We start from the raw sequence: 57,671 nt of genomic DNA on the forward strand, positions 1-57,671 counted from the left end.
TACTCTAAAAGGTGCCTGTCCCCTATTCGTTGTATCTGACGATTATTTCAGTAGTACGACCTTTTCAACCACCGCAGATTGTTCTGTCTCGAGTTTAACGAAGTAGATTCCGGCAGAAGTTTTCCGGCCTGAGTTATCATTACCGTCCCACTGAACAGATATCGGATAACCGATAACAGATTTCAGATCAAAAGACCTGACCAGACGACCACTTGCGTCGTAGATACTCAGGCTGGATGCCATATCGCCGTTACCCAGCATGAAGGATATGCTTACCGTATTTTTGGATACTGTTGGAACAACCCTTAGCACCGGTTGAATGGCTTTCAAACCAGAACCATTCTCCGCGATTCCGATAAAGCTCGCCAGGTTACCCAGTTCCCATGCCAGCAGCGATGGATCGCCAGGACTCTCAGATGGGACTCGGTAGAATTGCGCGATGAGTCTCAGGGCGTTGTATGTTGTCGTATTCAGACCACTAAGGTCGACCGAATCCACGGCTAACGCAGAATAGAAGCCAGTCGCATTGCCGGGCAGATCACCATCCGGGATCAATTGCCAGGTCGAACCATTGTTGTATTCTACCTGGATCCCGATCGAATCACCGGCCGTTGCTTTATACCAAGCCGCAGTTCCCCAGTTCGGACGGTTGTACATACCAGCCAAGTCATCAAAAACCACCGGCGTACTAGTGACGGTTCCTTCGTTGCCAGAAGTCTGGAACGTGTACCTCAATGCTACGTTATCGCATGCTCCTGCCCAACCCCAGTGCGATGCCGAAGTGCTGTCACTGTAAAACCAGTTGAACTGAACAGAATCACACGGCAGATAAGATGTGAGGTCGATGGTTGCCGTACCGCTCGCGCTCGTGGTATAGAGGGCGATATCGGTCCAGGTTGTCCAGCTGCTTCCGGTAAACCGGCGCATCTTGACACGCATCTTCTCCCCGGTCTCATAGAGTCTGAAACCATAGCCGTATACAATATCCAGATCAGATGCAGCGGGAGGGATCGCAACCGCCGGAGATATCAATTCTTCGTTGTAACTAGTAGAACCGCTTCCAGCATCGTCATCCGAGTAGTAAGCATACGCTGAACCATAGTCAGGCGGAGTGTAAGCACCGATGTCACCAGTTGTGCCTACTGTCCACTCATACGGGTCGCTGTTGCCATTAACCACGGTCCATCCAGCCGGCATGGTTCCGGTTTCGAAATCTTCAAAGAAGAAGGTATCGATCAACGTAGCACCGCCTGGTATGATTATTATGCTGTCACCGGCAACCGTCGTCGCGAAGAAGAGACTCCCGCTGAATTGCTCGGCCTTGGTTTGATACCAGCTACACGTATTCACTGGAAGACCTGTGAGCACTGTAAGCGAATGCGCACTAGTGTATGGGGTCCACAAGCCGGTTCCGCTCGGGTCTGACGCCCTTACCTTCCACCAATATGTCTCATTATTGGTAAGCGGGGACGGAAACGTAAAGTAAAAGTTGCTGCCGCTTGCCTGCGGTGAACTTGTTGTGCTCTCAGGATTGGCAAAGTTCGGATCAGTATCCCACATTATCCTGTACGCGATATCATCGCCCTGCGGGTCTACTGAATTAAGCACAAGAGTAGGCTGCGATTCCGGCACACGCACACAGTTAAATGGCTGCACGATCGCAGGAATAGACGGCGCGCCGACGAGATCAGGCAGTTCGACGATTCCTGCCTGAAAGACTTCTTTGTCGCCCGTATCCTCCTGAATCCAGGCGTAGATCCGGCACCTTTCTTGATCCCACCCTAAAGGTACATTGAAAGCACGGCTGAAGGTCACAGAATCTCCGGGAGCGACGGTGACCGTTTCACCAAGTTCATTCGGCAGATAATCACGCGCAACATCGTTGTGCCAGGTATCACCGTTGGGCGCTACGTAATAACAACTATCCTCAACGATAACAAAATACACCCGCGCGGTTATGCTTGCGGTTGAGTCATTCCTGAATTGCGCATATATCGTACCGTCACCGCGGTTCGGCATGTACATTCCCCACATTGTCACAGTTACCGGTGACGGTTGATTCATCCGGTTCGTTATAGCGGCCGAATAACCAGCCGACACTTGATCGCCATCCACATAGCAATCCGGTGTGTAGGAGACGCCGTAGAAATTGAATCCCCGGTTTGCTCCTTCCGCACAATAAAGTGGATAGCTGCTCACAAGATGGATCTCGACGAGCGCCACCCGATCAGGATAAGTCGCTGCTATTTGTGCCAGTTGACCACTGACAGATGTGCAAGTGCCTCAGCCTTCCTGGTACATTTCTTCAACCATGACCACTCGCTCTGCTCCAGCCGCGGTGTTGACAAGACCCAACCCCAGCAGTAACGCCAGGCTCATACCAACGAAACGCTTCATAAAACCTCCTTTTTGCATAATAATGCCTCCCACGCAAAAACGTACTCTTTGCCCTTTTGTATATACGGTTCCCCGCCTATTGATGTACACCCCTGAATTCCGTTCTGAACTCGTAATTGTAAACATAATAAATACCCGCGTCAATGGTTATCGAAACTCCGTGTTCGTATCTCCCCGTAAATCCCACCCTCAATCGGAATTCCCAATGCCCATTGACTTTAGTTGAATAATGAACTATAATGTTGGGGGGTTATTCGGTTGCGGGGTTAGGAAAATGTAAACGGAAATCGGATCATTTGGGCATGAAACGCAACTACATGATATTATGACAAAAATTAGCAGAACATTGATCCTTTATACAGTCATGATTGCTTTAGTTATCAGTCCAGCCATTCTTGCTGCACAAGGCAATGAAGTTACCCATCGTAACGTCATACTACAGGCACGGGCCGATACGATTGAGAATTTCGATGACGGCATCATACAACTGTATTCCTATCCTAACGAGGATATGGATCCTGATGCTTGGGCACTCGATTCGCTCATAACCTACAATAATTCTGCATTCTCACTGAAGTTGTGGGGCAACACCTGGAAAATAGAGAGCATTGTTCCGGTCACGCTCGACACGAGCGACGTCTGGAAAGTGTCCGCCTACATAGATACGCTTGCTGAAATCCAGGGATTCGGATTGCGCGACACCGCGCATACTCTGTTTTATTCTTTTGCCGGAACACAGCAACTAAATCCCGAGGACTGGGTTACTGTATATCAAGGAGCCTTTCCTCAACGGGTCTGGAACAATTACCTATTACCGGTCGGCCAGGACTGGCTCGCATATTACGATTACCTGCCAACGATCACGGGTATTGTCTTTATTAACGATCGTGATTATGATCCCGACGGCGTAGTATACTTCGATGACGTCCTCGATATCACATTCGACCTACCGATGGCACCGCAGGTTACTATCGATCATGTGCCCGGTAAGGTTTACAGAGACGCTCATGGTACACGGCTTATCGATGTTCAGTTTTACAGCACAGTAATAGATACCGACTCTTGGTATCATGACTATTTCTGGTATTTTGGCGATGATTCGACGAGCACGGAACCTAATCCGTATCATACCTACATTGTCGAAGACGATCATCCCTACACGGTACTGCTCGAAGTAGTAGACAGCACGAACTTGTGGGGACGGGCGATATGCCAGATAACGGTGGATCCCGGACAAACGACATTCCCTTTAACAATGAATTTCGTTGGGGACATAATGCTCGCGAGAAGGTATGAATACCCGGGCGGTATAATTCCGACGCTGGGTGTTGAAGCTATTTTCGAACCAACCCTCCATTATCTGGGCAACATCGCTGAAGTCACCGTGGCTAACCTGGAATGTCCATTGACAGACATGGGAACGCCGCACCCAACCAAACCCATCATATTCAGAGGCTCTCCCGAGAACGTGGCTGGCCTCGTCTATGCTGGCATCGACGTCGTCACCATTGCCAACAATCATATCATAGATTACGGATTGGAGGGCTTACAGCAAACACAGGCTGTGCTTGACTCAAATGATATTATTTATTCAGGTGCAGGCGCGAATTCTTACGAGGCTTATCTTCCGCTTTTCATTAACAGGAAGGGTACGAGCATTGCCTTCCTGGCTTCGAGCGACCGAACCGGGCAGTATGACAACTACCAGCCGTACCTGAACGCAGGCTTCAACAAACCAGGATTTGCCAATTTAACCCAGTATGACGTCTCCCGACAAATCCAGGCAGTTGAGAACGATGCCGACATCATCATCATCGAGATGCATTCGGGCGATGAATACAATCCAGTACCCGAGACTTTCGGTATGGACCGGAGAGACTTCGACGAGGAGGAAATGTATTCACCATTCCTGTTCATACCGAGCAGGAGCGATATCGCTGACCGGCACCACGCAATTGACGAAGGTGCTGATCTCGTAGTCTGCCATCACGTGCACGTTCTACAGGGCATGGAAGTCTATGATGGCAAACTGATTGCGCATTCATTGGGTGATTTCACATTCGACCTGAACTACCCGGAAACGTACCCGTCAATGATACTTAACGCAAAGATAGACAATACTGGCTTCAATCAATATCGCGCGGTACCGGTATACATAGATGATTACATTCCCAGACGTGCACATGGTGAACTTGGATTGTACATTCTCGACTATCTCGCTCGCCGCACCAGGGATCTGGATACATATCTTATTGTCGACCGCGACAGCGTGACCGCACAGGTTGTTCTCGATACCGCAGGTCTCACATCCACGATTACTGCATTCGCTGACACGGTCGAGTTGCGCGAAGAAGACAATGCATGGATATCAAACCCGCTGCGTCTCGCCAAAGAGGGAGACATCGCTTCGATAGCGGACATCAACCCCTATGGAGACTGGCAATTCCGCCTCGGCAGGGAAATGGTCTGGTTCGGCAATTGTGAGGACGAAGGCTGCACAATGTGGCTGCTTGACCATCCTGATGAATTCTACGACGACAGCATTTTTTATGCCGGGGTAAGGTCTTTATGCCAGTACCGTTCACAACAAAATGTAACAATAGCTACTCACTTCGAAAACCGCCTGCCATGCTATTCTGATACTACTGACTACACGGTATGCGGATACATCAGAACAGATAATGGAAACAACGCCGAGGTGTTGATCAGGTTTTACCAATCACGCACAAGCGGGCTTTCTATTGGTTCAGAGTCTGCCGGACAGGTCAGTGGTACAAACGACTGGGCTTTCTATTATAATAATTTCGCTCCGGCAAATGGTACCAACTATTTTGATGTTTGGTTAAGGAGCGAAGGCCCGCAAACGGGTGATGGGTACGCCTGGTTTGACAATGTCGGCATCATCGAATGGGGAGATTGGCAGACATTCACCATCCCTGCAGAGATCACAACACCGAATGATTACTATTGGATTCAGATAAGAACTGACGTTGAGACAATCAGCGCCGTGGTATCTTATGAAGAAGAGCATTACAGTATACAGACTGCGGTGAATGATTACAAGAAAGAAACCATAAATTCAACCTACCTGCGTTGTTTTCCGAATCCCGCAATATCCAACATCAATTTCCAGTACTATCTTACCGAGCCCGCGGAAGTCGAGCTGAGAATATATAACATCCTCGGTCAGGAAGTAAGAACCTTGAGCAGCGGTCACCAGCTTGCAGGGCGCAAGACGATCCAATGGGATGGATACGATAATCAACACAGACGTCTCAGTACTGGAGTTTACTTTTGCCGATTGCAGGCAGGTAACGATGAACAAACAAGGAAAGTAATCCTGTTGAAATAAGGGATAGTTGCTGATTAACTGGTATATTTGTATGAAATAATATTATGTTTAGTAAAAAAGAACTGATTGCATACTGCGGACTATACTGCGGTGATTGCGCAGGATATTCTGGCGAGATAGCGGAAGCTGCGAAGAAACTGAAAGACACAACGCAACGGTACAAATTCCGACAAACGGCAAAAAACCTCTTCTCCAAGGAATTGAAGGATTATGATACATTTTGTGAGATGATGGATTTCATGACGCAACTCAAGTGTCCCAAAACGTGCAGGCAAATAAAACCGAATGAAGTGAAATGTGAAATATCGAAATGCTGCCGGGATAACGGATTCTTTGCGTGTCACGAATGTAGTACTTTTGAGAGGTGTGACAAGCTGGGGAAAATGGCCGGTCTGCACGGTGATTCCTGTATAAAAAACCTAAGATCAATAAAGAAAATGGGTATTGAAGCATGGAGCCGCGAGGGCAAACGCTTCTGGTTTGCGGACGATTAAGGGGAGGTTAGGATGAGTCTCATGGCAATAGTATCAATGACCCCTCTTGGCAAAGGTGAGAGCGTCAGTCAACACGTGGCCGAGGTCGTTGATGTAATAGACAGGTCGGGGATTCCGTATGTCATCACGCCCATGGGCACGATAATCGAAAGCGAGACGTGGGATGACCTAATGGAGGTTCTGAAGAAAGGCTTTGAATCTATCGTAGAAGACTGCCCCAGGGTTTCGATCTCTATTAAGATCGACTACCGGAAGGGAAAATCGGGCCGTATTAGATCTAAGATCGACTCTCTCGAAAGCAAATTGCACAGACGTCTCCCGACAACAGAGTGAAGACGGTCTCGGCAGCACATTGAAGTTTGTAGTTGAATTATCCCGACTAAGCGCAAGAAATACAATTGTTCATCAGAAGTGAAAGCCCGTATCACTTAGCACCTTCAAACAAGCCTTTACGATTTTCACGTCATAGAGTTTCTTCTTGTTGACTTTTATCTCGGTAATGGCCTTATCTTTGCCGCGCGCCGGCCGGTATGGACGGTGCGCCATCATTGACTCAACGACATCAGCGACCGCGAGAATCTTTGCTTCCATCAAAATATCGCTACCCTTAAGGCCCATGGGATATCCGGAACCATCGAGTCTCTCGTGATGCTGGAATACGATTTCCGCAACCTGCCACGGAAATTCTATTGTCCTCAGTATATCATAACCGACGAGTACGTGATCTTTGACCAGGGCGAATTCCGCATCACTCAAACTGCTTGGTTTGTTCAGTATCCCCGCCGGCACGTTTATCTTTCCGATATCATGCACGAGTGCGGCAACGTGCAGCCCCTCCTTCTGGTGACTGGGCAATTTCATTTTCTTGGCGATCGCGTCGGCCAAGATGGCAACGCGGTGCTGGTGACCAGCAGTATACGGGTCTCTTTTTTCTACCGCCGATGTCAACGCATTGATCGTGTCCTCGAGCACTTTCTGCATCCGGTCGTAACTCTTACGCAATTCCTCCTGAGTCCGCTTGTAATCTGTCATGTCACGGGCAATACCCAGAACGACAGTTTTGCCGTCGATCTTCACCGGGTATGTTCTTATGCCCACGATTGTCTTACTTCCATCCTTTCGAGTAAGAGTGAACTCATCCGGGCCAGTTCGATGTCCCATGGCGTTACGAGCAAGAAGTTCATATATACTTGGGATCTGATCGGACGACAGCAATTTGGCCTTCACAAAACTCTTACCGATCAGCTCATGCTTTTTGTAGCCAACTATTTCCTCAATTGCCTTGTTACCATCGAGAAAATTTCCTTTCAGATCGGTCAGAAAATAGCCATCCGGCGCGTACTCGAACAACAACTTCAATCTTTCTTCTGAATTTTTTATTTCTTCTTCGGCTGTCTTTCGCAAGGTCACATCCCAAATGTAGGAACGAGTACCGATGATACTACCGTCATCCCTCATCGCGGTCGCATCGCATTCAAGGTAGACAATCCCCCCATCACTACGAACTCCCCTGAATTCATGCCTGAACGTCTCGGTCTTCCCTTGAATGAGCGCCTGACGGATTCTTACCACGCGCTCAAAATCATCAGGATGCACAATCGACTCCAACTCTTTCTTTCCCATTTCGTCAAATGAATATCCGAGCAACTCAGCAAATCTTTTGTTGTAGTAACTGAATTTACCATCGCGGTCAATGAGCAATATCGCCGCACCTGCCTTTTCGACCAGATCTCGATAGCGCTCTTCAGATTCACGCAGTTTCATTTCTGATTGTTTGCGATCGCTAATATCACGTACGACGCCCTGGATCCATTTTCTATCGCCAATTTCGAATAGACTCGCAGAAACCTCGGCAGGAAAGACTGAACTATCCTTCTTCTTGAAATATATTTCGAAATTCACAAACCCGTCTTTGACGATGTCTTTGAATGCCTTAGCCGACTTTGCCACTTGGTCTGCCGGGTGGAAATTGGCGACTGTCATCTCGAGGATCTCCGCTTTTTTGTATCCGAAAAGCGCCTCTGCACGGCTATTCGCATCCGTGATATTGCCTGCCACGTCATGTATGAAAATCGCATCATTGGAACTATGAAACAAGTTACGGTATTTCTCCTCGCTATCCTTCAATGCCCTTACCGCACGCTTCCGTTCTGTAATATCACGCGTGGTGGCAACAAATGCAATAGGCTTACCATGGCCATCTCTGATCAAAGATGCGTTGAGCTCTCCGTGGAAATGAGTACCGTCATTTTTCAGCAATACGTACTCCACGTCTCTCACTATCCCTTTCTCAAAGGTTTTCTTCATATTTGCCATGGCTTTCTTGTGATCTTTAGGGTCGATCATTTCAAATGCGCTCTTGCCGAGCAAATCTTTGGGCTTATCATAACCATGAAGTGTCAGGGTCTGCGGCGCTACATATGTGATCTTTCCCTCCAGGTCGGTGACCGTAACCGCCTCCGGAGTAGTATTGACCAGAGTCCGGTATCGATCCTCTGATTCTCTCAACTTTCTCTCGGCTTGTTTTCGTGCTGTAATATCACGATAGATGGCATAAACGCCAACTTGATTCTTGTTGATTATTATTGGCGATGCTAGCACCGACACGTCGATCAGGGTACCATATTTGCGCCGGCGCGTGGCCTCGAGCGCAACACTTTCGCCATTTAGAGCACGTCTTGTTATAGCCCGTGCATCCTGAAAATAATCCGCCGGCACTATGAGATCGTCGATTGATTTGCCGATTGCCTCATCGCTAGCATATCCGAATATTCTGCTGAATTCACTGTTGATACGCTGCACCACACCGTCACAATCAAGCATGGCGATGCCTTCCTGCGCGCTTGCGAATAACTGTTCAAGATAGCCTGTTTCGATTCTCAATGATTTCTGGACTTCCTCACGTGCCTTTACCTCCTGCTGCAAATCGTAATATGTCCGGGCGTTTCTCAGTGCGGTCGCCGCATACGTAGCAAAGACTTCGGTTATGACCAACTCATTGTCAGTAAACTCAGTGCCTGTCCGATCGAGACACATTGCACCTAATATCTGACCATCAACGATGAACGGCGCCGTGATCGCATGTTCATTCTCCTCATCCGGTGTGCCAGGAATGTGTTGTCCGCGCGGATCACTTCCAGTATTATTAAATATCATTGCTTTCTTTGCTTCGATTGCTTTTCCCGTGAAACTTGTATCTATATTCAATGGGGTGGCCAAGATCGCTTCCTCATACGGTGGGTCGATCGCAACAACGGGCTTGAGGGTCTTTTTATCGCTCTCGAGCAAGTAGATCGCGCAGCCGTCGGCCCGGATCATAGTGCGTGCGCTTGAGGCGATACGGGTGAGAACTTCCGTCACATCGAGACTCTCCACCAGATAACGGGCGGTTTCGAGCATCTCTTTCTGGTAACTCGTTGTTTTTCGTAATACTTCCTCGATCCTTCTGTTTTCTGATATATCAGTGAATGCCGCGAAATACCCGATAATCTCACCCTGCCGTGTTCTCCTGACGAGTGTTGAAACACTTACTGGAATCCTCAGATTACTGTTGCTTTTGAGTTCACAGAAAAAGTTACGGACAACGCCGTTTTGAAGAGTGAGTCGCTGCAGTTCACCAATTTTTTCCTTATCTACAAAGAAATCAGCAAGCAATCTCCCCACGAGTGTATCTTTTGAAGAACGTATCATCTCCTCCATGGTCGTGTCTAGATCCAATATCACACCCAGGGGGCTAACGTATGCGATCGGTGTTGGCAAGAACGCCCAGATGTCTTTTATGTAGTGTTCGAATTCAACGATAGAGGTGTCTCTGATATGCTCTTGAGGTGATTTTCTCAAAACTCAACCCTCCCAATCCACAAGAAATTCGTGGCACGAATCACCATTGCACGTGCAGTCTGTTTCTCTTACCTTCACCTTTGAGTTCGGGAACATGAATTTAAACAACCTTCCGAAATAACCTTCGAGATACCTGCAATAAACTGGATGCAATGTAAAATCATAAAGACGGACTACCGCATGCCTTGTCTCTTCGTCCAGCGAGACCGCCTCTAAACGCCCCGTATCATAATGCTTTGTCCAGTACTCAGGAGCATGACTAAACGCGACATGTGGTGAAATAAAAAACTTCATAAAGAGTTTCACAATGAATGAATGCTTGGGCGCAGCATCACCCATTGCCACTATTTCCTCGTCAGACCAGTTAAACACGTCTTTCATGACCAGAAAAGAAAGAGCCCTCAAACTGAGTGCCATCCATTCCATAGAACTGACATCCCCGTAGTTCAGTTCGTACTCCAAAACGCGCAGGCCGGCTTCGACTTTCTCCAACCCATCTCTGCCCTGTTTGTTCCTTATATACTCCGCATCCGTCTCAAACACGGCACCACGAACTTGACCTTTTATCGCCATCAATTGTTCAATCTCATCCTTAGGCACCATAAAGGCTCCTTTTATTAATTAATATTTCTTATCTATCAGGAAAAATACTTGGATATTTGCATGCGATACCGGAGTACCGACGCCTATGCGGTCTAATACAATATAGTCACTTTTGGGTAGCTGTCAAGTGTTTTGTATACCCTGCCTGGACATCAACACAGAACAATGAGTGAAATTGACTCAGCAGACCGAACGTGGTATTTTGACTCTTCTACCGTGTCTTGGTGAGAAAATCGGTTGCTTTCTTTATGTCCTGGCTCTTGGATATCAAGAAGACCGTATCGCCTTCTTCTATCGTATTACTTCCTCTCGGGATCAGGAAATCACCGGCTTCTTCACGGTAGATTCCGACGAATACGACATCCCTGGGGAATTTCCTCTTCTCAGTTATCTCCTTTATTTTCATGCCTATACTCTGGGCACTTTTCGGGACTTTAACGGCGTATACTTGTGCTTTACCTCCACCGAGCGTCGTGACCTGTTTGACTTTCGGCTGCTCAACCTCCATGATTATTTGATTCACCAGCAAATCGGACATCCTCACGATGGTCGTAACACCCGCCAGCACATAGGCTTCAGCATAACGAGGATTTCTCAAACGCGCCACGATACGGGGAATGCCAAGACTTTTCGCGAGCAGTGCACAGGCAATGTTGTCCGCGGCTTCTCGCATCAGACACAGAATCACATCGGCTTTTATGGCTCCTGCCTTTTCCAGTGTGTGGATGTCGGTCGCATTGCCGTTAATGGTCAACGCTCCAGTTTCTGCATATATCGATTCACAAACCTTAGGGTCCTTGTCAATAACCACGACATCATGTTTACCGTTAACAAGAACCTTAGTAACCTCGTGCCCAATTATCCCTGCCCCTGCTATGATTATGTACATCAGCAAACCTCCATTTGTTGTATTATGAAAGCCATACCCTCCTGCTGAAGATCAACAGCACTGGTAGTATCTCCAAGCGACCTGCAAGCATGCCAAAGATGTAGACAATCTTTATTACCGGATGCAGATCTCCCATCCCACTGGCTGGTATGTAACAGGGACCGATATTACCCAATGCGCTGAACATACCGCTGAACGCGCTATAGGAGTCGAAATTAGAAAATATCGCCGTCACAATGCCACCAACAACAAGGAGCACGATCCAGGCGAAAAATAAACCACTCACCCGATAGACCTCGTTCGCGTCAACTGGCTTTTTGTCAATGATAATGGTGGAAAGCGCCCGCACCGGAATCCGCAGCCGGAAGATCTCTCGTTGTATCAACTTCAGCAGAATGCTGATGCGAAAAACCTTAACGCCGCCACCGGTAGAACCTACACAACCTCCTATCACCATCATCACGAGGAAAAGCTGTCTTGCCAGATGACCAAAAAACGCCCCGCCTATATCGCGTGTGCCAAAACCAGTTGTCGTGAAGATCGACACGACCTGAAAAAACACATAACGGAAATTTTCCTCGATCCCGCTCATAAACCCACCACCACCAGCGCTAATTCCTTGTGCAAATCCTGTCTTACAGAACCGCTCCAACAAAATCAGTGCCGCAAAAATGCTGATCAGTGACCACCAGTATTTCATTTCGATGTTATCGATCAAACTCTTAATGTTTCCGCGTAACAAGCGGTAGTGAACCAGGAAATTCGTACCGCCCATGAGCATGCCGATGATGAGGATATATTCCATCCAGATGTAGTTGGAAAAACCAGCAGTACGGTAATAGTCGATACTCGCATCGTAGGGTGAGAAACCACCCGTCGATAATGCGGTGAAACTATGGCATACACTGTCAAAAAGTGGCATACCGACCGAGAAAAGGCCGAGAACGATGATCAAGGTAAAACCTGCGTATATGCCCCACAGTATCTTCAAGGTATGAGATAAACCCGGCACCGGACGTTCCATCTCTATCTTGTGACTCTCAGCACCAAATAGCCTATGTGCACTTCCACCGCGGTATGTTACTGCCAGAAAGAAAGTAAGGATCCCCAATCCCCCAATCCATTGGGTCATGCTCCGCCAGAATAGTATGCATTTCGGCATCCTTTCAAGCCCGGTAAACATTGTTATACCCGTGGTCGTGAAGCCGCTCATGGCCTCAAAGAAACCATTCAGGTAAGTAGCATGGATCCCGATTACAAATGGAAGAGCACCAAGTGCAGAAAACCCCAACCAGCCCAAGCTGCACGTCAACATCGCGCCGTAATTGCTCATACTCCCTGCCCGGAAAAGAGCACGGAATGCAAACCCGAATGTAAATGCAAGGACACTTGGTATCACGAATGCCAATGTGTTGGTCCCCCACTGCCCAACGTCATCCAGGAACACGAGTATTGCAAGAGGAAAAAGCAAAAAAACACCAAGAACTATGAATACCGAGCCGAGAGCGTTGAAAACAACGTTTATTGTATCAAAACGATTGCGCATTCAATGGCCTATATCGGTCCAAATACCCAATTCCTGGTGCCAGCTGATAATACCAGATACCAACTGTTTCGGAATGCAATAAAATGCCCCGTTGCAGAGAATTCAACATCCCGTGAATTATACAAATGCATAATTAAAATGTCAAGTCTCAGCCCAGACAAACCCGCGGCGAACATGATACCAGTGCACAGATAGCAATAAACTAATCAGGCTTCGTCGTTGTCATAATACCAAATAGAATAAATAAACACTTGGGAATTCTTAAGCCGAGATATATTCTCGGTTTTATTATTATTTTTACACCAATGCTGAATAGAAATAATTAAGGAGGATTTAGAATAATGAAACAAATCGCCGTGAAAGTCGTAATCGGTGTTCTGATAGCGTTGATGGCAGTATTCTCGTGGCAGATAATTATGCTTCGCCAGAACCTTCAGGAAAAAATGGAAACCGTGAATCTAATGATCTCGAAATATGAAGCAAAGGCACAGTTCATCGATGACTATCTACCCATAGTTGATGAGTACACGCAATCCGAGATAACGGCAAAAAGGATTCTTGCTGCCGTCTATGAAAACAGCGTGCAGTACGATATCCAGCCCGAGCTGATACTCTCGGTGATAATGGTCGAGTCCGAATTCAATCCAAGGGCATACAGCAGCGTCGGAGCGATCGGATTGATGCAAATTATGCCGGTCACAGGTATCTATGTTGGTAGAAGCCTGGGATATTCGATCAAGAACGAAGATGATCTCTACAATATCGAGAGAAATATTAAGGTCGGTGTCGTATTCCTCAAGGAGTGCATAGAAAGATTAGGCGAGCACAGAGGCCTGGGCTACTACTATGCAGGACGGCATTCGCAACACTACAATAGATATACCACGAAGATCGCCGCGGCCAAGGAGCTGTGGACAGCCGATGTCTCAAGCCTGACTTATAATGTGCACTAAATTGCAGGAATGAAGGTTCTGTTCAGGTCTGAAATTACAAGCCGTTGTCTTTAGAAAATATACTCCAGGGCGTCGGTCGGTACCCACCCTCCAACACCACCTGGTAATTGAAACAGGGCGTATCCGCCTCTGGTTTCGCGTACGCTCACCTCAGCTCCATCGTGCACGAGAAGGATTTCCTTGTATTCTGCACCCGGACCGCTGGTAGCACTGACTTCAGGTGCCACGACAACCGCATGGGAACCTTCGATTTCCGCTCGCCAAGATAACCAGCTAATGAAGAAGAAGAGACAAATGAAAATGCTAGCAGCTAGCATGTAAACAGCAGCTTTTCTCCGATATACTACCAGCACCGATAAGAAGAACACCGATACCATGAACAATATCGTTGTGAGGAGTTGAGCTTCAAAGAGTGAAACGGAATGGAGCACCTCTGACAGCAAATTCATGAACGGGCTTTGGGCCGAAGATATCTTATCGACACGATAATTGCGTGCGAAATTAAGATTATATGCAATGTCACTGTCCCGTGGAGAAAGGAAATTTGCCCTGCGGTAATTCAATATCGCCTTGCCGAGCATTCCACGCTTGAAATAACTATTGCCAAGATTGTAATATACCCCTCCATTATTTATCTCTTTGCTTGCTTGTTCATAAGCAACAATTGCTTCGCTGTATTTCCCTTGTTCATAGTACGCATTCCCTCTTCTGTATGATTCAGTGGAGTTCAGCCCGAACTGCAAAAAGACCAAGAACGCGTAAGTAAGTGCCGCAGTCATAATTTAGCGATCAACGCCTTTGTCTTTTCATACAACATGCGAGGATCATCGCATTTCATCCCCGGCGAAAACCTCATATCACATTGATTAAACAGATATTCCAAGTCCTTGATAGTTTCCGCCGGGACCTGCCTAACTCTTAGTTCCTGGATTATGCCTTCATTGGTGAGAGCACCTACTTCGAGATTGTAACGGTCACCAATATATCCGAGCAACACCCTTGAGAGTGCAGCGTGGAATTCCTTTTCCCTGTTTTTCATAAGATGCTGTTTGACTTCATTAAGACGTATCTTCAGTAACTTGCTCGACCTCACCTTACGTGCATAGGCACGGTCGGATATGAGTCGAGCCTGATGGCGGCGATAAAGGATGGAAGCCCCAAGCATCACAAAAGTGGCCATGTAGGGAAAAACAAGCCACCAGCCAGCCGACATCGGCTGGCTGGAGAGGCGCTTAACATCAGGTTTTATGTACCGGATATCGCTGCCTGTAACCTTCAAGCCCCCGCTTTGCGCAAGCTCTACCGCAGATGAGGTTTGCGTGGCGACGAACTTCAATGCCCTGGTAGATACGGTTTCGAACCTTCTTTCTTCGGGATTGAAGAAAGCCATCGTTATGGCCGGCACTGCATGTTCCCCGTCGGTTTGAGGAATGAGTGGGTAGTTGAATTCTTTATAACCCTGTATCCTATTCTCGGCAAAGCGCACATCTTCATTTATCTCCGGATCCAGGATCCTCACTCCCGGGATGTCAGGGATGGTCGGCCTCTCCACAAGCTTGATATTGCCAGAACCGGTGATCCTCACCGTCAAGGTAATTGGCTCGGCAGCTTCTGACGAAGTTCTATCGAGCGACGATACGATCGAGAATTCACCTACACCACCGGTAAAATCGCCGGGCCTCCCCTCAACGGGTAGCGGTATCACATTAACGACCAATGGATCAGATTCAATAACCACTGTTTTGGTAGTGCCAAAAAAATCAAAAAAATCGCGCGGTGATTGCAGAACCGCCACATTCAGTTTCATGGGTGATATTCGAAGTTGACCGCTGCTCATCGGAAACAGAGCCGTCTTCTTCAACTGGCAATAATCATACAACACACCATCTATGGTCTTTCTCTGGAATTCAATTCTTTGTGCGTCGAAGATAGGTTCAACCCAGAATCCATTAAAAGATGGAAGCTCACCGAGACTCATGTCGGCCAGCCTGAGTCTCGTATACAGCGCATATTCAACTACCACCTGCTCACCCTGGTATACGCTCCTGCGGTTCACCGCCGCGGACAGTCTAAGATTCCCATTGACATCATCACCGGATACCGATGGCAGGGGCGCCTGGGCTGATTTTGGCTGGCCGGGCACAGCACCACCCTTAACCACCTTCATACCTATTGGCTTTGTCCTGTACACCTCTCCGCTGAGCTCCAGTTCGCAAGGCCCGATTACAGTTTCGCCGACGCTTCTCGGATAAAGCGTGTAAATAAAATTAACGAGCTGCCGTCTGATCGACTTGCCTCCCGCCATCTGAATGCTCGTGGACTGTGACGTCGAGGTTCCTCCGATATTGAAATCCGGCAGATCCGGTAACTTTGGATAAGGGATCTGACCAAGGTCCTCGCCTTCAACAATCACCGTGAGTATGACAGGTTCGCCAATTTCAACTTCAGTTCTGTCAATCGAAGCTACAAATCTTATTTCTGCAGAAAGGAGCAATACAGGAACGAGCAAGAGGATTCTACCAATCTTTTTCAACACTTTCCTTCCTTTCCTGGACACGCGACTTTTCTAGATTTTCCCTTTCTTTGTTTTCCATCGCCTGAAGCACACGCTCCGCCTGCTCCTTGCCAATTTCACTCTCATCTGGCTGTGGCTGAGGCTGTTCATCGGGAGGGTGTTGCTGCTGGGTCGAATCGCTCTGTGGCTGATTCTGCAACTTTTCCTTTATTCGAAGACAGAACTCAAGATTCTGTTTCGCCTGCAAATCCTCTGGATTCGCAAGGAGTGACATCTTATAAGCATCAATAGAGACCTCCAACTGTCCCTTTTTGAACTGGGAGTTTCCAATATTGTAGAAGACGTTAGACTGGAACATACGTTCCTTATCAAGGAAACCAAGCTGAAACTCACTCACCGCTTCATCGTACTTTTCCATTCTATACAGTACACGGCCAATGTTATAGTGAATTTTCGGGTTATCAGGCTCCTGGACCAACGCTTTTTGATAACTCTCCAATGCCGCATCATATTCTCCCTTGCGTTCGAGGTAATTCCCGCGTCGCATGTCCGAGCCGACATCGGACCATGCCACAGAGACAGCAATCAACGCTGTGCACCAAAAGAATTTCATGGGCAGATATACTCTCTTGACGGTTTCTTCCGCCGGTTTTCGGACAAAGTATCATAGATATTTCGACGATTGTCCAAAAGTATGAGCGACGAAAAAAGGTTTACCGCACCGGCAGCAATATCCCTTAACATAGGACGATAAGTTTTCATAAATCGTACCATCTCCCCTTTCGGTCATTCAAGAACACCCCCAATAATACGAAGATGAAAGCCGGAATCAAGAAATATTGATATCGTTCCTCATATTCAATGTACTCGCCACCGCTAATATCACTCTTCTTTATTCTATCCAACTCGGCGATCAATCGATCCATGTAAACACCTTCGGTCCGGAAGTATCTGCCATCGGTCGCCTTCGTCAAAACGATCAGTAATCTTTCGGTAAGGCGTGACATAACGATCTTTTCATCCCTGTCCTTCTTATAGGAAACGAAATTTCCCTGCGCGTCGAATTCGGGTACCGGTGAGCCCTCGACCGTCCCCATACCAACAGCGAACAGCCTGATGCCCTGGTCTTTGATCCCTCCAACCGCCTTAACTGGTTCGCCGACAAGATTATCGCCATCGGTGAAGAGTATCATTGCTTTATAAGTATCCTCTTTCTGGTTCAATAGAGAAGCCGAAACGATTATTGCTTTTTCTAAATCCGTACCCGGTTTGGGTACCACGTCTGGTGATATTACATCAAGAAAGAGTTTTACGGCTTCGATATCGGTCGTCAGCGGACACATGACATAACACTCTCCAGCAAAAGCCGTGATACCGACGAGATTCCCGGATAGTTCATCCAACAGCAGCTGGATTTCGGTTTTCGCCCGATCGAGCCGATTCGGCTTCACATCCTGAGCGAGCATGCTCTTCGAAGCATCGAGTGCGATTACAATATCAATACCCTTACCCTTGTAGATTTGCAGCTTCTCACCCCATTTCGGCCGGGCAAGCGCAATAACGAGAAACGCAAATCCGAAAACGAGCAGCAGATAACGCAACACCTGAAGACGTGTGTCTACGGAACCCGTTATCTTCGAAATCATTTTGTCATCAGCAAAATCTCTAAGACGGGACTTCCTGCCAAGCCTATAGAGAAAGATGCCGATGATCATAAACGGAACCATGATCAACAAGTAAAGATATTGCGGTAAGACCCACTTTATCAAGGCAATCTCCTTAAAACCACAAAGCTGAGGAACATATTCACAATGAATGTAATAACCGCAGCCTTCATGATGTCATCTGCCTTCTCTTCATGAACAGTGTGCTGGATCATCTTGAACGTTGTCGGTTCCATCCTATCGATTTCATCATAAGTCGCCTTCAAAGCCGCCGCATCCGAAGCGAGAAAAGCATGGCCGCCGGTTATACCGGCAATCTCGTTCAATATATCCATGTCAAAGTCGATCTCAACCTGGGTGTAAGTTCTGCCGAATATCTGATGATCCACCGGGTAAGGGACCAGACCTTTGGTACCTACACCTATGCAATAGACCCGAATCCCAAAGGTCTGCGCGATCCTCGCCGCGCTCACCGGGTCGATCTCACCACGGTTGTTCACACCGTCAGTCAGTAGAATTATTGTTTTCTGCTGTGCCTTTGAATTTTTCAAACGGTTGACTGTGGTGGCTAACCCTGTGCCAATAGCAGTTCCATCCTCGAGCAAGCCAAAATCGACATAATTCATCAGATCCTTAAGAACCGAATGGTCCAGAGTCAAGGGGCACTGCGTTAACGCATCGGCAGCAAAAACGACGAGACCGATGCGATCGCCCTCACGCTTCTCAACAAATTCCTTTGCCCTCTCCTTGGCAACGTACAGACGGTTCTTCGGCTGGAAGTCTTCCGCTCTCATCGATGTCGATATGTCGAGGCAGAGCATAATATCAACGCCGCGTGTTTCGATCTCTTCGTACACTCTGCCCTCCTGAGGCCGAGAGAGGCCAATAACAAGAAGAACGAGCACGAACAAGTTGAGAAACGAAGGCAAATGCTGCATCAACTTGCCTCGCATACCAGCAGTCTTCAGGAAAGTAATATCTGAAAACACAATTGCCGATCTTCTCTTCCTGAATTCGAAATAGATGAGAGGCAAGAGTAAGATGAGCAATAGAAAATACCACGGATGGGCAAATCTCATTTACTCTCCTGTGCGGGATCGTCTGGTTTTGTCTTATTCACCAAATCCTTTGCCGCATCGATGGCCGAAGCGATCTCGCTGCCAGGCGGCACATATTTGGCGTATTTCACCAGGTCGGCGCTCGTGAAAAACGTGTTAAATTTATCGCGCTGTGGTATTCTCAGTGTCCGCATATTATCGACAATTTCGGTCGTTGTCTGCTCTAATGCCTTGAATTCAAACCGCCTCTCCAGATATCTCTTCAGTATCTCTGATAGTGAATAGTAATACTTCTTTATCATCCCCCGGGATAACCATTCATCAACGGGTATTCTTTCCAGCGCAAGAATTGCTTCAACCCAGGGCGGTGGCAACGGCTTGGCAAGCGCCCTGGCTTTCCTCAGTTTTCTCAAATAATGGTATGCTAAATACCCTAACGCGGCAATGAATAAGATTATCGCACCGATGATCAATGGCCTGAAATTAGGGAATCGAACCGCACCTTTGATATCATTTATATCCTGCATATCAACCGGCAACACGCTTGCAACCTTTACATCCACCCTATTTGATAATAGGGTATCGATGAGGCTATCGGACCGCATCACGCATCTGAAGGAGGAAAGCTCCAACTCACCTGTGTCGAAACAGACTAATTCATATCGGTAGAGATTCTTGATCATCCCCCCCTCTTCGATCCTCTGGCTTGACTGATCGATGATCATGAATGGTTCCAACGCATCAACATACGGCATGGATATTTCCATACCCCGAGGATGGTTTACAGTCACCACAACCTCAAACGGATCGCCAACAGTCAACGTTTTGTTGATGTCCTTTCTGCCCAGTTCGGCATTGATTTCAATCTGTACGGCAAGCAACAGAAAGATCACCGATATCTCCTGGCCCTCTCCTGAAAGAATTTGTGCAACTTCGGCGTGAAATCGTCCATGGTCTGAAGGTCAATACTGTCAATCCCCAGGGATTTGAGAAGTTGTTGTCTACCATGGATCAGTTCCAAGCGATACGCGCGATAGGCATCGAGCAAGTTCCGATCCCTTGTGTCAATTGTGACGACCTCACCCGTCTCCGCATCTTCCAGCGACACAAGACCGATCCGCGGCAAAGCGTCTTCCACAGGATCGTTGATGTTGATGGTCACAAGATCATGCCGCTGTGCAACAACGCCAATGGGAATGCGCAATTTCTCGGGTTCAAACCCTTCGCCAATGAAATCGCTGATGAAGAATAGTATCGCTCGCCGCTTGAGGATGTTCATCAGGAATTCAAGCACCAGCTTCGGATCCGTACCCTTGCTCTCTGGTTCAAAGAAGAGTATATCACGAATGAGCCGTAGGACATGAAATCTTCCTTTCTTTGGCGGAACATATTTTTCCACCCGGTCGGTGAAGAAGATGAGCCCGACTTTATCATTGTTCCGTACAGCGGAGAATGCAAGGGTTGCTGCTATTTCGGCCGCTTGTTCGATTTTGAATTGTCTGCGGGTGCTGAAGTGTCCAGAGCCGGACGCATCAATACAAAGTATGACGATCAACTCCCGGTCCTCGGCAAACTTTTTCACGTAAGGCCTGCCCATGCGAGCGGTAACCTTCCAGTCGATTGTCCGTACATCATCACCGGGCAGGTATTCACGGACATCAAGGAATTCAACACCGGTGCCCTTGAAGGTCGATTTATATTCGCCCGCGAACATTGTGTTTACGAGCTTCTTGGTCCTTATTTCTATCTGCCGAATTTTCTTCAGGAAATCGGTTGCTAACATGAAAAATAAAAACGACGACTCATTGCTTAAGGCACCTCAATACCAGTCAGGATCTTCTGTATTACATCATCGGTCGTCACTTCTTCCGCTTCCGCTTCATATGTCAGGATGAGCCTATGCCTTAGAACATCCGGAGCAAGTTCTTTTATATCCTCGGGTATCACGAATCCACGCCGCTTCATGAAAGCCAGCGCCCGTGCCGTTGTTGCCAGATAGATCGATGCCCTCGGCGATGCGCCATAGCGGATCAAACCAGCCAACTCATCCAATCCATGTTCCTCTGGCTTTCTCGTGGCAAAAACAATGTCCAGTATGTAATCCTTTATCTTGTCGTCAATGTAAATCTGTCTGGACAGTTCGCGAGCTCGAATAATCGCTCTGGGATTGACGACGGCTTTGATCTCCGGCTCACCCGAAACCGCAATCTGCTCCATGATCTCTTTCTCTTCGGTCTTGTTCGGATAAGTAATCTTTATTTTCAACAGGAATCTATCGATCTGTGCTTCGGGCAGAGGATATGTGCCTTCCTGCTCAATAGGGTTCTGGGTCGCCAGCACCAAGAACGGATCATCGAGTTTGAAACTTGTATCACCAATCGTAACCTGCTTTTCCTGCATCGCTTCGAGCAGCGCGCTCTGTACCTTGGGTGGCGTCCGGTTTATCTCATCAGCAAGGATGAGGTTGGCAAATATCGGCCCCTTACTCACCGTGAATTCATTTGTGCGCTGGTTGTAAATCATCGTGCCGATAATATCGGCCGGCAGGAGATCGGGGGTGAACTGGATACGATGGAACTTTGTCTTTATGGCACTCGCCAGTGTACGTACTGCGTAAGTCTTGGCCAGCCCGGGAACCCCCTCAATGAGTATATGCCCGTCGGCAATCAATCCAACGAGCAGTCGTGATATCAAGTACTTCTGTCCGATGATCGCCTTACTTACTTCACTGGTAACGGTTTGTACAATAATGCTTTCTTTTTCGATTTGCTCATGTATCTTCTTTATCTCGTCTTTGACCTCTTCCATACTGCCTCCTCAAAACTGTCAAACGCAAGCCTGACGCAAAGGTACAACGTAATAACTATCATTTTTGACAAAGAGAATTCGCCAAGAGTTTATCAATAATGCGTTCAATAACCTATACCGTAATTCTATCCGAAAATTTGGAACTTACAAGGGCTTTTAGGGACAGTGCTTGCCACTTTGACATTATTAACAATAAAACATAATGATTCGCGGTTTATTGAATGAAACAAATGTGCCCGGTCAAAAAATATGACATTTACGGTATGTCAAATTGTCAAGCACCGTCCCTAAAGAAATGCCCTGCGCATATGCGCAGGGCATTTGATTGTCTTCTGGCGGTATGATATCTACAGCTCGATCTCCGTAGAAGCGTACACCTCGGGCGAGTAGACGTGACTATCGTTCGTGCCCCAGGCGAGAAAAACCAGGTAAGCATTTCCGACTTCGAGAACAACGTCTTGCGGATCACCGGAATTGAGCGGAATCGTAAAAGTAATTTCCGTCCCCCCGTTCTCGGTACCGGCTTTATCCGCCACATCATCGGTGCCGCCAAACACTGTATCGGGTAAATAGGCTTCCTCACCCGTGCCGATATTGTCCTGGATGTACGCCGTATCACCGACGACATAACCCGTGATGATATTCGCGTCTTGAAGACCACTGAGCGGATCAATATCGAAACCGATAAGCACCATACCAACGGTCGTCGCGCTCAACTTGACGAGCAGACTGTCCTGGGCATCATTGGTCTTCCAGCTCAAAGTGATCCCTTCGACTGTCTTGGTTTCGTACCCATCACCATCACCGCCGCATCCAACGAGCACTACTGCTGCCAGCAAGATTACCAGACCTGTCCCTAAGAACTTCATATTTTACCTCCCTTGTTTGATCAAAACCTGAGGAGACGCTGGATGTTGAACCCAATATATATGTCATTACTTGTCGTGCCCAACATCAATCGCCTCGGACCTGTGTTCCAGCCATTACCAATCTGCAACATAAAACGATGACCATCCGTGTCAACCCGCAGACCCGCCGCAAAGTAATTCTCTGGTCCCGTAATCGTTTCTTCTTCATCCAGAACCGGATAGTACTCACCGATCAAACTGATACGCTCGATCGGTCCGAACCACCAGTCAAAACCGACCTGGAGGCCAATGCCCAACCCGAATTTCTCGTCGTAGCTGTCATAGGCAAAATTGATGACCGGCGAAAAGGAGTTAGCGATCGGATAACTTTGAACTGCAGTGCTGTAGAACAAATTGCCGTTCCGCTCACCATTGCGCTCAAAATTGAAGTACTGCACATCGGCCTGTACCATCAGAAATATCTGAGGTATATGATGCGCGTAACTCGCACCGACTCTGTACTCGCCCTCGTGGGTCGTGTACGCAGCATTGAGCTCTAACCGTGGGACAATCGCATACCTCAGGCCGAGGCTGACGTTCGCACCGAGATCAAGGCCGAAAAAATTCTCAATGGGTTCTTCGGTCAACACCCCTTTGAATCTATGCTGTAATTCGAAAAGCAGTGACTTGCCATCAAGATTTGACGGTACCTTGAGATTCAACATGCTCGTCTCAAACGCAAACAGCTGAGAACCCGCAATTAGTATGACTAAAGATAAGACGATCTTTTTCAATGGAAACTCCTTGGCCGGGCCTTCATTCAGTTTTCTCTCCGGGTTGCTCTGCACTGATAATCAACTCAGACTTTTTCTTACCGGATATGTTGCAGTAGCCAATAACGGTGACCTTGTCACCCTCGTCTACATCAATTATCTTATATACTACTTCATGCTGTTCGCCATCCATCTGACGGGTGAATGTCTGTTCGACTTGCTTCTTACCGTTCACCTCAACGACCACCTTTTTAACATAGTGCTTTGATGCGTCGTTTACGCTGTGTTCTATTACGGCACTGAGAACCTTTGTATCACTATCATATTCCAGCGATACGTTTTTTGGCGGATGAGCGAAGAGCGGCACGGCCACCAGTACTATCAAAACAGTGACGAATGCCTTCATGATAACCCCCTTTTATAGGTAAACATAAAATATCACAAGCCCCAGATGTATAGAAGCACCTATAATGGCGAGTAACGCGATCAACTTGTGGTACTTTACTTTGAGCTTGATAACCCGCGTTCCTGTCAAAACCGCGAGTAATATGAATCCGTAGCTCACTATGCCTAACGGCATGATGAGTCCCGTTAAATCCATAGGCTTTACCTCCTCGTCATGCTTAATTAGTATAGATATTAAAGATCAAATGTCAACATGCTACTGACAATGGCGTTATTTTGTAATTGTGAGCCCGCTCGTGTGCCGCTTCCCCTCGCACTCGATATCAATAATGTAGCACCCAGCCGGTAGGTCAAGAGATATATCCGTCATTCCGACATAGTATCCTTCTCGTGCGTGAACACATCGCCCGAGTGCATCATAGATTCTTATGCTCGCATATCCTGCAAGGCCTTTCATGTATATTGTCAAGGCGCCGCGAGACGGGTTTGGACTGACGGTTACACGGAATCCTGACAGGCCCGAGGTTTCTCCGGCCTGTTCTTCAATAGAAGTAGCCAGTAGCCCATCAATAACACGCATGATCTCCTGCGGATCATATTCGTCCGACCAGTAGCGTACAATGCCCTGTTGATCGATTATGTAATCCTGCGGATAAGGCGCTTCTGGGTAAGGAACGCGGTACGTTGTGTAGAGGTTCTGATCATCTATCAAACCAATAAAACGCTGGCCAAATACTTCAATGAATTCCATCAGCTCGGCGGCACTCGAACTGATCTCGAATATGACAACCTCTGAAGTATCGTAGCGGGAAAAGATGGTGGCGTCCGTGGCCGCAGCCTGCGACCCACAGAGCGGTCACCAGGCACCGCCGAATTCCAGGAATACAACCTTACCGTGATATTGAGAAAGTGTATGGTAGTTATTATCAGACCCGAGCAGTGTGAAATCCGGTGCGGTCGAGCCAGCCTGTGGAAAACTTGTATTGTTCTTATAGACCCCTTGTATTTTATCAGGTTCATCCGGGTCATTGGAGTGGTAAGTAATACCGCCATATGCGCTTCCCGGACCACTCGCCGTTACAGTCACGACCTGTGAATCACCGGGTAACACGAAAAAAGAATTTGGATTAATCAAAATACCCGAAGGTGCACTGATAGAACCGACGTTAAGAGTGGACATGCCCGTGTTGCGAATGATGCCTAATGTTTCTGCAGTAGTACTTACGACGCCAAAATCAACAGTCTGTGGATACACATCAATATCCGGGCCAGGATCTGCACCGATTTTGTAGCACGAGATACCACGCCAATCAGCAACCACGATCAGACTATCGCTCCGGATATCGGCACCATGTGCCCAGGTCTTTGTATTTTCCCAACCGGCCGCTACAATATTGTACGGGTCGGTGACATCGAATAGCTCCATGATGCGCCAGGAACCGCAGATTATCGTGCTATCGATGGTTCCCGCTCCCCACACGCAGCCTCCAGTGGAAATCGTATCACAAATCACGGGATCATATGGTTCTGTTATGTCAATAGCTGCAAGACCTTCAGAACCAAGGGATACAGCGAGAATATTTCCCAGAGTGTTTATGTCGTTTGCCACGCCTGGCAGTGACAGCGTCGAAACCGGGTGCAATCCTCCTTCCAGTCCGATGACGAGAAGACCGTGAAGACCGTTCGCCACGTAGAGGAACGAATCAATGACGACAACATTCCAGGCCGCTGAACTGTCCAACGCGAATTCGCCCACCTTGTAGGGGTTCTGTAGATCTACAACACTCACGGCGTAGATGCCATTCTGGTGAGCGGCGCAATAGAGTATGCTATCAACCAAGACACCGCCTTCGAGCGCCTCAAGCGTACCTGGCGGATCGTATTGCCCAAGAAGCAGGGGCATCCCCGGCCCAGAAATATCCCATATTGTAACACCCGAACGCCGGCAGAAAGCAAACAAAAGCGTATCGCCAGAAGCAGTACACCGCCATGCCGCAGGCCCCGATGCAAAGACACGCAGGGGATTGATCGGATCAGAAATATCATATAATTCCAGACCCGTGCTGTACCCATCGACAACGTACGCCCAGTTACCAACGATCTCAACATCCACGATATGTGCCGGGGTCTGCTCGTTATGCCCAAGATACTCGAGATTGTCGAAACCCGCTTGGCCTGTTCCGAACAGAAACAGCGAAGTCAATGCAATATGAAAGAAGGAATTTCTCATTTTCTCTCCCACCTTACGGTGAGAAAAATGGTCAAGGGTCTGATATTACTTGCCTTTAATCAGTGAGAATGCCTCGGCACGCGTTGCGGCAGAACGCATCACGCCGCGGATCGCGGAGGTCACGGTCAGCGTGCCTGGTTTCTTCACGCCGATCATCGAAAGACAGAGATGCTCTGCTTCGATAACTACCATAACTCCCATTGGTGACAGATTTGCCATCAAAAAATCGGCTATTTCGTGAGTCAGTCGTTCCTGCAGTAGAGGTCTGCGGGCCATGACGTCGATCACCCTCACGAGACTGGAAAAACCTGTGATCTTGTTCTCCTTGGGGATGTATACCACATGAGCCTTGCCGAAAAACGGCAGCAAGTGATGTTCACAGACCGAGTAGAACGGGATATCTTTGATGATGATCATCTCATCTTCATTCTTGGTCTTGTACGTCTTCAACTCCTTTTTCGGGTCCTTTCGAACACCCGAGAAGATCTCCTCGTACATATTGGCGACACGTCGCGGGGTGTCTTTCAACCCTTCTCGATCCTTTTTCTCACCGATCGCGATCAGGATATCACTTACTGCTCTTTCTATCTTTTTTTTGTCGATCATTTTTCAGAATACCATCTATTTCATCACCCGACAATATCTCCTTTTCAAGAAGAGTCTGCGCCAGGATCTTGAGCTTGCTGATGTTTTTCTTGACAATGGATTCTGCTCTGGTCTCGGACACATCCACTATCCGCTTCACCTCTTCGTCGATCTCTCGCGCCGTCGTCTCGGAATAATCACGGTGCATACCGATCTCACGACCGAGAAAGATCTCTTCTTGTTTTTCGCCATAGGTAAGAGGCCCCAGCCGGTCGCTCATGCCCCATTCGCAGACCATCTTTCGCGCCAGTTTCGTGGCTTTTTCTATGTCATTGCCAGCACCTGTGGAAAGATCTCCGAGCACAAGTTTCTCCGAAGCACGTCCGCCGAGCATGAATGCCAGCTGGTTCATACAATATGCCTTAGAATATGTTCTGCGCTCATCAATGGGCAGCGCCTGGGTCAGCCCCAATGCCATACCACGCGGAATGATTGTCACCTTATGTATTGGATCCATACCTGGCAGAGACTTGCCCACGAGCACATGACCGCATTCATGATACGCGATGAGTTTCTTCTCATCTTCCGATATCAAAAGGCTCTTGCGCTCAACACCCATTAGAATCTTGTCTTTTGCGTCCTCAAACTCAGCCATCGTTATTTTTTCTTTGTCACGGCGCGCGGCCAAAAGTGCGGCTTCATTGACCATGTTCGAAAGGTCTGCTCCTGAGAAACCGGGCGTCCCACGCGCCAGAACATCCAGATTTACGTTTTCATCAAGCGGCGTCTTTCGTGTGTGCACCTTCAAAATCCCCAAACGCCCCCGAATATCAGGCCGGTCGAGCACAACGACCCTGTCGAATCGCCCCGGTCTCAACAACGCAGGGTCGAGAATATCCGGTCGGTTTGTGGCTGCCATGAGTATCACCCCCTCATTGACCTCAAACCCATCCATCTCAACTAGTAACTGATTCAAGGTCTGTTCGCGTTCATCGTGACCACCTCCCAAACCGGCACCTCGTAATCTTCCCACTGCATCGATCTCGTCGATGAATATGATGCACGGTGAATTCTTTTTTGCTTGCTCAAACAGATCCCTCACACGCGAGGCTCCGACGCCTACGAACATCTCCACGAAATCCGAGCCACTTATGGAGATGAAGGGCACGCCTGCTTCACCGGCAACTGCCCTGGCCATCAAGGTTTTTCCTGTGCCGGGCGGTCCGAGTAGCAGTACACCTTTAGGAATGCGTCCACCAAGGCGTGTGAATTTTCTGGGGGCTTTTAAGAACTCTATGACCTCGGTCAACTCCTCTTTCGCTTCATCCACTCCAGCAACATCCTTGAATGTCACATTCAACCTGTTCTCCAGGAGCACCTTGGCACGACTTCGCCCGAACCCGAGTGCACGATTCTGTCCCGACTGCATTTGCCGGATGAAGAATACCCAAACCCCTATTAACAGCAGCCATGGCAGTACACTCACGAGTATTCCGCTCCATCCTGATTTCTGCTTTACCGTGACTTCTACATTGTACTTCACCAATTCGTTGGCGAGAGCTGGATCATCGAACGGAATCAAAGTTGCGAATTCGGTAAACGCCCCTTTCTCCTCTATGTTGATCGGTGTTTTCAGTTTTCCTTTTATGGATTTTTCGGTTATCGTAACCTCGGTGACATTCTTCTGACGCAATTCTTGAAGGAACAAAGAATACGGAATATCGACAGTTTTGCTTCCGCGGTTCGAAAATTGCAGCACAACATACAACGGAATAGCAATGATAAGCACCCAGATCAATATCGTGGTAATTGCATTGCGCTTCGTTGGTGGTTTATTTATCATCTAATACTCCTATATATTTCAGGTTACGGTAACAGTTGTCAAAGTCAAGGCCGTAACCAACAACAAACAAGCCGGGAATTGTGAAGCCAACGTATTTCAGCGGAACTTCGATCACGCGCCTTTCTTCTTTATTGAGCAACGAGCAGACAACAAGACTGCGCGGCTTGCGGGTACGGAGATTGTCAAGTATGTATTTGACCGTACGTCCGGTATCGATAATGTCCTCGACCAAAATCACATCCCGGTCTTCGATGTTCAAAGAAAGATCATGGGTGATACGAACCACACCACTCGACTCAGTACCATTATAGCTGCGTATCGATAGAAAATCAACTTCAAGAGCAATATCGGTTTCCCTCAGAAGATCGGCGAGGAACATGAACGCGCCTTTCAAGACACCAATGAGCACTGGATTCCGGTCCCTGTAATCGGCGTTGATCTGTAACCCCAACTCAGCGACCTTCTTTCTTATCTCTTTCTCTTCAATCAAGACGTTCATATTCAACCACCAGAGTTTGCTTCGTTTTATCGCTCACCATTCCCCGGGACGCACGCCTGATTCCTATGATCCACAGTATCCCAATCTGATCGCATAGGAGCAGGGTCTTACCGCGTTTTCTCGAAACAATCCTCTGTTCGCTGTATACCTTTTTCAGCTTCTTCCTTCCCACGTTAGTTTCAATTAGATCACCCGGCCTTTTGTTTCTGACATATAACGGTAAATTAAGTTCATCCAAATCAAAAATTTCTCGATTACGCTTCGACATGCCCACATTACAGTCTTTCTCGATCCTCATCTTCACTCGGATATCACCGATCAAAACGGACCTATTATTGATATCCACAGGTATTTTCAAGACCCTACTCGGTCTTGTACGCCCGATCACAATATCTTCGTACTCACGCTGAGCGTACAAACCCTTGGGCAGACTTATTCTCTTGCTGTGCTCTTTATTCGTTAGACTAATAATAGCGTAGTAATGTTTACTTTCATAACCCTCTAAGTCTCCACGTAACTCGGATATCGCTTTCATTACCACTCGAATTATAACAGCTATATTATAGCGCATAAGCCTATTCATGTCAAGGACAGCACAGTCTTTCTCGAATCTGACCACCCTCCCATACAATTTATTTGCCTCTCCCCAGAGGTAATCATCATCGTACTTCAGTATCTGACATTCTCTTCTGATTGTCTCGTGAATCCCAGGATTCAGTTTTGCCAAAACCGGCAGCACTTTCATTCTCAAAATGTTGCGGCGATAATCCAATGAGCGATTTGTCCTATCCGTAGCATATTTGAGTCGTCTCAGTTTCAGGTAATTAATGACGTCGACCTTCTTGCAGTTCAACAAGGGCCTGACAAACGGCAACCGCTTTGCCGGTATGGATTTCAGACCAGTCATCCCACTGCCCCTCAGGAAGTTCATCAAGAACGTTTCCACAAAATCATCGAGATTATGCCCGAATGCAATACGCGCGGCGTCCGTTTCTTCAAGATGAGACAATAGGGCGCTGTACCGTGCAGCCCTTGCCGCTGCTTCGATACCGACCCCCTTTTTCTTCACTTTGACTGCCAGAATTTTGTGTCTTGCACCGTACTTCAATGCATATTCCTTTACCATCGATTCTTCACGACGGAGTATGCTCTGCGGACGCATACCGTGATTCACATACACCAGTTCAAAATCGATTTTGCCCTGGTATAGATGGTGAAGCACATCCAACAGACAGACCGAATCCGGACCTGCTGAAAATGCAATTATTACCGTCGACACCCCCTCGAACATTTGATGTTCTCGAATCGTTGCTTCTACTCTCCTAGTCAGTTTTTCCAGCACCGATACACTCATGATATATTATACCTGTATTGCGTGTATTGACAATGCACTTATGAATTCGGTTGGATCCGGGATGAAGACATATGATCTAAATATTGCGGGTGTAACGGCAACTACACTTTTTGACGAATGTCGGATTCCATCTGTTTTTCAATCTGATTCAAAATTTCCATCAAATCTGCTATTGCATGAAGCTGGTCAGGGAACTCACTTAACATACTCTCCAATGCATTCCTGGACAACCTTATTCCTTTTCTTATTATACTAACCGTACCCTCCTCCTCAATATCGCTGACCTCATCATCGAGAAGATCGTCGATAAATCCGGAAACCAGTCTTCCGGACTTGGCCGCAATAAGCGTATGATACCAAACAAGATCGTCATAATAGGGCCTGATATTTTCCGGAATCCCGCTTTTCTCTAAGGTTTTAATGAATGCATTTGTTTCTTCAAAATATTTATAGGCAAGACGGTAGATCACATACTCTTCAGGATCGACCTCTGGTATCTCTTCTTCGCCGACGCCGTCCAGATCAATACCATGTTCTTGAGCAGCTTTTTTAATCATCTTTTCTGTCCGGCTGAATATCTCTCTTAGATCATTCATGAAGATCTCAGGATCATAAGGGTCTTCGCCCTTACGGTAGTGATCTAACAACCTTTCCTGATCATCCTTGAAGACCCTGCAGTTTTCCTGTTCATCGCAGCGATCGCACCGGTAATCACAGTAGTTGAATGGTGGTGGCTTGAATTTATCATTCATATTTCAGTATATATTATCAAGGCAAGAAAGTCAATCTTTTGAGAATCACGACTCAGCACTCTCTGTTATCATCATATTCCTTAGGATCAAAGATACTAAGCTCAAGCCTGCAACCAACTTGGATATTCTTTGTGCAAGTAAGCGAGGGCATTCCTGGCCATAACTTCATCTTTCAGGTTGTTCCTGAACAGCAGGTGAACTTTGTGGATCGCCTTTGGCCTAACCGGGCTGGTTTGATGAATTTGTATGTGGAGGCCATATAATTTTACCGCTTCTTCATATTTTCCGGATCGCTCGTAGAAATTCGCGAGTCTGTACAGTGTCTTTTCCGTGAAGGATTTCAAGTACTGTTTCGCCTCTGCCTCATCACGCAAGGAGAATATGAGGTCGTCATTGTCGGCTCGCAAGGCAACATCCATGGCCCTCTCGTACATCGACCTCGCGCCTTCATCGTTGCCACTTTCATAATACAGCCGAGCCAGGATCAAAGGGGCATCATGGTTGAGATGCTCCTCGTTTATTATCTGTTGTAACAAGGGAACAGCATCAGTTACATTTTCAATATCCAGTAGTCTGCTTGCTTCTTTCATCTTTGGTGACATTTTCAATTTCTCGAAACTGTCTTCAACCATTGGTTCAATATATTTCTTCTCGATACCAAAGTATTTGAACGACGCGCCCATTCCCGCACCAAAAACAAACCCGCCGATATGGGCCCAGTACGCAGTTCCCGACTCCATGCCCCAACTTGCCCCAAGAATCTGCTGCAAGAACCATATTGGCAGAGCTATACCGGCATATACAGAGAATGTACCATAGTATGGTTTAATGAAAAGAAGAAAAAAATAAGCAAAACGAATCTTAGTTTTGAAGTGACGGATCATGAAAGCTCCCATGATCGCCGCGATGGCCCCCGAAGCGCCAATCAAGGGTACCGTGCTTTTGGGAAAAGCCAGACCGTGGAATAGACCCGCAACCAGGCCGCCAACCAAGTAGAGTCCCAGGAATACCTTCCAACTCCAATCGTCTTCGATATTACACCCGACAAGCCAGAGAAAGAGCATATTGAAAAGCAGATGAAAAAAACCCCCATGCAGGAACATGGACGAGAAAAGCTTGAAAAAGTCGAACCGGGCAGGTGTGAAACCGAATTTGTTGAATACCATCTGACCGCTCTTTTTAGTGAAATTGTCGTAGAGACGCCTCCATTGCCGGTAATCTTCGGTGCCGACCGGTATTATCTCGCCGTCAAGGATCCGCGTACGTATTTTATCGTAATCAAACTCGTTCAGCAGGGCGGGATCGGTTTCAATCAACTGGTAGGTGTAATGCACTTCTATCGCCAGCATCCTCTCGTTGATTTGATTCAATTCCGCCATCTGCCCGCCTACGACCAAGGCCGTAATGATCCAAATAAGCGAATTGACGGCAATCAACGCAATTGTAACATACGGGAGTCGCCTAACCCCCTCTTCACTGCCAACCGGAATAACGAAGAACATTAAATGGAATATAACAGAAATAGAGGAATTTGTCAACAAAAAAATCTTGACTCTGCCCCGATTCTGTGTATAATGCAAGTATGGGGTCGTAGTTCAGCCTGGCCCCATAACTTCCGAAAGTTCCGCTTTCGTGAAGTTGATGAGGGTCCCGTTTTGCAGAGGTAAAACGGGGATAGAACGCCTGCCCGTGTATTACATTAGGGGCGGCGTGGTAAGATGATGGGGTCGTAGTTCAGCCTGGTTAGAACGCCTGCCTGTCACGCAGGAGGTCGCGAGTTCAACTCTCGTCGACCCCGCTTTCTCTTCGAGAAAATGATTACATTGATTGCCTGGCGGCATCGATTACAGAAATAAAGAATTTGATTACAATGATATCCAAAATTAGACACTTTTCATATCCTGCGATATTGTCGATGATATCCTTTATCACCATTGTGATATACCTCAGTTGTGTATCTGATTCAACAACGGGAATCGGCACACCCGTATTGGTCTCGCCTCAAGATGGTTCGACAATCACTCAAAACCCGCCGCTCTTTGTCTGGCACAGCGTCGACGGCGTCGTTGGCTACAATCTGCAGGTATCTGATGACACTTTTGGAGCCCTCGATGCAATGATCATAGATATCTCTTGTCATCTGGATACCAGCTACTTGCCTTCATCCGCGTTGGGCAGTGGTTCATACTACTGGCGCGCGCAGGCAGTGGAAGGCGGTTGAGGCGGTGGAGTCGGGGATTGGTCTGATCCCTTCAATTTTGTAGTACCCTAATAAACTTTTCTCACCATAACCCCAACTTATACAAGTATGTTATTAACTACGTTTCGATATGTTCAACGCAAAAACATCTTTTCACTGCTTAAGCTGTCTTACAATTTCCTTGACCAATTCACTGGAATTTTGTGCGGCATGAACAACAAAGGACTGAAAATCAACGTCAGCATTCTCGTTGGCCAAGTCGCTGAGTGAACGGATGATCAAGAACGGTATATCATATGCGGCACAAATCTGAGCTACTGCTGCGCCCTCCATTTCAACACAATCGGCATTGAAAACCCGCGCGATCCAGAGACGCTTTGCCTCGCTCGATATGAACTGATCGCCGGTCGCGATACGGCCAAGGACGACCCGCGGCATCTCGCCTCTCATTCCCGATATGGCAGGCACGCGAACGAACTCGACCTTCTCCGCGGCATTGAGAGCGAGACCGATAAGAAGACTATCTGCGGAAAAACCTACGGTGTCAAAAGGAACAAAGCTGTCAGGCAGGATCTGTCCAAAATCATGCTGTATGACATCCTTCGATATGACGATATCGCCCACGTCGAGTGTGGGGTTTATGCCTCCTGCAACTCCGGTAAAGACAATCATATCAACACCATAACGCATGATCAATGTCTGCGCGGTTTGAGCAGACGCCACCTTGCCAACACCTGCCTTGACAAGGACGCATGGTGAGTCAAAGATCCTGCCGATCTTGTAGGTCTTCCTTCCTATAGTGTCCACCCTATCGACAATCATAGCATCGTCGATCGACTCTACTTCCACTTCCATGGCACCCATGATGCCGATAGATCTTGCCTCTTGTGTCACAAGCAAACAAATCAAGAAGGCTATCATAAAACCTCCAATTTAGGCCGCTGTCTGACAGCGAGTTGCCGTCATCGACGAAAAGTATGTTCCATCAAGATTCCGTATTCAACCAACTTGTGTATACGCACAATCATCCGCTCCATTGACAATTCGACATATGCAAACGTCGGAGGGAATCCCCTTTTATCTTCATTTTTCATGTGCCCAGGATTCACAAAGATGACACCACCATCCTCTTTTATTTCAGGCACGTGAGTGTGGCCAAAGAACACCGCATCGGCGCGCCGGCCATTAATGATGTCTTCGGGTTTGAGATCCCCGGGCAAGTCATTCGGATGGGACGCAACAGTATGTGTCAAGAGCACTCGCCAGCCAACAATATTCTTTATGAGCCGGTTCGGTATCTTCTTGTCCGCATAGACTTCGCTGAATACACCCGGAACGCGCACGAAATCATGCTCTCCTGTCTCATCTGGGTCAGTATAGTCATCGCCCAGGTGAATGAACAAACTGGCACCCTGCCCTTTGAGAAAATCCAGCGCCCTGCTCAAGTTCTTGATATGCTTATGCGTATCACTGACGACTCCCAATTTCAACATTCCGCGCTCCTCTAAGCCAGAAAAATTGAAGAGATTAATAATAGAACAAATATGATCGCGGTTGGCATGATGAGAAGTTTCAAAAAATCTTTCATTGGCACGCTGAAATATTCTATCGACACTCCGACGCACGGATGCACTGGTGAGATCACGTAACCAAAGAAGATGCTAGAATAGATCGTGGCAAAAGCGACCGGCGTAATGACGCCGTACGTCAGATACACGGGCAGGATTATCGACGAAGGCAAAATCACCCTCCCGGTCGCTACACCCAATACAAAACCGGTGACAACGCACAGGGTCAACGGCGGCAGGGGGATCGAGCCAATTAGAATTGCTGCGTTTGATGCTTTGAAAATATTCAAAAAAATGAACATTCCGATAATAATCAACGTGAAATTCCAGGGCTTCATCTTACGTGCGATACTTAATAAATCCAATCTGTATTTGCTGACAACGACGGAGACAATCAGGGCAGTAGCTACTCCGGTCAAAGTAGCCAATTCTTGCACGGGTAGAGACAAAAATCTTTTGAGTGAAAAATCCAGCACCGGCGCAATCAGTACGATGCAGAGAGGAATCAACAAACCTTTCAGTGAAAAAGGATTTTCGTAATCAATACGCCCGTGCACTTTGCGTAATAGAAATATATAGCCCAGGATCAGTGCAAAAAAGAATGTCGGCAACAGATAGAGTGCGGCACTATATACATTCAGATTGGCTATTTTTGCCGATGCGATAAGTGCGGAACTGAGCGGGTAGATCAAGACGAACAGATGCCGAAACCAGTCGTTTATTGCCACCTTTAGATCATCTCTTACACCGACACCTCCTTTCTCGAGGATCGGGGCCGAAAGCAATGCGCCGCCCGGCATCGGCAGCAGGCCCATCATCGCCGGAGCAAGAGCCATTACTCCCTTCTTGCCGATACGCAGATTGTTCACGAGATCATCCATACGTCCGCTCTCCTTCATCGTACCACCGATCATCGGGATGAAACCCATGGCAAAACCGAGCAGCAACACAGAGGGATCAACTATGGTCTGCCCGATCAGTTGAGCTGTCATCTGAAGCGGCAGAGTAAATAAACCCAGTATGAGTGCTCCGCAAAGCAGAGCAAGGGGCAAACTGCGGCGCGCTACCAGCAGAATAGCTGACAGTGATACAATGAAACCTATCCAGGTCAGCATATCGCCTATTGTTCCTTAAGTGTTTGTAGTGACATCTCGGTATACGGGAAAGAGTTAAAGAAGTAATTCGGCAATCTGTACTGCATTGAGTGCCGAGCCTTTACGCAGGTTGTCAGTCGCGATCCAAAGCGCCAGGCCATTCTCAAAAACCTTGTCATGCCTTATGCGCCCAACAAAAACATCATCCTTGCCAACGACATTTTCCGGCATAGGATATTCCTCATCGCGATCCATGATCTCTACGCCCGGAGCCTTTCTCAGTAATTTCCTTGCTTCGGTGACCGTGATATGATCTTCAAAACCTGCACAGACGGCCATGCTGCTGCCACGGCGCACTGGAACCCAGACCGCAGTCACCCCAATCTGGATCTCGTCGGTTTTGAGCATGTTCAACACTTCTCTGGCGATTACGCCTTCCTCCTCAGTATCACCATGACCCGTAAAATCTCCGACCTGCGGTATCAAATTACTGCCTATCGTATAAGGAAAAACACTATCCTCGGATTTGCAGGCATCGCTCCCAACTGCAAGGTACTCGTATTCGTATGACAATTCTGCAAGCGCATCACGTCCAAGATCCGAAATCGCCATAAAGGCGGTTGCATGCAGACACTTCAGTCCATGCTTTTTGTGCAGAGGATAAGTCGCCACGAGCAATTGTATGGTCATCGGACTCGGGTTTGAAATCAGCGATTTCTCACCTTTTACACCATCCGGGTTCACCTCTGGGATTACCTGGGCGACTCCACCCGCAAAATTAAAGGCCCTTGAACAGTCAATGACTACGGCTTTTTCCTTGAATTTTGAAACCGCGGCGCGAGTATTTACTTTATCGAGACAACAAAATACTACATCAACCTTATCCAGAAACGTGTCATAGTCGCGGAGGACTTCGAATTGTCTATCTTTGAAGACAATCGTTTCCACGCAATTATCAGCCGGGCTCATGAAATAAAGATCTGCAGCAGGGTAGTCACGCTGCTGTAGGATCCTGATCAACTCCGTGCCGATCAGGCTATCACTACCCAACACCGCAATATTTTTCATGGACCAATTATAGCGTAATGGAGTAGCAAGTCAATATGAACAAATTCTGGATTAAATTTAATGAATAGAACTAACGGTCTTCGCGATTCTCAGGCCACGCTACTATGGAACCAGTCTCTGTAATATAGGGTGCCGATTCAGGAAAATCCTGCCTCGACAGCCGCGCCATTAATCGTGCTGCGTTATGCTGCTCATCGATCACGAGTGAACGATCAGGTTTCTGAAGCGCCGAGACGATCTCTCCGCGCATCAATACGCCCGTCGAATCGACCACGATTCTTAGCATTGGAGCGTAGCCCCGTTCCTCACCTATGTTGAATCCCCATGTACAAAAATTCCCCAGGCTGTAGGCGATCAGCCTGCTATTATAGATTTCTATCGCGCGCGGCACATGTGGCCCATGCCCCCACACGAAATCGGCGCCACTATCGACCACGGCCCTTGAAAACTCAACGACGTTACCGCGCGGTTGACCCAGAAAATACTCGAAGGTATCGCGCGTGTGAAGATATCCCAAACCTTCGCCACCACCGTGGAACGAGACAATAACGACATCGTTTGCTCTTGCCAAGCGTGCCACCTTGCGCTGAGCTCCAATGATATCTGTTATTACGTCAGCACCGGGTGAGGTGGCAAAGCACGCGATGGCAATGTTCACGCCATTTATCTCAAAGCGGCCGATCTCGCCACCAAATCCGCCACATACAATACCACACGCAGCCAATTCCTGTTTGCTAGATTCAACTCCATGCGGGCCGAAATCGTTCATGTGATTATTAGCCAGGTTCATGAAATCAAAACCTGCTTCGCTAAGATGCCACGCGTAAGAAGGCGGGGTCCTGAAGGCGTACACTTTCCCTTTTTCGGTCTTCTTTGCACATACCCCTCCATCCATTATGACGCCTTCAAGATTGCCGATTGTCAAATCACCCGAACTGAGAATGTCGGCAACGTCTTCATACAGATCTTTACCATCATTCGGAGGAAGCATATTCACTGGATAATTCGAGCCCATCATGATATCGCCCACGGCAACGATCGTGAGCGAATCGCTAATGCCGGCAGAAAGGAGCAGCAATAGTATTAAAATGGAATGAATCTGCGTTCGGCTAGTCAAAAATTACTTCTGAGTTACTTATGTATTTGTATGGATTTATCTTCATCCCCGACACGCGCACTTCATAATGCAGGTGCGGAGAAATCGACCGGCCGGTCGAACCGACCCTGGCAAGTACCTGGCCGCGTTTTACGGGTTCATTCTGTCGGACGAGGATCTGCTGGCAGTGCGCGTAGGCGGTCTTGAAGCCAAATCCGTGGTCGACTATCACAGTCCAGCCATAGCCACTAACCCACCCTGCATAACTGACAAACCCATCTGCTGTTGCAGATATTCTCGTCCACCTTGGGGCGCCGATATCAACACCCCAGTGCATGCGTACATTGCCGTCAATGGGATCGACCCGATAACCATAGCCTGAGCATATCCGGCAGCCAGGAAGTGGATGCACTGAAGGAGTGTGCGACCAAAGGTACATGTTATCTTCGATTTGATCTTGAATATCCTGCAGGCTCGTTTGACGGAGGTAGTACTTTCCCTTCAATACATCGACTGACTCGTAGATCTCATTAATGATACGCTCGGTGCTCCTGTTGGCGATCTGAGGACGGTATTCATTCTGTTTGCCACCGATACCCATTGACCAGATATCAGGATGAATATGGGCCATCTGCCAGTATGTGCGCTCGCGGTTATCCTGCGAGATATGCTGGTCAAAAGAATCCTGGGCTCTTTTCAAGAAGATATTTATCGAATCAAGTCTTGCGACAAGACTCCTATTCTCCCTCTCTACTCTGGTAAGATGTATTCTCACGAATGTGCGTCGAGTGCTGTTGACGAATAAAACGATCGTCGAAATCGTGGCCGTGACAAGGAATCCGGCAAGGATGTATATGAGAACCATGGGCAGTCTAAGATTCCTGAGGAAATTGTGCTTCTGGGATACAAAAATGACCTCGAGACGGTTCTCCATTATGAGATTATATGCAGAAATGTGTTTTTGTCAATAACCTAATATTCTCGAACCATCTCCGAGAGAGATCAATTCATGGCAGCAACTGAACCGGCAAACCTCAATGCGAAAAAAGCAAATTCCACGTGATTTCGGTAGAAATCTCCAGAGATTCAACGCCAGGCAGTTGACAAAGCAGAAACTGAGGCTATAATATGCCCATGCAAGATGTGGTGCACGTCGCGATCATCATGGATGGAAACGGCCGCTGGGCAAGGAAACGCGGCCTGCCCAGGGTCATCGGCCACCGCCAGGGGGTGGAATCAGTAAGGGCAATAGTCAAAACCTCAACTGACATCGGTTTGAAATACCTGACCCTGTATACCTTTTCAACTGAGAACTGGCACCGTCCAGCCGAAGAAGTCCAGACCCTGATGAACATGCTTGAGGAGATGCTCGTAAAGGAAACTCCTGAGTTGAACAAGAATAATGTCCGCATCAATGCTATTGGCCGTCTGGATGTTCTGTCTGAGAATGCACGCCGTGCTCTGCAAGAATCACTCGATACGACGAAAAATAACAAAGGGCTTGTCATGACGCTCTGCCTCAACTACGGCAGCCGCGGGGAAATAGTCGATGCCGTTAAAAAAATAATCGAAAAAGATCGACTAGACACCATCGATCTGGCAAAGTTCAGCGAAGAAGAATTCGCCACTTTCCTTTATGACCCGTCCTTGCCCGAACCAGATTTGATGGTCCGTACGGGCGCGCAGAAGCGCGAGCGCATCTCCAATTTTCTGCTCTGGCAACTCGCTTACACAGAAATATACTTTACCAAAACCCTGTGGCCTGATTTTCGCGAAAAGGAGTATCTTGCGGCCATTGAATCATTCAAACAAAGGGAGCGTCTCTTTGGCCGTGTCTGACCTCAAAAAGCGAATCCTGACCGCCACAGTTCTGCTTGCCATCATCCTCTTTATTTTCTGGATAGACGGGATCTTCCTGCCTGTTTTCATGCTTGTATTTTTCACCTTTGCCGGCAATGAATATCTGGGTTTCTGGCATCGGAAAGAAATATACCCTCAACCGCTTGCCGTTTTTTTGCCAATATACGCGATAATTATCCTTGTCCACTACGAAGCGCCGTTCCTTCTCCCGATTTTCATCATTTTCATTTTTGTCTGTTCCCTGTATATCGTGCGTTTCCCGGGTGCCGACCGTGCCCAGAATTTCCTTACCGAAGTGGCCGCGGTTTTTTTTGGAACAGTCTACCTGTCGATTCTACCCGCTACCATCATCCTGCTGCGCAAGATTAGCTTTGAGGTTTGTTTGATGCCGTTCATCCTGACCTGGCTATATGACACATTTGCATACTTTGTAGGTAGTGCAATGGGCAAGCATCGGCTTGCTCCAAGAATCAGCCCAAAGAAGACGTGGGAAGGAACCCTCTTCGCCTTTCCTCTCACATTCCCCTTCACCCTTCTTCTGAGCAGATTTTGGTATGCTGATTTCACTCTGATCGATTCCATCATGATCACAATTGGCATTGGTATTCTTGGCACCATGGGGGACCTCTTTGAGTCGGGAATGAAACGCGGGGTCGGGCTCAAAGATGCTTCAAACGCATTCCCCGGGCATGGTGGTTTTCTCGACCGCATTGATTCCCTTGTACTGAGCATACCTTTCTTCTATATCTATTTAATAGCGACGGCATGACCGAGAAAAATCCACTGGCCGACCGGATGCGCCCGGAGAACTTCGAGGAAGTTCTAGGGCAAGATCATTTGCTGGGCAGTGGACGGCCGATAACTCGGCAGATCGAGGAAAAAAGATTGTTCTCAATGGTTCTTTTCGGACCACCGGGCAGCGGGAAGACCACAATCGCACGGCTCCTCGCTCAGAAATTTGAAGCCGATTTTGTGTCTTTTTCAGCTGCCACGAGTGGAATAGTTGAGATCAGAAAATTCATGGGGGAAGCAGCCAAGCGCAAGCAATTATATAATCGCGAGACAATAATCTTCATCGATGAAATACATCGCTTCAACCGGGCACAACAGGACGCTTTTCTGCCTTATCTGGAAAAAGGCACGATCACGCTGATCGGCGCGACAACCGAAAATCCTTCTTTCGAACTCAATTCCAGCCTGATCTCGAGAGTCAAGGTCTATATGCTGCATCCGCTATCGTTCGACGATATAAAATCCATACTGAGAAAAGCCCTCGATTCTGAACGCGGGCTCTCTAACGCATTGACGGTCGAAGATAGTGCACTCGATTTCATCGCGAACATTTCAGACGGTGATGCCCGTGTTGCATTGAACGCACTGGAACTCTCGGCCCTCGCATCAAGGCAGAAGAACGTTGACCTGAAAACGGTCGAAGAAGTGGTGCAGCGTAAAGCACTGCGCTATGACAAAAGCGGTGAAGAACACTACAATCTGATCTCTGCTTTGCACAAATCCTTACGCGGCTCAGACCCTGATGCCGGCCTTTACTGGCTCGCGCGAATGCTTGAAGCCGGTGAAGATCCTCTCTACATTGCACGGCGGCTCGTCCGCTTCGCGGTTGAGGATATCGGTATTGCCGACTCCCAGGCACTGTTGATCGCAATTGCCGCAAAGGACGCAATCCATTTCATTGGCCGGCCCGAGGGAGATCTCGCCCTGGCTGAATGTGTTGCATACCTTGCGGGTGCGCCTAAGAACAACAACCTTTACATGGCATACGCAGAGGCCAAAAAAGATGCTCTGGAAACACAAGCCGAACCAGTTCCCATGCACATTCGAAACGCTCCCACCAACTTGATGAAAAAACTGGGTTATGGTAAAGGCTACAAATACCCCCACGATTACCCGGATGCAAAAGTAGACCAAGAGTATATGCCGGACAAACTCAAGAACAAGAAGTATCTCAAAGAATAACCGACATTCATGCGCAATGATTATGATGTAATCGTAATCGGCGCCGGCCCGGCCGGTTCAGCAGCGGCTGCAGCCGCGTCGGAAAGAGGCCTCTCCGTGCTGATGATGGAAGAACATGACACGATAGGTCAACCCCTTGCATGTGCCGAAGGTCTGTCAAGGAGCACGATCAAAGGATATCTGGAAATACAACCAGAGTGGATCTCGCAGGAACTTTCTGGTTCGATCGTCAGAGGGCCGAAGGGCAGAGAATTTACCATGAAATACCCCAACGTTGGCTGGGTGCTCAATAGAAAAGCATTTGACCCGGCGCTTGCACAAATTGCTGAAGAAAAGGGCACCGTAATAAAGAAATCTACAAAAGCAATTGGCGTGCAGGGAAATGAAGTGGTCGCGAACGAGAACGGCACCACGAAAAACTATTGTTTCAAGTATCTCATCGGTGCGGACGGCATTGTTTCGAATGTTGGCCGCTGGATGGGCATTGATACGCGCATGAATCTGGACGAGATCGAAATCTGTGCCGAGTATCTTTTGAACAACATTAACATAGAAACCGGCTATGCGCATCTGATCTTCGGAAGCAGCTATGCGCCAGGCGGATACGCGTGGATCTTTCCTAAATCAAAGAATTCGGCAAATGTAGGATTGGGTGTGTCACCTTTGAGCACGAGAGAGAAGCCCAAGATGCTGCTCGACCGCTGGGTAGAGCGAGAATTCCCGGATGCAACTGTCGAAGAAAGCGTCTTCAGCGGGGTACCGGCAAAGGTCTTGAGGACCTTTTCAGGTGGAAATTTCTGCCTTGTAGGAGACGCCGCGCGTTTTACTGATCCGCTGAGCGGCGGTGGTATCGCCAATGGCATCAAATCCGGCACCATTGCGGGTCGCAACGCGGCGGACATCATCAGGGGCCGAAAGAATCGTCTGCAATCCGAGATGCGAGCAGCGGTCCTGGATGAGGTTGTATGGCACAAACGCGTGCAAAATGTCTATTCAAAACTGGATGACAGGGACCTGCAGAAGATTTTCGACATTGGTGAAAAAATCTTCCGCGGGAAGACGGTCAAGGATATCAATACGCGACACCTTGTACGACAGATACTGCTTGCGTCACCGCACCTGCTGGGTTTGGGATTCAGACTACTGCTATAAAATACTACACCGAAGCAGCAACCGGTATTTCGCTATTTTTCTTTTTCCTTGTCCGGTTCTTTCTTCTCTCTCTGGGGTATTTCCGGCTGTTTCTTTCTTGTTTGTTCGACCTTCTTCTTGTCGATCAACTCTTTGTATTTTGATTTCTTTGTCTTGATGTTCTGAAAATCATCTTCACGACGGTCGTTCACGCCATTCGAATTAGAATCCTGGAATCTATCCTGTTCCCGATCATTCCTCTGGATGACGTTCGCGCTCTGTGTCCGTGTATCGCGTGAACTGGTCCGTGCAGAAGGCTGCTTTGTATCTACCTTCACCGCCGGATTTTTCTCTTCTTCTGAATTAACCTGACGTGGAACCTGCTCGATCGCGAGGAGCATGCTCGTCAGGAATAAAAGTAACATAAATCTCTTCATTTTGTACCTCGCAAAATTATAGGCATATCATTCAACATGTCAACACCCATTCAGAGTTTAACATGAACCTTGCGCTTCTCGCCCGGATTCAATGATACGGTGCGCTTCAAGGTCCGATACCCTGCCTTCTTGACTTCGACCAAGTATTCACCGGGTTTCAGTACTATAGCCCGTGGTGACTCACCGGCATACTCTCTGTCCCCTGATTCGGTTTCTGTCACGTAGATCAGACAGCGGGGTGGAACCGTAACGATTATCAATTCAGCAGGTTCAGGTTCCTTGATTTCAATGTCCATGACCTCGGTAACAATATCCGGGCCCTCGTCATTCAGCTCCGGCAGCCTGCTGGTCGATGCTACCACGATGATCGTCTCGACCCCGGCAGGTCCGGTCACCCGATAATCATAGTCTGCATAATCCGGAGGCAATTGATATACTTGTCCGCCCCTTACCCAACCGTTGTCCTCTTCCGGGGGGAAGAGCCGAGTCACTCCTCCCCCCTGTTCTATATTGTATACTGCAAGATAGCATGATTGGTTTGCGGAGAAGTATATCGTCAACAAGTCACCCGGGCTGTAAGGTGCACCCTCGTGGTCGGTCCAGAGTGATACTTCGAGCGGTGCACCCGCAGTAATTAGCGACATCAGAAGAGCAAAGAACATGCCTACCTCACGTTCTCCGTAGAATAGAACCGGTCATCACGCGGATTGCGCGATACGCTCGGTTGACGGTCCTGTGGTCTTTGGGATTGAGGCGTGCTCTTTCGATTATCAACCCTCGGTTTCTCGACCTTTTCCTCTTTACGGTCGGGAGTCCTGGCCTCGGCATCCGGACGTCCAGGTGACTTTTCAACGCTCGGCGACCTGGGCCGCTCTTCCTGCTTGTCTGTACGCTCAACCTGTTGTCCAGACCGGCCCGGAGCAACGGGCTGGCTCGTTCGCTGACTCTTACTTTCCTTCTGAATACGCGATGGCGTCTCAACGCGCGTCTGCTCTCTCGGTGTATTCGTCTTTGTATTCTTGCTCTCGCTCTGCACGCGCGTCTGGCTGCCTGGATCTGTCCTTGCGTTATTTAGCCTCGTGTCGTTTGTCCTGGCAATGGGTTTCTCCCGCTTTGCCAGTTCGTTGATATCAATGTGCATATCCTCAATGCCGTGCTCCCGGTTCTTGGTAGCGATCTCCCGGTTGGCCTGCTTCACATAGTTCGTTCGCATCCTCTCGAGGTTGCCACTGTGCTGTTCTCTCTCAACACGGGCAAAGAGCTCAGGATCATTCTGCCTGGCCAGGTTCATGACCTGATTTTCCTGATAAGGCAGGTTGATCTCACGCGGCGGTTTCTCAGGAAGATATATGCCACTCGTCCTTGCCTTTACCCGCAGCACATTGTATGAATAGGGCAAGCGGTAGCGCACATACTGACCGTAGCGCGGCCTGTACCACCACGTACCGTGATCATACCACACGACGTAGAATCCAGCATAGAAGAAATCAGGATGGAAGTGATGGCACCAGTAGCATCGCGCCCAGTACCAGTCCCACCACCATGGATACCACCATACGAAGCGCACACAATAATATCCGTACGGCATGTATACCCAATAACCGTCATACCAGTAATCATTGTACCAGTATTCGTCATAATAACCGGGTTCGTAATAATCGTAAGAGTAGTAGATATTGGTTATGTTATCGGCGAACATCGGTATAACGGCAAGGAACAATAAAAGAAATAATGAACGTTTCATCTTAGCCTCCTTGGTTCATTACTAATTCTGGGTTATTGATATCAGTCTGGTAAGCCCAGTCGAAAATCACCGAGTACGTACCCAAAGCGGTTACACGGAATTTTGCATAGTGATAGTCCCATGTATGCATTATGTAGGTATGTCCCGGTATTGCCTCAACTTTGCCGGTTGCAGACCAGCCCTGCTGAGGCGCGTAGGTTATTTCGTCGAATGACGAAGTATAACCGAAATCCTGTATCAAACCGACCGGATGTCCGACGTAGAAACAATAGGCCTGCTCGACTTCATCATAACCGTAGTAGAAGTCACAGGTCGGGTAATCAAATGGAACGATACTGTAGGCACTGAATTTCCAACCGGCATAATCCGGGTAGATCGTGTAGTCAAAAATCTGCTCATCGAAACCTTCGGGCCGTGGTGTATCATAGACGATTTCGTATGAGAACTCGCTCTCGTTGCCATCATAGTCAAAAGACGTCACCGCGTAGTAGTATGTCTGGCCATTGATCAACCCGTAGTCAAGGAAGTAATCGAGATTGGTCTCGCCGATCTCGTAGTATAGACCAAAGGGCTCGAGACTTCGGTAAATCCGGTAGCCGGCAAGATCATGCTCTGTATTCTGATACCAGACGAGCAGGACTTCTTCGTCGCCGGTTATCGACCTCAAACCTCTGGGTACTGCGGGTGGTTCGTTATCAACGCCTTCAAATGAACAACCGGCGAGTCCCATGAGGCCGCTAATTACAATCACGTTTAGGAAGATTTTTATTCTTTTCATCATTCACCTCTGCCCTATATAATAGCATATACTGTGCCAGGTGAAAGTGATGAAATTACGAACCAAATACAGATATTCATGCACAAAACTTGTGCACCGTGCACAAAACTTGTGCACTGGGGACAGGCCCCTACTTATGTGCTTTCTGCGTTAGACGATTGCCCGCAAGCAGTCTATTGATGCATTCGGGACACTTGATTGTGTTTTCATCGAAAAGTCTAGAAGGTGGAATCCACGCCGCGCTTTTCTACGGAACCTATCCCCGCGAGGTTATCGGATGCCGAAAACTCTAAGCAGAAAGGTGAGCCGTCCGATGAGCAATGAGATCCTTGCCATCACCGTGTAGCCAAACGACGCACCGAACCCGATCATTAAAAACATTACACCAATCTTGGAACCTACTTTCAACACACCTTTGTGTTCACGTGAGAAATAGAAAAATAGCAATGCACACACCACACCGACAAAAATCATAATATTGTTGATTGATTGACCAACTGTCTCTGACGTATCATTACCTATTAAAACTAATGGCCTCAACGTTGCCTGGATCTGCGGGATAATGTAACCTTGAACTTGGGCAGTGAGGGCGAGACCGGCAGCAATGCCAACCGTAAAGGCTATTGGCCACCGGGAGATCCAAGCAGCACCCGGAAGCCACCGCATGATCATCATCAAACCAAATATTGCCGGTATAACGAGGATCCACTTCTCTATGCCCGTTTGCCGAAGGAACTCGTCGACCAACATGGGTTTCACATCAAAGGCCCAAATATAGATCACCCAGTAGCCGGCCGATACACCGACAAACAGATTTTCGGCAAATTTGTAAAACGGGTTATCACGGTACAGAAAAGAAAAAATGGCAATGGTCAGGCCAGCAGCTATCCATGTACCAAGCAAATTCATTTCTTCCTCCTCGAGAGAAAGTAGCCTATATTACCAAAAACAATGAAAGCAAGGATCAAGAGGTGCGCCATGGATTGAGCCGGCATGCCAAATGCAGCAGTATCCGGGTGCCCAACGAGCGTCTCGTATTCGGCCGCACCCTGCAGGCCGCCGATGATACCTGTAGTCTGTCCTGACTGGAGATATGGATACAGACTCGGTGCCATGACACCAGTAACACAGGCGAACATACGCACGCCGAATCTCGACACCACATACTGGATCCAATATTCGGCTGTCTGGCCGTGCGCAAAATCAACGATCAATGCAATGTCGCTATAGTTGTGAACATCTTTCATTATCGGGAAGTTATCCACGGGCACGCCCTTGTAATCTACCGCGAAGAAATCTCTTATTTCACGCCCGATCCCAATCATTACTGCCGTGTAACCGGGCCGATAGCCGAGGTTGATATAATCCTCACCATATACAGCATTGCACTCCTGCGTTATCAAATCCAGATCAAACTGGGCAAGCGGAAGACCAATAGCCAGGTGCCCAGTGTAGATGACCTTCAGCTTCTTGCGGAAACACTGACGCAGAAACGAGCGGAACATCGGCGTCAATTCTGGCGCGCTGGTCGCATCGTAGTCGATGGAAGCCAATACGACCGAACCCTCAGGAAGATTCTCGATTGTCTCGTAGGCTGACCTGACTTCACTACTGATCCTTATCGGCATCTTCAATTTCAATACTATCGGTATTGCCACAACCAATCCGACTGCAAGGTATATTATTCTTCGATCGATATTGGCGAGTCTGTCGAACAGTCTCATGAAACCTTCTATGTCAGGTATGTCCGTTCTATGCCAAGAATAATTCGCAGAGACATCACCACCCCACCCAGGTACACGCCGATCTGGATACCACGTTTGGCCGCAAGCTGTGGTATGTTAAGAAGCCAATCTGAAAATACTGGAAGTTGGTCCCATATCATCTTGCCGACGGGTACCCGACCAAGCATGACGATCGCGGCAGCAACGAGAAGAAGAGTTGCTTCAAAAGTCCTTGCACGGAAAGCCCGATAGGCAGCCGAGGAAATGAAGAAAGCAAGGAGCGCAAACATTGTTGCCTGAAGCGGTACGATCATATGTATATACGTGTACATAAAAGCGGAACGCAACTCGAAGGGCGTGTCATACTTGAACCAAGATTGAAATCCCGTTACAAGAACCAGTACAAGACCAAAGAGCAAGACGTAGCTGTATTGCCAACCCTGCTTACGTTGTCGGATTTTCTTGACATTGTATTTGACGAGACTATCCAAGCCCAAGATCATTGTGAAACCCGCAAGAATGGCGTACCAGATGAGGAAACGCTGTTGTAAACCCCCCAATGGTGGATGTGGAACAAAAAAAGCAACGACGCATAATACGCCGGTCAGAAACGTTATGATGATTGGAATCTCTCGCTTCATCAATACTCCTTCTTAGAAAGTATTAAACCATTGCACGATGTTTAAGAAAAGAACATGAAGGCTATCAACATTGAATAAATGCTGCAACAGGACGTCAAGTGTGCCCAGGAACGTGCCGAAGATCAAGAATACAAGGATTATTGCCTTGGTAAAATCCTCACCCTTCAAGCTCCCCAACATCTGCGGTTCAGGTCTGAGATAACATGATGCAGCATACATTTCCTCCCCGATAAGTGTATAATCACATGCGACAACAAAAAATGGTACCTGTTCAACCGAAGTGGTACCTGCAATCTGAATGGCTCCAACCGAATGGCCGGTCTCAGCCAAAATCAAAGATTCCGCATAGAAATAGCCCTGCCAGAAAACGGCACCCGGCTTCTCTCTCAGCACCATACCATCAACACCAGCGGCGTAGCCAAATTGGTCAGCAGTGAGGAATGCGATGTCTCGTTCATCATAAAGGTCGGGTCGTCCTTTTTCCGAATAAGCCTGCTTGACAGTTTCCTGAGCAGCTGACATCACCAGAGGATCATACTGCGGAACTAGCAGACGCGTCGAATACTCTGCACATTTCTGGGCGACGCGATGAAGAATGGATAGCGAAGCGATCGTCCAGACTTCATTGAGATAGCCCAACCCAAATGAATATAGTATGGGTCTGCCCATTTCTGTTGAGCGACCTACGGCATCGTCTATCGCATCTAATCCAGCTATCTTACGAACAAACAGCTTGTCACCGGCGTGTGCACGACGTATGTAGTAAACAACGAGAACCGAAACCAACAAGGTAACCACCAAAACGTTCATCCGCTGCGTATTGAACCACTGAGCTCTCGATACAACAGGTCCAATAATCGGCGAGTCTTGATGGCCGGACCCGGTCTGGGTTCTTATGAAGTAGAAATATTCTTTACCGTCTCTTGTGTCGCTGTTATCCTCAAAACTTGTCACACCCGGAGCGGCAGAACCAATATTCTTGAATTCTTCGGTCAAGGATTCACTGCGATATACAAAATAGCCCTGGAATATACCCACTTTTCCGGAGTCGGCCAGCGACAGTTCCCAAGTTATTGTGATCGAATTACCTTCATCATTGGGTGTGTCGTATGCTTGTACATCACTCGGCGACTGAGCAAAGAGACCTAAGATGACGAACAGGTGGACTATATTTCCTCCTTAAATGGCGATCTTTCAGATGAAAAGTAACGCAAGCCCGTCTATTCTACACAAAAAAAGGAATTTGTCGAGAGGGAAAAAAACGAACAAAACCAACCTGTCACAGACACTTTCGATTGTATACTCTCAAAAGGTCCAACACACGTAAGAACGCGAAGATGCGGGACTCCTTGCACTGACCAGGGTACAAGGCGAGAGCCGTTACTAGAGTTTCGCAAGCCGTTTCTCGAAATCAACGACAACATATTTCTTGCCTTTTTTCACAATCTTATGCCCCTCCTGTCGCAGAAGCTTCTTCTGCACGTCGACGCCACCCGGGTACTTTTCATTGATGACGCCACCTGTTTTGAGTGTCCGCCAGTAAGGTGTGATACGCTTTTTCCCTGCCCGCCAATCTTCATGCGCGGCATGTGCGGCGACCCAGGCAAATATTCCACACGTGATCGGACAGCCGATCGTAGCCTTGTATTTCTTGGCCATATAGTCGCGTATGTCATTTATCGTGATCAATTTTCCCTTGGGTACCTTTTTCATGACTTCATCGACTTCTACTGGAGCCGGGATGACCAATGTACCACTTCCCCACTTCTTGCCAATCTTGTCATTTATCTCGATTACTTTGGGCAAACCCTTACTATCGTGCAGTTTCTCATGCCATGATCTGCGTTTCTTAGGCATGCATTCCCCCTATACGGATACTAATTCAATTCGATACTAACAGGATAGCTTATTTCTCCAAGTATTGTAGTGACATACGCTCGCGCGTCGATACGATAGGCTGCCGAACCCAATCTCATTGCCTCAGCCAATGCCTGTCCGATTGCATTGTATTCAAGGGTGATCGTTGTGGTGAATTGTTCAGACTTCTTGGCTTCAACCGTAACCTTGTTGCCGGTCGTACCCGTGAAGACCTGCGTGTTATTCGCGAAAAAAGTATAGACAAACTTGTCGAGCACCGCATCAACATTGTTGGGGTTATCGACCTTTATATCGAAATCCAGTTTGAGATTATTGAATGTAAAAGAATATGGTTTTACTGAGATTAGTGAGAACTTGCATTCTTTTATTGCCAGACGTTCCTTTATGCTGGCACACGAAAGGACCAAAGATAGCAGAACTGTAAGAACTAGTATTCTCTTCATGGATTAATATAACAACACCTGTACAAAAGTCAACAATTTAATCCTCGATCGTTTGATAAATCAAACAACTACATAACACTGCAGTGGGTCGATTCATCGGGGAGTACGTAGGGCAGGGCTTTCGCCTGCGGAGAAGTCACGAACGTAAAACATTGACCTTGTAATTCGGAAAAACTCGCATATAATTCGCTCCAAACTATGAACCATACCAGTGACTTTATTCACAAAGACTTAATCTATGAAGTGCCCGCGGCAAAGGCAGAGGAGTTGTTCCGGTTCGTCGGCGCGACGCTCAAGGAAAAGAACCACATAGAGAATATCGAAGGGCTCGTTGAAGAATTACTGGCACGCGAACAAAAGGGGTCAACCGGCGTCGGCGACGGCATAGCAATCCCCCACGCCTTCATCACCGGACTATCTAAACCTGTTGTCATCACGCTGCTGCTTGATAAAGGCATCGATTTCAGCGCCGCCGACGGCGCACCGGTAAAGGTCCTATTTTTCGTCCTTGCTCCGGAGAACCAGCGAGAAACATACCTGAAGATCCTTGGCCGCCTCGCAACAATCTTGCACAATCCAGAAACCAAAAAGCAACTTCTGGGCGCGCGAACAAGTCATGATGCATACCGTACGCTGGTACAACCGCGGGTCACCAATTTCTTCTACAATAACCGCAGATATTTTTACCTCCTGGGGATCATTCTTGGCGCCTATTTGTTTGCTGCTTATTTCGTCCCCAGAATTTCGATCGCACCGACTCAGAGCGCAATCGCTCTGGATTATCTTCGTTTCAATGAAACACCCTGGGTGACCAAGCAAATTGTGACATTCACTATCTTCTTCACGATCGGCGTCGGCACGCTGCTCTTCTGGCAATACCGGGTGGCCATTGCCGCAACGGCGCTAGGAATACTACTTTTTACAGGTGTTATGGACCTCGACACGACGGTCCGGTTCATGAGCATTCCAACAATACTCTTCATTATTTCAATGATGGTTGTCGTCGCCTGGCTCGACAGCAACGGCGTGTTCAAATTTGTCATTACCAAGGTCATGAAGAAGATCGGCCCAAGACCCCGCACCCTTTATATCTTTCTTCTCCTTTTATCGGTCATCCTTGGCGGGCTTACCGGCGAGGTCAGCGGGATCATTGTGACAACCACGCTTGCTATCGGCTTAGCCAAGCGTTTCCGCATTGAGCCATTTCCTTATGTGATCGGTCTCGTATTTGCCACCAATATAGGCTCGGCACTGACGCTCATCGGCAACCCGATCGGTATCTATATAGCCTTTGCCGGAAATCTGACGTTCAATGACTTCCTGCGCTGGGCAACACCGCTCTCGCTGTCCGCGGCGATCGTGATCACATTCTTCACACTCTACCTGTTCCGTAAATTAATTCCAGGAAGTGTCCAGGAGGATATGGGTGCTCTGGACGAATGGAAAGACGTCCGGGACCGCAGAGAATTCTACGTGTCGATCATCACATTCGTAGTACTGGTTGGGTTGATCAGTACCCACCAGGTCATTGAAACCCTTCTGAAACTCAAAGAAGCGACCGTCATCGTTGCCGCGCCGCTTGTCGTCGTCGGCGCCATCCTCTTTGTTTCAAAGGAACGCGGCAAGAAGTTCCTTGTCAAGGATGTTGATTGGTGGACAATATTGTTCTTCATGTTCCTCTTCGCCAACGCCGCGTGCCTGGAGTATACAGGAGTAACCGCGAAAATCGCCTACCTGCTGGAGAATATTTCCCAGAATATAACCATACCGTTCATCCCGGCTGATATTAAAACCACGGTTGTGGCAATGGTCATCTTGTTATTCTTCTCCGCGATCGCGTCGGGTTTTGTCGATAACCTCCCGATCATCGCAGCGCTCGTTCCCATTGTCCTCGACCTCAAGAATATCGGATTGCCACACGCTGAGATCCTCTGGTGGGCACTGCTTTTTGGCGGCTGTTTTGGCGGCAATCTCTCCATGATCGGTTCCAGTGCCAACGTTGTCGCTCTTTCGAGGTATGAAGAGATAACCGGAAGGTCGATACGGTTTGGCCACTGGTTCCGCTATGGCCTGCCCGTGGTCATTATCTCCGTAGTCTTTGTCTGTATTGCATTGATGATCCAGATCAAACTCTCACCTTAAATGGATAAAGTTCTTGTTGTCGTTTTCGATACTCACACCACCGAAGATTCGATAGTATTATGCATAAAGATGATGCAGCACTTCAAACCGCTCATCCAAATCATATCGCCGGTCGACCGACATGCAGTTACACGAGTCGCATCGAATGAAGGGGCCAAGGAGGCCGAGGTCCGTGAAAGAATGCTCCACGAAACCTATACGAATCTTTATCACCTCGAGGACTTATTCAGCAAACACGGCCTACAGGTGAACATTGCCGCAAAGGAAATGCGCCTCCCCGAAGAGCTCCTTACGGAGATCAGAAAAATGAATCCCGGCATGCTGGTTGTTGTCGGCAAAATAGATCCGGTTGTCCTTGAAACACTATACGGCTCGTTCCACGTGCCTATTTTGTTGCTGGCGCCCGAAGATTAGACAGCAGAGTCAATAAACGAAATACCGGGCTAAGGCAATAGTCCGTCGATCTCTCTATCGGCTGGTGCCTCAACTGTAAAGCTGACCATAATTTTGTACTCAGCACCCGCAGCAATCGGTACACGCCAGTAATATATGCCACGATCCTTATTCTCCTCAGTTGGTTTGGGCTCCAGTTTGACACTGCTCACTTTCAGATCCGGATCCTGAGAAACGGGGATCTGGTCGACGATCGTACACTCGATCTCTTTGTCATGAAAATTCTTGACATTGTTCTCGTACACAAATTCATGCTTTGTTTTGCTGCTGAAAAGACCGCCGTGCGAAACCTTTGATTTCTGCAACTCTCTTTCCACCCTAACCCTTTCGTCGACTCCAAATGATACTGTTGTAGATTCATCGGGCGCAATCGTCGGCATTTGAACCCTTCCGGTGAAATCATCCCCCACATATGTACTTGCCTCACCAGATAGAAATAAGTAATCGGATTTATTCTGCAATTCACCGGTCAAATAAGCAAACAGAGTTACTCTAGGGATAATGGAATATTTGAAATCGCCATCAAATTCTCTCTCGAGGAGTCGTATTTTCTTCTCCGGTTCACCACTCCTTACGGTGTAGCGCCCAGGAAGTGGGTACCAAACAGATACGCCGGCTTCGACTGGTGTTGCCACTGCGGCAACTGCGGTCACACCCCTAACTTCAATCCCCTCTTCGGCTACTGCTGTTGGCGCCGAATAGACAACCTGCGATCTTTTTGCCCGTGACGTAATGAACCAGGGCACGGGAATTGGGTGTATCTCCCCCATACCTGGTTTCGCCGTTGACAAAACTACTTTCGCGTTCTCCCAGTCTTCATTAGTACGCTGATAGATCTTGCTGAAATAGGTGAGTTTGATCTTCTTAACAGATGGATTTGCCCTGACTTCATAATAAGTACGCCAGTTGGCGCCTCGGACTACGTAACTAACTTTGATTCGATAGTTCCCGGGTGAATCAGGGTGACAGTCGAAGACAATTGATTTGCGATTACCGACTGTGGATTTTAAGTCAATAAGTTCACGTGTCACGGCACCAATTGCCTGCTGCAATTCAACGCGCAAACGCTCGATCTCAGCCGACCTCCTCTTCGTTGTAATGAGTTCATCGACCATGAACCGCAAACCTTGACGCCACGATTCAGGCGCAACCCTGCCTGTAAGAATTTCTTTTGATACCAACTCAGGGCCACCAACCGCAATACTCTGTAAGAATTTTTCTTTCTCATGTAGTACAGATATTTCGTCAGCAAATTGGCGATTACTGATTTCGAGAACCTTTAACGAATCCTCAAGCTGCTTGACCATCGGGTGCGGTTTGTCAACATATCCCCGCTTCACTTGTACCTCGCCCACTTTCAGACCCTGCGCCCTGACACGTACCGAAAAGTCATCTAACGCACCGGGCAGGTCAGCAAAGATAAGTTCGGTTGCCATGTCGAGGTTGATATCGGTAACTCTAGTTACCATAACGCGGTCACTGTACAGCACGATAGAATCTACCTTGGAATTGACTGCAACCGTTGAAAACAAACAAAATAATACAATCATGTCGCCTCCTCGACCTTAGTTTATTCCTGAGAGGTATGTAGTCAATAGTGCACATCCTATATGAAAACCTAATTTTCTTGACTTTGGTCTTTCCCTGACTATAATGGGCATGTAAGGAGGCCTGATGAAGCAATTTAGAACAGAGAAATACAATGATTTTACGAAAGCAGAAACCCGAAAGAAAATGGAGAAAGCCATTGCCCAGGTTGCATCCCAATTCGGGAAGGAATACAGCATAATAATCGGCGGCGAAAGGATTAGATTAGACAACAAATTTCATTCATACAACCCGTCACAAAAGGGTGAAGTTATCGGAACCTTCCAGAAAGCAGATGAGCCGACGGCCGAGCGAGCCATGCAGGTCGCGCTCCAAACTTTCGAATCCTGGCGATATACTCCGGCCAAAACAAGAGCAGACTATCTCTTCAAAATGGCTAATATCATGCGCCGGCGCCGTTTTGAACTTAACGCCTGGATGGTTCTCGAAGAAGGAAAAAACTGGCTTGAAGCCGATGCCGATACTGCCGAGGCAATAGATTTTTGCGACTATTATGCACTTGAGGCTTTGCGTTACGATAAAGGACCGAAACTCTACAAATATCCGGGGGAGATCAACAAGCAGGTCTACATTCCACTCGGGGTTGGTACCGTAATCCCGCCCTGGAACTTCCCATTGGCGATCTTGGCGGGTATGACAACGGCGGCATTCGTGAGCGGAAATACGGTCATATTAAAACCGTCAAGCGATTCACCGGGGATCGCCGCCATGTTCATGGAAATTGTGGAAGAAGCAAAGGTCCCTGTGGGCGTTGTCAATTTTCTTACAGGACCCGGCGCCATAGCAGGTGATTATTTGGTCCGGCATCCAAAAACACGGTTTGTAGCGTTCACAGGTTCAAAGCCCGTTGGCCTCCGGATTGTCGAGCAAGCAGGAAAAACGCAACCCGGCCAGATATGGATTAAAAGAGTTGTAGCTGAAATGGGCGGGAAGGATCTGATCGTTGTAGACTCAGAGGCCGATATCGATAGTGCTGTAGCAGGTGTCAGAACTTCGGCATTCGGATTCCAGGGCCAGAAATGTTCTGCCTGCTCACGGTTAATACTTGATGATAAGATCTACGATACGTTCATGAAGAAACTCATTCCGACGGTTGAAGCAATTACGGTTGGCCCAACAAAAGACTATAAGAATTACATGGGACCCGTGATCAATGAGTCCGCCTACAATTCGATACTTGAATACATCAAGATCGGAAAATCCGAAGGAACTTGCGTCTGCGGCGGTGATCCAGCACCGGGTGATGGATGGTTCATCAGACCGACAGTCATTGCCGATATCGAGAGTAAACATAGGATATTCCAGGAAGAGATTTTTGGCCCGGTACTCGGTGTCACGCGAGCGAGAGACTTTGACCATGCCGTACAACTGGCCAATGACTCGGAATATGGACTCACCGGTGCCGTCTACACGAAGAACAAGAAGAAAATAGAAAAAGCAAAGCGGGAAGTTTTCGTCGGTAATCTCTATATCAACCGCAAGTGCACAGGTGCCCTCGTTGGTATACAGCCATTTGGCGGCTTCAACATGTCCGGGACCGACTCCAAAGCTGGCGGACCTGACTATCTCATGCTTTTCACGCAGGCAAAAGCAATCGCCGAATACGTTGGCACCAAGAAGAAAAGCAAGAAAACACCTCGCCGAACCATCAAGAGGAAACGGAGAAAGAAGTGATCGAAACCATATTCAAGAGGGTCGAAAAAGAGAAAGTCAGGTTCATTGATCTCTGGTTTTCAGACGTACTCGGTTCGGTCAAGAACGAAACGATACCCATACAGCATTTGAAGAAGACACTGAAAGAAGGCATTTGGTTTGACGGTTCTTCGGTCGAGGGTTTTGGCCGCATCTTCGAGAGTGACATGTATCTGAAACCGGATCCCGCGACCTTCGCCATCATCCCAAGGGACGAGGAGAGGACTGCGCGGTTCATCTGCGATGTTTATGCACCTGACCACAAGCCGGCTCCGGTAGATCCTCGCTCCATCCTGAAGACGAATCTGGACGTGCTGCATAAAAAGGGTATGGAGTTCTATGTTGGCGCCGAATTGGAATTTTACCTGTTCAAACGCGACGGCGATAAGGTAATGGCATTACCCCATGACCGCGTAGGTTATTTTGACCTTGGCGGTGACCTCGGTCTGAAGATAAGAAAGACCATGTGCGACCGGCTACAGGAATTCGGCATTCAACTCGAGGCCGGACATCATGAAGTCGGCAAAGGACAACATGAAATCGACCTTTTGTACACAGACGCCCTGACTCTTGCCGACAACATAATTACGGCGCGCATAGTCATCAAACAGGTTGCGGAAGAATACGGCCTGTTCGCGACTTTCATGCCTAAACCTTTATTCGGAGCGCCGGGCAACGGCATGCACATCCATCAAAGCATATTCAAGAATGCAAAGAACCTGTTCGCCGATG

55 protein-coding genes and 1 tRNA gene (1 of these 56 running past the window's edge) are annotated in these 57,671 nt (G+C 47.9%); 14 read left to right on the top strand and 42 right to left on the bottom strand.

Going from position 1 to position 57,671, the window contains the following annotated elements; all coding sequences use genetic code 11:
- Positions 1–42 precede the first annotated feature (42 nt).
- Entirely contained in the window at positions 43–2,223 is a 2,181-nt protein-coding gene (locus OEV79_04850; protein ID MDH4210757.1) for a T9SS type A sorting domain-containing protein, read from the bottom strand.
- Between the two features lie 538 nt (positions 2,224–2,761).
- Here OEV79_04850 and OEV79_04855 point away from each other — a divergent pair.
- The 3 genes from OEV79_04855 to OEV79_04865 are packed head-to-tail and all read left to right on the top strand — an operon-like array spanning position 2,762 to position 6,576.
- Positions 2,762–5,749: a CapA family protein gene (locus OEV79_04855; GenBank protein MDH4210758.1), complete on the top strand. Its 2,988-nt coding sequence runs from the start codon at positions 2,762–2,764 to the stop codon at positions 5,747–5,749.
- A 44-nt stretch (positions 5,750–5,793) separates the two neighbouring features.
- Positions 5,794–6,243, top strand: a complete 450-nt coding sequence (locus OEV79_04860) for a DUF3795 domain-containing protein (GenBank protein ID MDH4210759.1) — start codon at positions 5,794–5,796, stop codon at positions 6,241–6,243.
- A gap of 12 nt (positions 6,244–6,255) precedes the next feature.
- A complete protein-coding gene (locus tag OEV79_04865; GenBank protein MDH4210760.1) occupies positions 6,256–6,576 on the top strand; it encodes an MTH1187 family thiamine-binding protein in 321 nt (106 codons plus the stop codon).
- A 72-nt stretch (positions 6,577–6,648) separates the two neighbouring features.
- Here the strand turns inward: OEV79_04865 and OEV79_04870 are convergent, their stop codons facing one another.
- The 4 genes from OEV79_04870 to OEV79_04885 form a co-directional block, all read right to left on the bottom strand.
- The gene (locus OEV79_04870) at positions 6,649–10,083 is read right to left on the bottom strand and encodes a PAS domain S-box protein (GenBank protein MDH4210761.1); all 3,435 of its coding nucleotides are present in this window, start codon (positions 10,081–10,083) and stop codon (positions 6,649–6,651) included.
- A gap of 3 nt (positions 10,084–10,086) precedes the next feature.
- A complete protein-coding gene (locus OEV79_04875) occupies positions 10,087–10,686 on the bottom strand; it encodes a hypothetical protein (GenBank protein ID MDH4210762.1) in 600 nt (199 codons plus the stop codon).
- A 211-nt stretch (positions 10,687–10,897) separates the two neighbouring features.
- Positions 10,898–11,575 (bottom strand): TrkA family potassium uptake protein, encoded by a 678-nt coding sequence (locus OEV79_04880; protein MDH4210763.1) that lies wholly within the window; start codon positions 11,573–11,575, stop codon positions 10,898–10,900.
- Between the two features lie 22 nt (positions 11,576–11,597).
- Positions 11,598–13,121, bottom strand: coding sequence for a TrkH family potassium uptake protein (locus OEV79_04885; GenBank protein MDH4210764.1), 1,524 nt, complete (start codon positions 13,119–13,121; stop codon positions 11,598–11,600).
- Positions 13,122–13,462: 341 nt separating this feature from the next.
- Here OEV79_04885 and OEV79_04890 point away from each other — a divergent pair, with 341 nt between their 5' ends.
- A complete protein-coding gene (locus tag OEV79_04890) occupies positions 13,463–14,074 on the top strand; it encodes a transglycosylase SLT domain-containing protein (GenBank protein MDH4210765.1) in 612 nt (203 codons plus the stop codon).
- A gap of 50 nt (positions 14,075–14,124) precedes the next feature.
- Here OEV79_04890 and OEV79_04895 read toward each other — a convergent pair whose 3' ends face one another.
- The 20 genes from OEV79_04895 to OEV79_04990 form a co-directional block, all read right to left on the bottom strand.
- Complete coding sequence (locus OEV79_04895) at positions 14,125–14,853, bottom strand: tetratricopeptide repeat protein (protein ID MDH4210766.1); 729 nt, start codon at positions 14,851–14,853, stop codon at positions 14,125–14,127.
- Positions 14,850–16,610: a BatD family protein gene (locus OEV79_04900; GenBank protein ID MDH4210767.1), complete on the bottom strand. Its 1,761-nt coding sequence runs from the start codon at positions 16,608–16,610 to the stop codon at positions 14,850–14,852. The genes OEV79_04895 and OEV79_04900 overlap by 4 nt, the downstream gene beginning before the upstream one ends.
- A complete protein-coding gene (locus tag OEV79_04905) occupies positions 16,591–17,202 on the bottom strand; it encodes a tetratricopeptide repeat protein (protein MDH4210768.1) in 612 nt (203 codons plus the stop codon). Before OEV79_04905 ends, OEV79_04900 begins: the two co-directional genes overlap by 20 nt.
- 145 nt (positions 17,203–17,347) lie before the next feature.
- Positions 17,348–18,358 (bottom strand): VWA domain-containing protein, encoded by a 1,011-nt coding sequence (locus tag OEV79_04910; protein MDH4210769.1) that lies wholly within the window; start codon positions 18,356–18,358, stop codon positions 17,348–17,350.
- Positions 18,355–19,332 carry a VWA domain-containing protein gene (locus OEV79_04915; GenBank protein MDH4210770.1) on the bottom strand — a complete coding sequence of 326 codons (978 nt, stop codon included), beginning with the start codon at positions 19,330–19,332 and terminating at the stop codon, positions 18,355–18,357. Before OEV79_04915 ends, OEV79_04910 begins: the two co-directional genes overlap by 4 nt.
- Positions 19,329–20,204, bottom strand: coding sequence for a hypothetical protein (locus OEV79_04920; GenBank protein ID MDH4210771.1), 876 nt, complete (start codon positions 20,202–20,204; stop codon positions 19,329–19,331). Before OEV79_04920 ends, OEV79_04915 begins: the two co-directional genes overlap by 4 nt.
- Complete coding sequence (locus OEV79_04925; protein ID MDH4210772.1) at positions 20,201–21,094, bottom strand: DUF58 domain-containing protein; 894 nt, start codon at positions 21,092–21,094, stop codon at positions 20,201–20,203. The genes OEV79_04920 and OEV79_04925 overlap by 4 nt, the downstream gene beginning before the upstream one ends.
- A gap of 26 nt (positions 21,095–21,120) precedes the next feature.
- Entirely contained in the window at positions 21,121–22,119 is a 999-nt protein-coding gene (locus OEV79_04930; protein ID MDH4210773.1) for a MoxR family ATPase, read from the bottom strand.
- Positions 22,120–22,466: 347 nt separating this feature from the next.
- On the bottom strand, positions 22,467–22,988 hold the full coding sequence (locus tag OEV79_04935; GenBank protein ID MDH4210774.1) for a DOMON domain-containing protein: 522 nt from the start codon (positions 22,986–22,988) through the stop codon (positions 22,467–22,469).
- Positions 22,989–23,008: 20 nt separating this feature from the next.
- Positions 23,009–23,761 (bottom strand): DUF5777 family beta-barrel protein, encoded by a 753-nt coding sequence (locus OEV79_04940; GenBank protein MDH4210775.1) that lies wholly within the window; start codon positions 23,759–23,761, stop codon positions 23,009–23,011.
- A gap of 22 nt (positions 23,762–23,783) precedes the next feature.
- The gene (locus OEV79_04945) at positions 23,784–24,146 is read right to left on the bottom strand and encodes a hypothetical protein (protein ID MDH4210776.1); all 363 of its coding nucleotides are present in this window, start codon (positions 24,144–24,146) and stop codon (positions 23,784–23,786) included.
- 12 nt (positions 24,147–24,158) lie between these two features.
- The gene (locus OEV79_04950; GenBank protein MDH4210777.1) at positions 24,159–24,341 is read right to left on the bottom strand and encodes a hypothetical protein; all 183 of its coding nucleotides are present in this window, start codon (positions 24,339–24,341) and stop codon (positions 24,159–24,161) included.
- Between the two features lie 75 nt (positions 24,342–24,416).
- Positions 24,417–24,896: a T9SS type A sorting domain-containing protein gene (locus OEV79_04955; GenBank protein MDH4210778.1), complete on the bottom strand. Its 480-nt coding sequence runs from the start codon at positions 24,894–24,896 to the stop codon at positions 24,417–24,419.
- 105 nt (positions 24,897–25,001) lie between these two features.
- The gene (locus tag OEV79_04960) at positions 25,002–26,375 is read right to left on the bottom strand and encodes a hypothetical protein (protein ID MDH4210779.1); all 1,374 of its coding nucleotides are present in this window, start codon (positions 26,373–26,375) and stop codon (positions 25,002–25,004) included.
- A gap of 45 nt (positions 26,376–26,420) precedes the next feature.
- The gene (gene folE / locus OEV79_04965; GenBank protein ID MDH4210780.1) at positions 26,421–26,981 is read right to left on the bottom strand and encodes a GTP cyclohydrolase I FolE; all 561 of its coding nucleotides are present in this window, start codon (positions 26,979–26,981) and stop codon (positions 26,421–26,423) included.
- On the bottom strand, positions 26,944–28,803 hold the full coding sequence (gene ftsH, locus OEV79_04970) for an ATP-dependent zinc metalloprotease FtsH (GenBank protein MDH4210781.1): 1,860 nt from the start codon (positions 28,801–28,803) through the stop codon (positions 26,944–26,946). The genes folE and ftsH overlap by 38 nt, the downstream gene beginning before the upstream one ends.
- The gene (gene hpt, locus OEV79_04975; GenBank protein ID MDH4210782.1) at positions 28,793–29,302 is read right to left on the bottom strand and encodes a hypoxanthine phosphoribosyltransferase; all 510 of its coding nucleotides are present in this window, start codon (positions 29,300–29,302) and stop codon (positions 28,793–28,795) included. Before hpt ends, ftsH begins: the two co-directional genes overlap by 11 nt.
- Positions 29,286–30,656, bottom strand: a complete 1,371-nt coding sequence (gene tilS / locus OEV79_04980) for a tRNA lysidine(34) synthetase TilS (protein MDH4210783.1) — start codon at positions 30,654–30,656, stop codon at positions 29,286–29,288. The genes hpt and tilS overlap by 17 nt, the downstream gene beginning before the upstream one ends.
- A 101-nt stretch (positions 30,657–30,757) precedes the next feature.
- Complete coding sequence (locus OEV79_04985; GenBank protein MDH4210784.1) at positions 30,758–31,408, bottom strand: hypothetical protein; 651 nt, start codon at positions 31,406–31,408, stop codon at positions 30,758–30,760.
- 101 nt (positions 31,409–31,509) lie between these two features.
- Positions 31,510–32,910, bottom strand: a complete 1,401-nt coding sequence (locus OEV79_04990) for a rhomboid family intramembrane serine protease (protein ID MDH4210785.1) — start codon at positions 32,908–32,910, stop codon at positions 31,510–31,512.
- A gap of 221 nt (positions 32,911–33,131) precedes the next feature.
- On the opposite strand from OEV79_04990, the gene OEV79_04995 reads away from it, so the two are divergent.
- Positions 33,132–33,206 (top strand) — tRNA-Asp (locus tag OEV79_04995).
- A gap of 72 nt (positions 33,207–33,278) precedes the next feature.
- On the top strand, positions 33,279–33,629 hold the full coding sequence (locus OEV79_05000) for a hypothetical protein (protein MDH4210786.1): 351 nt from the start codon (positions 33,279–33,281) through the stop codon (positions 33,627–33,629).
- A 132-nt stretch (positions 33,630–33,761) separates the two neighbouring features.
- Here OEV79_05000 and OEV79_05005 read toward each other — a convergent pair whose 3' ends face one another.
- The 6 genes from OEV79_05005 to OEV79_05030 form a co-directional block, all read right to left on the bottom strand.
- Complete coding sequence (locus tag OEV79_05005; GenBank protein ID MDH4210787.1) at positions 33,762–34,529, bottom strand: 5'-methylthioadenosine/adenosylhomocysteine nucleosidase; 768 nt, start codon at positions 34,527–34,529, stop codon at positions 33,762–33,764.
- Between the two features lie 41 nt (positions 34,530–34,570).
- Positions 34,571–35,101 carry a metallophosphoesterase family protein gene (locus tag OEV79_05010; GenBank protein ID MDH4210788.1) on the bottom strand — a complete coding sequence of 177 codons (531 nt, stop codon included), beginning with the start codon at positions 35,099–35,101 and terminating at the stop codon, positions 34,571–34,573.
- An 11-nt stretch (positions 35,102–35,112) separates the two neighbouring features.
- Positions 35,113–36,291 (bottom strand): DUF401 family protein, encoded by a 1,179-nt coding sequence (locus OEV79_05015; GenBank protein MDH4210789.1) that lies wholly within the window; start codon positions 36,289–36,291, stop codon positions 35,113–35,115.
- A gap of 54 nt (positions 36,292–36,345) precedes the next feature.
- On the bottom strand, positions 36,346–37,338 hold the full coding sequence (locus tag OEV79_05020; GenBank protein ID MDH4210790.1) for an aspartate-semialdehyde dehydrogenase: 993 nt from the start codon (positions 37,336–37,338) through the stop codon (positions 36,346–36,348).
- A 70-nt stretch (positions 37,339–37,408) separates the two neighbouring features.
- Entirely contained in the window at positions 37,409–38,455 is a 1,047-nt protein-coding gene (locus OEV79_05025; protein ID MDH4210791.1) for a CapA family protein, read from the bottom strand.
- A complete protein-coding gene (locus OEV79_05030) occupies positions 38,448–39,368 on the bottom strand; it encodes a M23 family metallopeptidase (GenBank protein MDH4210792.1) in 921 nt (306 codons plus the stop codon). Before OEV79_05030 ends, OEV79_05025 begins: the two co-directional genes overlap by 8 nt.
- A gap of 200 nt (positions 39,369–39,568) precedes the next feature.
- Between OEV79_05030 and uppS the strand changes: the two genes are divergently transcribed.
- The 4 genes from uppS to OEV79_05050 are packed head-to-tail and all read left to right on the top strand — an operon-like array spanning position 39,569 to position 43,420.
- A complete protein-coding gene (gene uppS, locus OEV79_05035; protein ID MDH4210793.1) occupies positions 39,569–40,273 on the top strand; it encodes a polyprenyl diphosphate synthase in 705 nt (234 codons plus the stop codon).
- Positions 40,266–41,063, top strand: coding sequence for a phosphatidate cytidylyltransferase (locus tag OEV79_05040; GenBank protein ID MDH4210794.1), 798 nt, complete (start codon positions 40,266–40,268; stop codon positions 41,061–41,063). The genes uppS and OEV79_05040 overlap by 8 nt, the downstream gene beginning before the upstream one ends.
- A complete protein-coding gene (locus OEV79_05045; GenBank protein ID MDH4210795.1) occupies positions 41,060–42,268 on the top strand; it encodes a replication-associated recombination protein A in 1,209 nt (402 codons plus the stop codon). The genes OEV79_05040 and OEV79_05045 overlap by 4 nt, the downstream gene beginning before the upstream one ends.
- A 9-nt stretch (positions 42,269–42,277) precedes the next feature.
- On the top strand, positions 42,278–43,420 hold the full coding sequence (locus tag OEV79_05050) for a geranylgeranyl reductase family protein (protein ID MDH4210796.1): 1,143 nt from the start codon (positions 42,278–42,280) through the stop codon (positions 43,418–43,420).
- Between the two features lie 32 nt (positions 43,421–43,452).
- On the opposite strand, the gene OEV79_05055 is transcribed toward OEV79_05050, so the two are convergent.
- From OEV79_05055 to OEV79_05100, 10 genes are all read right to left on the bottom strand, one after another.
- The gene (locus OEV79_05055) at positions 43,453–43,836 is read right to left on the bottom strand and encodes a hypothetical protein (protein MDH4210797.1); all 384 of its coding nucleotides are present in this window, start codon (positions 43,834–43,836) and stop codon (positions 43,453–43,455) included.
- A gap of 50 nt (positions 43,837–43,886) precedes the next feature.
- Positions 43,887–44,498 carry a DUF4384 domain-containing protein gene (locus OEV79_05060; protein MDH4210798.1) on the bottom strand — a complete coding sequence of 204 codons (612 nt, stop codon included), beginning with the start codon at positions 44,496–44,498 and terminating at the stop codon, positions 43,887–43,889.
- 2 nt (positions 44,499–44,500) lie between these two features.
- Positions 44,501–45,580 (bottom strand): hypothetical protein, encoded by a 1,080-nt coding sequence (locus tag OEV79_05065; GenBank protein ID MDH4210799.1) that lies wholly within the window; start codon positions 45,578–45,580, stop codon positions 44,501–44,503.
- Between the two features lies 1 nt (position 45,581).
- Positions 45,582–46,358 (bottom strand): hypothetical protein, encoded by a 777-nt coding sequence (locus OEV79_05070; GenBank protein ID MDH4210800.1) that lies wholly within the window; start codon positions 46,356–46,358, stop codon positions 45,582–45,584.
- Between the two features lie 270 nt (positions 46,359–46,628).
- Positions 46,629–47,267, bottom strand: a complete 639-nt coding sequence (locus tag OEV79_05075; protein MDH4210801.1) for a hypothetical protein — start codon at positions 47,265–47,267, stop codon at positions 46,629–46,631.
- Positions 47,264–48,082, bottom strand: a complete 819-nt coding sequence (locus tag OEV79_05080) for a hypothetical protein (GenBank protein MDH4210802.1) — start codon at positions 48,080–48,082, stop codon at positions 47,264–47,266. The genes OEV79_05075 and OEV79_05080 overlap by 4 nt, the downstream gene beginning before the upstream one ends.
- 8 nt (positions 48,083–48,090) lie before the next feature.
- Entirely contained in the window at positions 48,091–48,723 is a 633-nt protein-coding gene (locus tag OEV79_05085; GenBank protein MDH4210803.1) for a hypothetical protein, read from the bottom strand.
- 12 nt (positions 48,724–48,735) lie between these two features.
- Complete coding sequence (locus OEV79_05090; GenBank protein MDH4210804.1) at positions 48,736–49,761, bottom strand: hypothetical protein; 1,026 nt, start codon at positions 49,759–49,761, stop codon at positions 48,736–48,738.
- Between the two features lie 345 nt (positions 49,762–50,106).
- Positions 50,107–50,580, bottom strand: a complete 474-nt coding sequence (locus OEV79_05095) for an MGMT family protein (GenBank protein MDH4210805.1) — start codon at positions 50,578–50,580, stop codon at positions 50,107–50,109.
- Positions 50,581–50,600: 20 nt separating this feature from the next.
- The gene (locus OEV79_05100; GenBank protein MDH4210806.1) at positions 50,601–51,044 is read right to left on the bottom strand and encodes an LEA type 2 family protein; all 444 of its coding nucleotides are present in this window, start codon (positions 51,042–51,044) and stop codon (positions 50,601–50,603) included.
- A 198-nt stretch (positions 51,045–51,242) separates the two neighbouring features.
- Between OEV79_05100 and OEV79_05105 the strand changes: the two genes are divergently transcribed.
- Both OEV79_05105 and OEV79_05110 read left to right on the top strand, forming a co-directional pair.
- A complete protein-coding gene (locus OEV79_05105; protein MDH4210807.1) occupies positions 51,243–53,186 on the top strand; it encodes an SLC13 family permease in 1,944 nt (647 codons plus the stop codon).
- Positions 53,187–53,600: a hypothetical protein gene (locus tag OEV79_05110; protein ID MDH4210808.1), complete on the top strand. Its 414-nt coding sequence runs from the start codon at positions 53,187–53,189 to the stop codon at positions 53,598–53,600. It abuts the gene before it with no gap.
- A 29-nt stretch (positions 53,601–53,629) separates the two neighbouring features.
- Here the strand turns inward: OEV79_05110 and OEV79_05115 are convergent, their stop codons facing one another.
- Positions 53,630–55,189, bottom strand: coding sequence for a DUF4139 domain-containing protein (locus OEV79_05115; GenBank protein ID MDH4210809.1), 1,560 nt, complete (start codon positions 55,187–55,189; stop codon positions 53,630–53,632).
- A 121-nt stretch (positions 55,190–55,310) separates the two neighbouring features.
- Between OEV79_05115 and pruA the strand changes: the two genes are divergently transcribed.
- Positions 55,311–56,921, top strand: a complete 1,611-nt coding sequence (pruA, locus tag OEV79_05120; GenBank protein MDH4210810.1) for an L-glutamate gamma-semialdehyde dehydrogenase — start codon at positions 55,311–55,313, stop codon at positions 56,919–56,921.
- On the top strand, positions 56,918–57,671 hold the 5' portion of the coding sequence (glnA, locus tag OEV79_05125) for a type I glutamate--ammonia ligase (GenBank protein MDH4210811.1). It continues 563 nt past the right edge of the window; the window shows 754 of its 1,317 coding nt (coding positions 1–754); the start codon lies at positions 56,918–56,920; the stop codon falls past the right edge of the window. The genes pruA and glnA overlap by 4 nt, the downstream gene beginning before the upstream one ends.

The sequence above is a fragment of the candidate division WOR-3 bacterium genome (assembly GCA_029858255.1).
GTDB lineage: Bacteria > Hydrothermota > Tepidihabitantia > SM23-42 > SM23-42 > SM23-42.

Bases quoted from the DNA above. Each gene is read 5' to 3' on its own strand.
- folE (MDH4210780.1), bottom strand. From the start codon at position 26,981: ATGATCGACAAAAAAAAGATAGAAAGAGCAGTAAGTGATATCCTGATC.
- OEV79_05000 (MDH4210786.1), top strand. From the start codon at position 33,279: ATGATATCCAAAATTAGACACTTTTCATATCCTGCGATATTGTCGATG.
- OEV79_05110 (MDH4210808.1), top strand. From the start codon at position 53,187: ATGGATAAAGTTCTTGTTGTCGTTTTCGATACTCACACCACCGAAGAT.
- tilS (MDH4210783.1), bottom strand. From the start codon at position 30,656: ATGAGTGTATCGGTGCTGGAAAAACTGACTAGGAGAGTAGAAGCAACG.
- OEV79_04855 (MDH4210758.1), top strand. From the start codon at position 2,762: ATGATTGCTTTAGTTATCAGTCCAGCCATTCTTGCTGCACAAGGCAAT.
- ftsH (MDH4210781.1), bottom strand. From the start codon at position 28,803: ATGATAAATAAACCACCAACGAAGCGCAATGCAATTACCACGATATTG.
- OEV79_04905 (MDH4210768.1), bottom strand. From the start codon at position 17,202: ATGAAATTCTTTTGGTGCACAGCGTTGATTGCTGTCTCTGTGGCATGG.
- OEV79_05100 (MDH4210806.1), bottom strand. From the start codon at position 51,044: ATGAAGAGAATACTAGTTCTTACAGTTCTGCTATCTTTGGTCCTTTCG.
- OEV79_04930 (MDH4210773.1), bottom strand. From the start codon at position 22,119: ATGGAAGAGGTCAAAGACGAGATAAAGAAGATACATGAGCAAATCGAA.
- OEV79_05015 (MDH4210789.1), bottom strand. From the start codon at position 36,291: ATGCTGACCTGGATAGGTTTCATTGTATCACTGTCAGCTATTCTGCTG.
- OEV79_04885 (MDH4210764.1), bottom strand. From the start codon at position 13,121: ATGCGCAATCGTTTTGATACAATAAACGTTGTTTTCAACGCTCTCGGC.
- OEV79_04955 (MDH4210778.1), bottom strand. From the start codon at position 24,896: ATGGAATTCATTGAAGTATTTGGCCAGCGTTTTATTGGTTTGATAGAT.
- hpt (MDH4210782.1), bottom strand. From the start codon at position 29,302: ATGAACGTCTTGATTGAAGAGAAAGAGATAAGAAAGAAGGTCGCTGAG.
- OEV79_05030 (MDH4210792.1), bottom strand. From the start codon at position 39,368: ATGGAGAACCGTCTCGAGGTCATTTTTGTATCCCAGAAGCACAATTTC.
- OEV79_05095 (MDH4210805.1), bottom strand. From the start codon at position 50,580: ATGCCTAAGAAACGCAGATCATGGCATGAGAAACTGCACGATAGTAAG.
- OEV79_05050 (MDH4210796.1), top strand. From the start codon at position 42,278: ATGCGCAATGATTATGATGTAATCGTAATCGGCGCCGGCCCGGCCGGT.
- OEV79_05070 (MDH4210800.1), bottom strand. From the start codon at position 46,358: ATGAAAAGAATAAAAATCTTCCTAAACGTGATTGTAATTAGCGGCCTC.
- OEV79_04860 (MDH4210759.1), top strand. From the start codon at position 5,794: ATGTTTAGTAAAAAAGAACTGATTGCATACTGCGGACTATACTGCGGT.
- OEV79_05020 (MDH4210790.1), bottom strand. From the start codon at position 37,338: ATGAAAAATATTGCGGTGTTGGGTAGTGATAGCCTGATCGGCACGGAG.
- OEV79_05115 (MDH4210809.1), bottom strand. From the start codon at position 55,189: ATGATTGTATTATTTTGTTTGTTTTCAACGGTTGCAGTCAATTCCAAG.
- OEV79_04875 (MDH4210762.1), bottom strand. From the start codon at position 10,686: ATGGTGCCTAAGGATGAGATTGAACAATTGATGGCGATAAAAGGTCAA.
- OEV79_04915 (MDH4210770.1), bottom strand. From the start codon at position 19,332: ATGAGATTTGCCCATCCGTGGTATTTTCTATTGCTCATCTTACTCTTG.
- OEV79_04890 (MDH4210765.1), top strand. From the start codon at position 13,463: ATGAAACAAATCGCCGTGAAAGTCGTAATCGGTGTTCTGATAGCGTTG.
- OEV79_04925 (MDH4210772.1), bottom strand. From the start codon at position 21,094: ATGTTAGCAACCGATTTCCTGAAGAAAATTCGGCAGATAGAAATAAGG.
- OEV79_05060 (MDH4210798.1), bottom strand. From the start codon at position 44,498: ATGTTCTTTGCTCTTCTGATGTCGCTAATTACTGCGGGTGCACCGCTC.
- OEV79_04990 (MDH4210785.1), bottom strand. From the start codon at position 32,910: ATGTTCTTCGTTATTCCGGTTGGCAGTGAAGAGGGGGTTAGGCGACTC.
- OEV79_04935 (MDH4210774.1), bottom strand. From the start codon at position 22,988: ATGAAGTTCTTAGGGACAGGTCTGGTAATCTTGCTGGCAGCAGTAGTG.
- uppS (MDH4210793.1), top strand. From the start codon at position 39,569: ATGCAAGATGTGGTGCACGTCGCGATCATCATGGATGGAAACGGCCGC.
- OEV79_05005 (MDH4210787.1), bottom strand. From the start codon at position 34,529: ATGATAGCCTTCTTGATTTGTTTGCTTGTGACACAAGAGGCAAGATCT.
- OEV79_05055 (MDH4210797.1), bottom strand. From the start codon at position 43,836: ATGAAGAGATTTATGTTACTTTTATTCCTGACGAGCATGCTCCTCGCG.
- OEV79_04950 (MDH4210777.1), bottom strand. From the start codon at position 24,341: ATGGATTTAACGGGACTCATCATGCCGTTAGGCATAGTGAGCTACGGA.
- OEV79_05010 (MDH4210788.1), bottom strand. From the start codon at position 35,101: ATGTTGAAATTGGGAGTCGTCAGTGATACGCATAAGCATATCAAGAAC.
- OEV79_05105 (MDH4210807.1), top strand. From the start codon at position 51,243: ATGAACCATACCAGTGACTTTATTCACAAAGACTTAATCTATGAAGTG.
- OEV79_05085 (MDH4210803.1), bottom strand. From the start codon at position 48,723: ATGAAGCGAGAGATTCCAATCATCATAACGTTTCTGACCGGCGTATTA.
- OEV79_04865 (MDH4210760.1), top strand. From the start codon at position 6,256: ATGAGTCTCATGGCAATAGTATCAATGACCCCTCTTGGCAAAGGTGAG.
- OEV79_05075 (MDH4210801.1), bottom strand. From the start codon at position 47,267: ATGAATTTGCTTGGTACATGGATAGCTGCTGGCCTGACCATTGCCATT.
- OEV79_04985 (MDH4210784.1), bottom strand. From the start codon at position 31,408: ATGAATGATAAATTCAAGCCACCACCATTCAACTACTGTGATTACCGG.
- OEV79_04895 (MDH4210766.1), bottom strand. From the start codon at position 14,853: ATGACTGCGGCACTTACTTACGCGTTCTTGGTCTTTTTGCAGTTCGGG.
- OEV79_05045 (MDH4210795.1), top strand. From the start codon at position 41,060: ATGACCGAGAAAAATCCACTGGCCGACCGGATGCGCCCGGAGAACTTC.
- OEV79_05065 (MDH4210799.1), bottom strand. From the start codon at position 45,580: ATGAAACGTTCATTATTTCTTTTATTGTTCCTTGCCGTTATACCGATG.
- OEV79_05080 (MDH4210802.1), bottom strand. From the start codon at position 48,082: ATGAGACTGTTCGACAGACTCGCCAATATCGATCGAAGAATAATATAC.
- OEV79_04880 (MDH4210763.1), bottom strand. From the start codon at position 11,575: ATGTACATAATCATAGCAGGGGCAGGGATAATTGGGCACGAGGTTACT.
- OEV79_04945 (MDH4210776.1), bottom strand. From the start codon at position 24,146: ATGAAGGCATTCGTCACTGTTTTGATAGTACTGGTGGCCGTGCCGCTC.
- OEV79_04960 (MDH4210779.1), bottom strand. From the start codon at position 26,375: ATGAGAAATTCCTTCTTTCATATTGCATTGACTTCGCTGTTTCTGTTC.